Source organism: Mesorhizobium sp. WSM4820 (genome assembly GCF_055811075.1).
Genome location: NZ_JBVVQN010000024.1, coordinates 1 through 55903, shown reverse-complemented (window position 1 = coordinate 55903; position 55903 = coordinate 1). Strand labels below are relative to the sequence as shown.

Annotated in this window: 51 protein-coding genes, 2 pseudogenes and 1 riboswitch (1 of these 54 cut by a window edge); of the genes and pseudogenes, 21 read left to right on the top strand and 32 right to left on the bottom strand. The window is 62.8% G+C overall.

The window, feature by feature from the left end; all coding sequences use genetic code 11:
- The 3 genes and pseudogenes from AC0L2R_RS29080 to AC0L2R_RS29070 all read left to right on the top strand — a co-directional run.
- Positions 1–404 (top strand): annotated as a pseudogene (locus AC0L2R_RS29080) (NRAMP family divalent metal transporter); its annotated part reaches 187 nt to the left of the window's first position; the annotation flags it as partial.
- A 565-nt stretch (positions 405–969) separates the two neighbouring features.
- Positions 970–1146 carry a hypothetical protein gene (locus tag AC0L2R_RS29075; protein WP_023799002.1) on the top strand — a complete coding sequence of 59 codons (177 nt, stop codon included), beginning with the start codon at positions 970–972 and terminating at the stop codon, positions 1144–1146.
- Positions 1147–2160: 1014 nt separating this feature from the next.
- On the top strand, positions 2161–2535 hold the full coding sequence (locus AC0L2R_RS29070) for a PRC-barrel domain-containing protein (RefSeq protein WP_023799003.1): 375 nt from the start codon (positions 2161–2163) through the stop codon (positions 2533–2535).
- A 273-nt stretch (positions 2536–2808) separates the two neighbouring features.
- Here the strand turns inward: AC0L2R_RS29070 and AC0L2R_RS29065 are convergent.
- A pseudogene (locus AC0L2R_RS29065) lies at positions 2809–3061 on the bottom strand (patatin-like phospholipase family protein); the annotation flags it as partial.
- Positions 3062–3075: 14 nt separating this feature from the next.
- Entirely contained in the window at positions 3076–3975 is a 900-nt protein-coding gene (locus AC0L2R_RS29060; RefSeq protein ID WP_473512971.1) for an HNH endonuclease, read from the bottom strand.
- Between the two features lie 198 nt (positions 3976–4173).
- Between AC0L2R_RS29060 and AC0L2R_RS29055 the strand changes: the two genes are divergently transcribed.
- Positions 4174–4584 carry a dihydrofolate reductase family protein gene (locus AC0L2R_RS29055; RefSeq protein WP_473512970.1) on the top strand — a complete coding sequence of 137 codons (411 nt, stop codon included), beginning with the start codon at positions 4174–4176 and terminating at the stop codon, positions 4582–4584.
- Positions 4585–5123: 539 nt separating this feature from the next.
- Here AC0L2R_RS29055 and AC0L2R_RS29050 read toward each other — a convergent pair.
- The gene (locus AC0L2R_RS29050) at positions 5124–6482 is read right to left on the bottom strand and encodes a phosphatase PAP2 family protein (RefSeq protein ID WP_473512968.1); all 1359 of its coding nucleotides are present in this window, start codon (positions 6480–6482) and stop codon (positions 5124–5126) included.
- 423 nt (positions 6483–6905) lie between these two features.
- Complete coding sequence (locus AC0L2R_RS29045) at positions 6906–7793, bottom strand: LysR family transcriptional regulator (RefSeq protein WP_473512966.1); 888 nt, start codon at positions 7791–7793, stop codon at positions 6906–6908.
- Positions 7794–7958: 165 nt separating this feature from the next.
- Here AC0L2R_RS29045 and AC0L2R_RS29040 point away from each other — a divergent pair, with 165 nt between their 5' ends.
- Both AC0L2R_RS29040 and AC0L2R_RS29035 read left to right on the top strand, forming a co-directional pair.
- Positions 7959–8855: an MBL fold metallo-hydrolase gene (locus AC0L2R_RS29040; protein WP_473512965.1), complete on the top strand. Its 897-nt coding sequence runs from the start codon at positions 7959–7961 to the stop codon at positions 8853–8855.
- A gap of 489 nt (positions 8856–9344) precedes the next feature.
- Positions 9345–10475, top strand: coding sequence for a CapA family protein (locus tag AC0L2R_RS29035; RefSeq protein ID WP_473512963.1), 1131 nt, complete (start codon positions 9345–9347; stop codon positions 10473–10475).
- A 154-nt stretch (positions 10476–10629) separates the two neighbouring features.
- Here the strand turns inward: AC0L2R_RS29035 and AC0L2R_RS29030 are convergent, their stop codons facing one another.
- The gene (locus tag AC0L2R_RS29030; RefSeq protein ID WP_473512961.1) at positions 10630–11034 is read right to left on the bottom strand and encodes a cytochrome c family protein; all 405 of its coding nucleotides are present in this window, start codon (positions 11032–11034) and stop codon (positions 10630–10632) included.
- Between the two features lie 117 nt (positions 11035–11151).
- The gene (locus tag AC0L2R_RS29025; protein ID WP_091590730.1) at positions 11152–11511 is read right to left on the bottom strand and encodes a hypothetical protein; all 360 of its coding nucleotides are present in this window, start codon (positions 11509–11511) and stop codon (positions 11152–11154) included.
- A gap of 357 nt (positions 11512–11868) precedes the next feature.
- On the opposite strand from AC0L2R_RS29025, the gene AC0L2R_RS29020 reads away from it, so the two are divergent.
- Positions 11869–13020 (top strand): helix-turn-helix transcriptional regulator, encoded by a 1152-nt coding sequence (locus AC0L2R_RS29020; RefSeq protein ID WP_473512959.1) that lies wholly within the window; start codon positions 11869–11871, stop codon positions 13018–13020.
- 169 nt (positions 13021–13189) lie between these two features.
- On the opposite strand, the gene AC0L2R_RS29015 is transcribed toward AC0L2R_RS29020, so the two are convergent.
- From AC0L2R_RS29015 to AC0L2R_RS28995, 5 genes are all read right to left on the bottom strand, one after another.
- Entirely contained in the window at positions 13190–14074 is an 885-nt protein-coding gene (locus AC0L2R_RS29015; protein ID WP_473512958.1) for a patatin-like phospholipase family protein, read from the bottom strand.
- 37 nt (positions 14075–14111) lie between these two features.
- Positions 14112–15362, bottom strand: coding sequence for a M16 family metallopeptidase (locus tag AC0L2R_RS29010; protein WP_473512955.1), 1251 nt, complete (start codon positions 15360–15362; stop codon positions 14112–14114).
- Between the two features lie 264 nt (positions 15363–15626).
- Positions 15627–16991: a M16 family metallopeptidase gene (locus AC0L2R_RS29005; protein WP_236371372.1), complete on the bottom strand. Its 1365-nt coding sequence runs from the start codon at positions 16989–16991 to the stop codon at positions 15627–15629.
- Between the two features lie 289 nt (positions 16992–17280).
- Positions 17281–17835 carry a 16S rRNA (guanine(966)-N(2))-methyltransferase RsmD gene (gene rsmD, locus AC0L2R_RS29000; protein WP_473512953.1) on the bottom strand — a complete coding sequence of 185 codons (555 nt, stop codon included), beginning with the start codon at positions 17833–17835 and terminating at the stop codon, positions 17281–17283.
- Positions 17816–19774, bottom strand: coding sequence for a pseudouridine synthase (locus AC0L2R_RS28995; protein WP_473512952.1), 1959 nt, complete (start codon positions 19772–19774; stop codon positions 17816–17818). Before AC0L2R_RS28995 ends, rsmD begins: the two co-directional genes overlap by 20 nt.
- A 176-nt stretch (positions 19775–19950) precedes the next feature.
- On the opposite strand from AC0L2R_RS28995, the gene AC0L2R_RS28990 reads away from it, so the two are divergent.
- On the top strand, positions 19951–20403 hold the full coding sequence (locus AC0L2R_RS28990) for a nucleoside deaminase (RefSeq protein ID WP_473512951.1): 453 nt from the start codon (positions 19951–19953) through the stop codon (positions 20401–20403).
- A gap of 28 nt (positions 20404–20431) precedes the next feature.
- Here the strand turns inward: AC0L2R_RS28990 and AC0L2R_RS28985 are convergent, their stop codons facing one another.
- Together AC0L2R_RS28985 and ileS are read right to left on the bottom strand one after the other, a co-directional pair.
- Positions 20432–21106, bottom strand: a complete 675-nt coding sequence (locus AC0L2R_RS28985; protein ID WP_473512949.1) for a hypothetical protein — start codon at positions 21104–21106, stop codon at positions 20432–20434.
- Positions 21107–21297: 191 nt separating this feature from the next.
- Complete coding sequence (gene ileS, locus AC0L2R_RS28980; RefSeq protein WP_473513027.1) at positions 21298–24282, bottom strand: isoleucine--tRNA ligase; 2985 nt, start codon at positions 24280–24282, stop codon at positions 21298–21300.
- A 54-nt stretch (positions 24283–24336) separates the two neighbouring features.
- Between ileS and AC0L2R_RS28975 the strand changes: the two genes are divergently transcribed.
- The 3 genes from AC0L2R_RS28975 to AC0L2R_RS28965 are packed head-to-tail and all read left to right on the top strand — an operon-like array spanning position 24337 to position 25407.
- Positions 24337–24585: a hypothetical protein gene (locus tag AC0L2R_RS28975; RefSeq protein WP_473512947.1), complete on the top strand. Its 249-nt coding sequence runs from the start codon at positions 24337–24339 to the stop codon at positions 24583–24585.
- 3 nt (positions 24586–24588) lie between these two features.
- Positions 24589–24969 (top strand): type II RES/Xre toxin-antitoxin system antitoxin, encoded by a 381-nt coding sequence (parS, locus tag AC0L2R_RS28970; protein ID WP_473495025.1) that lies wholly within the window; start codon positions 24589–24591, stop codon positions 24967–24969.
- Positions 24970–24972: 3 nt separating this feature from the next.
- Positions 24973–25407, top strand: coding sequence for an RES family NAD+ phosphorylase (locus tag AC0L2R_RS28965; RefSeq protein WP_473512945.1), 435 nt, complete (start codon positions 24973–24975; stop codon positions 25405–25407).
- A gap of 2 nt (positions 25408–25409) precedes the next feature.
- Here AC0L2R_RS28965 and AC0L2R_RS28960 read toward each other — a convergent pair whose 3' ends face one another.
- Both AC0L2R_RS28960 and AC0L2R_RS28955 read right to left on the bottom strand, forming a co-directional pair.
- Entirely contained in the window at positions 25410–26222 is an 813-nt protein-coding gene (locus tag AC0L2R_RS28960) for a MipA/OmpV family protein (protein ID WP_473512944.1), read from the bottom strand.
- 209 nt (positions 26223–26431) lie between these two features.
- Positions 26432–27337: an alpha/beta hydrolase gene (locus AC0L2R_RS28955; protein ID WP_473512942.1), complete on the bottom strand. Its 906-nt coding sequence runs from the start codon at positions 27335–27337 to the stop codon at positions 26432–26434.
- A gap of 329 nt (positions 27338–27666) precedes the next feature.
- On the opposite strand from AC0L2R_RS28955, the gene AC0L2R_RS28950 reads away from it, so the two are divergent.
- Positions 27667–28221, top strand: a complete 555-nt coding sequence (locus tag AC0L2R_RS28950) for an HdeD family acid-resistance protein (RefSeq protein WP_473512940.1) — start codon at positions 27667–27669, stop codon at positions 28219–28221.
- A 166-nt stretch (positions 28222–28387) separates the two neighbouring features.
- On the opposite strand, the gene AC0L2R_RS28945 is transcribed toward AC0L2R_RS28950, so the two are convergent.
- Both AC0L2R_RS28945 and AC0L2R_RS28940 read right to left on the bottom strand, forming a co-directional pair.
- Positions 28388–29371, bottom strand: coding sequence for a bifunctional riboflavin kinase/FAD synthetase (locus tag AC0L2R_RS28945; RefSeq protein ID WP_473512939.1), 984 nt, complete (start codon positions 29369–29371; stop codon positions 28388–28390).
- Positions 29372–29414: 43 nt separating this feature from the next.
- Positions 29415–30275 carry a TIGR01459 family HAD-type hydrolase gene (locus AC0L2R_RS28940; RefSeq protein WP_473512937.1) on the bottom strand — a complete coding sequence of 287 codons (861 nt, stop codon included), beginning with the start codon at positions 30273–30275 and terminating at the stop codon, positions 29415–29417.
- 372 nt (positions 30276–30647) lie between these two features.
- Here AC0L2R_RS28940 and AC0L2R_RS28935 point away from each other — a divergent pair, with 372 nt between their 5' ends.
- Positions 30648–32609, top strand: coding sequence for a TadE/TadG family type IV pilus assembly protein (locus AC0L2R_RS28935; protein ID WP_473512936.1), 1962 nt, complete (start codon positions 30648–30650; stop codon positions 32607–32609).
- A gap of 323 nt (positions 32610–32932) precedes the next feature.
- Here AC0L2R_RS28935 and AC0L2R_RS28930 read toward each other — a convergent pair whose 3' ends face one another.
- Both AC0L2R_RS28930 and AC0L2R_RS28925 read right to left on the bottom strand, forming a co-directional pair.
- Complete coding sequence (locus tag AC0L2R_RS28930; RefSeq protein ID WP_236371396.1) at positions 32933–33760, bottom strand: DUF2189 domain-containing protein; 828 nt, start codon at positions 33758–33760, stop codon at positions 32933–32935.
- A gap of 274 nt (positions 33761–34034) precedes the next feature.
- Entirely contained in the window at positions 34035–34739 is a 705-nt protein-coding gene (locus tag AC0L2R_RS28925) for a glutathione S-transferase family protein (RefSeq protein ID WP_473512935.1), read from the bottom strand.
- A 107-nt stretch (positions 34740–34846) separates the two neighbouring features.
- Between AC0L2R_RS28925 and AC0L2R_RS28920 the strand changes: the two genes are divergently transcribed.
- From AC0L2R_RS28920 to AC0L2R_RS28905, 4 genes are all read left to right on the top strand, one after another.
- Entirely contained in the window at positions 34847–35206 is a 360-nt protein-coding gene (locus AC0L2R_RS28920) for a winged helix-turn-helix transcriptional regulator (protein WP_473512934.1), read from the top strand.
- A 231-nt stretch (positions 35207–35437) separates the two neighbouring features.
- On the top strand, positions 35438–36559 hold the full coding sequence (locus tag AC0L2R_RS28915; RefSeq protein WP_473512933.1) for a PspA/IM30 family protein: 1122 nt from the start codon (positions 35438–35440) through the stop codon (positions 36557–36559).
- Positions 36560–36564: 5 nt separating this feature from the next.
- Entirely contained in the window at positions 36565–37185 is a 621-nt protein-coding gene (locus AC0L2R_RS28910) for an OB-fold-containig protein (RefSeq protein ID WP_473512931.1), read from the top strand.
- 58 nt (positions 37186–37243) lie between these two features.
- On the top strand, positions 37244–38944 hold the full coding sequence (locus AC0L2R_RS28905) for a flotillin family protein (RefSeq protein WP_473512930.1): 1701 nt from the start codon (positions 37244–37246) through the stop codon (positions 38942–38944).
- A 176-nt stretch (positions 38945–39120) separates the two neighbouring features.
- On the opposite strand, the gene AC0L2R_RS28900 is transcribed toward AC0L2R_RS28905, so the two are convergent.
- Positions 39121–40215 (bottom strand): alkene reductase, encoded by a 1095-nt coding sequence (locus AC0L2R_RS28900; protein WP_473512929.1) that lies wholly within the window; start codon positions 40213–40215, stop codon positions 39121–39123.
- 58 nt (positions 40216–40273) lie between these two features.
- Positions 40274–41062 (bottom strand): SDR family NAD(P)-dependent oxidoreductase, encoded by a 789-nt coding sequence (locus AC0L2R_RS28895; protein ID WP_473512928.1) that lies wholly within the window; start codon positions 41060–41062, stop codon positions 40274–40276.
- A gap of 110 nt (positions 41063–41172) precedes the next feature.
- Between AC0L2R_RS28895 and AC0L2R_RS28890 the strand changes: the two genes are divergently transcribed.
- Positions 41173–41736 carry a TetR/AcrR family transcriptional regulator gene (locus AC0L2R_RS28890; protein ID WP_473512926.1) on the top strand — a complete coding sequence of 188 codons (564 nt, stop codon included), beginning with the start codon at positions 41173–41175 and terminating at the stop codon, positions 41734–41736.
- A gap of 61 nt (positions 41737–41797) precedes the next feature.
- Here the strand turns inward: AC0L2R_RS28890 and fixJ are convergent, their stop codons facing one another.
- The 5 genes from fixJ to AC0L2R_RS28865 form a co-directional block, all read right to left on the bottom strand.
- On the bottom strand, positions 41798–42415 hold the full coding sequence (fixJ, locus tag AC0L2R_RS28885) for a response regulator FixJ (RefSeq protein ID WP_473512925.1): 618 nt from the start codon (positions 42413–42415) through the stop codon (positions 41798–41800).
- Positions 42405–43964, bottom strand: a complete 1560-nt coding sequence (locus AC0L2R_RS28880) for a PAS domain-containing sensor histidine kinase (protein WP_473512924.1) — start codon at positions 43962–43964, stop codon at positions 42405–42407. Before AC0L2R_RS28880 ends, fixJ begins: the two co-directional genes overlap by 11 nt.
- Positions 43965–44188: 224 nt before the next feature.
- A complete protein-coding gene (locus tag AC0L2R_RS28875) occupies positions 44189–44653 on the bottom strand; it encodes a group III truncated hemoglobin (RefSeq protein WP_473512923.1) in 465 nt (154 codons plus the stop codon).
- Positions 44654–44706: 53 nt separating this feature from the next.
- Positions 44707–44871, bottom strand: coding sequence for a hypothetical protein (locus AC0L2R_RS28870; protein WP_473512922.1), 165 nt, complete (start codon positions 44869–44871; stop codon positions 44707–44709).
- Positions 44872–44922: 51 nt separating this feature from the next.
- Complete coding sequence (locus AC0L2R_RS28865; RefSeq protein ID WP_473512921.1) at positions 44923–46122, bottom strand: hypothetical protein; 1200 nt, start codon at positions 46120–46122, stop codon at positions 44923–44925.
- Between the two features lie 279 nt (positions 46123–46401).
- On the opposite strand from AC0L2R_RS28865, the gene AC0L2R_RS28860 reads away from it, so the two are divergent.
- The gene (locus AC0L2R_RS28860) at positions 46402–46887 is read left to right on the top strand and encodes a CAP domain-containing protein (protein WP_473513026.1); all 486 of its coding nucleotides are present in this window, start codon (positions 46402–46404) and stop codon (positions 46885–46887) included.
- 69 nt (positions 46888–46956) lie between these two features.
- Here AC0L2R_RS28860 and AC0L2R_RS28855 read toward each other — a convergent pair whose 3' ends face one another.
- The 5 genes from AC0L2R_RS28855 to AC0L2R_RS28835 all read right to left on the bottom strand — a co-directional run bounded on the left by AC0L2R_RS28855 (position 46957) and on the right by AC0L2R_RS28835 (position 52906).
- Complete coding sequence (locus AC0L2R_RS28855) at positions 46957–47676, bottom strand: putative bifunctional diguanylate cyclase/phosphodiesterase (protein ID WP_473513024.1); 720 nt, start codon at positions 47674–47676, stop codon at positions 46957–46959.
- A complete protein-coding gene (locus AC0L2R_RS28850; RefSeq protein WP_473512920.1) occupies positions 47616–49643 on the bottom strand; it encodes a diguanylate cyclase domain-containing protein in 2028 nt (675 codons plus the stop codon). The genes AC0L2R_RS28855 and AC0L2R_RS28850 overlap by 61 nt, the downstream gene beginning before the upstream one ends.
- 460 nt (positions 49644–50103) lie before the next feature.
- Positions 50104–51120, bottom strand: a complete 1017-nt coding sequence (locus tag AC0L2R_RS28845) for a FecCD family ABC transporter permease (protein ID WP_473512919.1) — start codon at positions 51118–51120, stop codon at positions 50104–50106.
- Between the two features lie 29 nt (positions 51121–51149).
- A complete protein-coding gene (locus AC0L2R_RS28840; protein WP_473512918.1) occupies positions 51150–52097 on the bottom strand; it encodes an ABC transporter substrate-binding protein in 948 nt (315 codons plus the stop codon).
- Positions 52094–52906: an ABC transporter ATP-binding protein gene (locus AC0L2R_RS28835; protein ID WP_473512917.1), complete on the bottom strand. Its 813-nt coding sequence runs from the start codon at positions 52904–52906 to the stop codon at positions 52094–52096. Before AC0L2R_RS28835 ends, AC0L2R_RS28840 begins: the two co-directional genes overlap by 4 nt.
- 87 nt (positions 52907–52993) lie before the next feature.
- Positions 52994–53194: riboswitch (cobalamin riboswitch) on the bottom strand.
- A gap of 265 nt (positions 53195–53459) precedes the next feature.
- Here AC0L2R_RS28835 and AC0L2R_RS28830 point away from each other — a divergent pair.
- Positions 53460–54293: an AraC family transcriptional regulator gene (locus tag AC0L2R_RS28830; protein ID WP_473513022.1), complete on the top strand. Its 834-nt coding sequence runs from the start codon at positions 53460–53462 to the stop codon at positions 54291–54293.
- A gap of 173 nt (positions 54294–54466) precedes the next feature.
- Here AC0L2R_RS28830 and AC0L2R_RS28825 read toward each other — a convergent pair whose 3' ends face one another.
- Positions 54467–55402, bottom strand: a complete 936-nt coding sequence (locus tag AC0L2R_RS28825; RefSeq protein ID WP_473512916.1) for a bifunctional helix-turn-helix transcriptional regulator/GNAT family N-acetyltransferase — start codon at positions 55400–55402, stop codon at positions 54467–54469.
- 250 nt (positions 55403–55652) lie between these two features.
- Between AC0L2R_RS28825 and AC0L2R_RS28820 the strand changes: the two genes are divergently transcribed.
- Positions 55653–55903: co-chaperone GroES (locus AC0L2R_RS28820; RefSeq protein ID WP_473512915.1), on the top strand; the 251-nt coding region annotated here is incomplete at its 3' end.

Genomic DNA, 55903 nt, shown 5'->3' with positions numbered 1-55903 from the left:
CTTCGACGCTCTTCGCCCTGGGCATCGTCGGCACGGGCCTCCTTGCAGTGCCTGTTCTGGCCGGCTCGGCAGCTTACGCGATCGGCGAAGCGCTACGCTGGCCCACCGGGCTGACGCGAAAGTCCATGAAAGCAAAAGCCTTTAACGGAACAATCACGCTCGCGACCGTGATCGGGGCGGTGCTCAACTTCACGCCGATAAATCCGATAAAGGCGCTTGTCTGGACGGCGGTGATCAACGGCATCGTCGCCGTTCCGGTCATGGGGATCATGATGTATTTCGCCACACGCCGGGATGTGCTCGGGCAGTTCGTCGTCACCGGGGTGCTCAAATGGCTTGGATGGCTGACCACCGTCGTGATGGCCGTGGCTGTTGTAACGATGGGGGTGGCCGCCTTCGCCTGACGTGCCGGCGTAGGAGGGGCCCGATTCCCTGGCAAATCAATTCGGTCAATCTTCGCGGCCTGCCTGCATGTCCTTCACAGTATTTGGCGATCGGGCGAGCCGTTTCGTTGGTCAGCGTTAGCCATTCCGGCATGATGCCCGATCCTACCGCTCGACTACGCCGTCAGGCGTGAGGGATGCCTGCGGGGCAAAGATGCAGCCGATTGCGCAGCGAGCCGATGGGAAGGCGTCTGATCGCTGAGCCGGCTGTAGAGTTCAAATGCCGATTACGCGGGTCGATACCACGCTGCGGAAACCGGGTTGGACATCACCGCGTCCATCTTGCCCACCTGGACCGGGGCCTGAGCTTGGCGGCATGGCGGAGTTGCTCCCAATTGATCGCATCTTCGACTATCCGGCCATCTTGGCATTCCGTCGAACGCGTTCATCGACGCACCCATTTTCCTTCGTTCACGCGTGAGATGCGCGATCGATTTCATTTCGGAGCCGGCCATGCTTATTTTCCTTGGCTGCTGGAACTTTCAGTGAGAGCGCATGTTGGTTTCCCAGCTATGGGAGAGAAACCATGAACAAGGATGAAGTGAAGCGCTCTGCGAAAAGCGGCGAAGTTAAGGCAAAGCCTGGCAAACCGGCTGGTGACAAGAAAATGAGTGCCGGCGGAACTGCCGGCAAGCTTGACGAAAGCACCAAGAAGGGCCTTGGGAAGACCGAGGACAAGATCAAGGATCGTCTCAAGGGTTGATCAGACGTCAGGGCCGCAACCGTATCGCGGCCCTGCTGCCTAGACCCTTACATTCGGATCGTTGACGGTCACCGACCGCAGCACCTACACAGCCTGTTCTCACCCGCATCAGTGACTTCAGGCTTGTCGGTCATTTGCACTTGCTAAAGTTCACGGAACTCGCGACCTTGTTCGGCGGCGATGCCGGTTTCCCGCACCAAGCCTTGGATATGCATTAAGGTCGGACTTAGAGCGCTAAACAACTCTGCCGGTTGGGACGTCAACGGCCGATTCTGCACAACCGATCTGTCTGAAACTGCCGTTTAGAACTTCACCTGGCGGCATCGATTTCGCGACCTCTTCCGGTCGCGACGCGCAACTCTACCAACCTCCGGCGACAGTGAAAATCGCTTCCTGTGCGGCTACTGAAGAGGCGATTCTTGAAAACGGAACATCCCTACATTGTCGCAGTTTACATTAGTGTAAGATAAACAAGAGAACCGGGGCCATGGGCCGAACCCTGCTGGTTTTCTCGGCGTTAATGCTCTCCTTCGCTCAGGCGGGGGCGCAGGAATGGCAGGAGTTCGGCATCGAAAGGTTTGGGTTTGTTTTCGACGTGCCGCCCGAGTTCGAACTGTTGCATCGTTCAAAGGACGGCGATGGCGCGGCCTTCCAATCCCCGACGGAGCCCTCCTCGCCGTCTGGGGCACCGACGTCGCCGAAAGCGACTTCCTGCCTCAGGTCAAGAAACAGATCAGTCAGGACGAAAAAGAAGGCTGGAAATTCATCTATCGCGGCTGACGCGTGAATGGGCAAGTTACTCGGGGATCAAAGACGACCAGATCCGATATGTCAGAGGCATAACGGTTGCGGCGATCGCGCCGCCATGTTCCTGATGGACTACAGCATGGAGCAAAAAGTTGCCTACGATCGCTCGCTCAAGCCAGAAGATTGCTGACGGCTGGTCCGCACAATCCTTGGAACTTCGAGGGGACGGACCCGTTTTTGCTCCATACCGACGGGAAGGAGCAAATCATGACAAACCAGGACCCCGACATTCGTGAGACCCACGACCTTATCGCCAGCGACATGGTCGTCGGCACCAACGTCTATGACATCCAGGGAAATCACATCGGGCAGGTCGAAAGGCTGATCCTCGAGAAGAGGGGCGGCAGGGTATCCTATGCCGTTCTCAGCTTTGGTGGTTTTCTTGGAATTGGCGACGACTACTATCCGCTGCCGTGGCAGAAGCTCGACTATGACGAGAGCCTTGCAGGATTCCGCATTGACATCACGAAGGAGCAAGTTGAAGGCGCTCCGCGCTATGCTCGCGACCAGGATTTCGACTGGAATGCCGAGAGTGGCCGCCGCGTTTACGACTACTACGGCGTCCGACCGTATTGGGTGTAGCGAAGCCTCTATTGCGCGTTCGTGCCGGCAAGGCGAGTTGGACCGGCGGGCCTTTCGCAGAGACCAAGGAGCATCTGGGTGGCTTCCTGCTCATCGAGCGAAGAACCTGCGGAGGCGATGGAGATCGCGGAGCGGGACTCGCTCGCTCGAATGGGGGCCCGCTTCCGTGACGCCAATAGGCGGCCGGAATGGCCGATTCGGGTCATGCGCGCTGGTTGGGCCCGAATGTCCGGTTTCTGAAAGTAAAATCGGTCCCGGAAGGTCCGGTCAGGGTCAAAAGCGACAGTTCCAACTCTCCCCTTCGCGAGGCGCACCCCTGCACCGACCACCTTCCCGCTTTAGCTCGTCCATAATGTCAGCCGTTTCGGCCAGCAAGGCATCGATCTTCATGAAATGGAGCAAGCGGTATTTCGACACCGCCGGGCGGATCAAGATGATCGAGCTGACACTGCCTCACCTTGTTGGCAATGATCGACCGCATCATCAGTTGCGCGGCGCCGAACATCGGGTCGACTGAGGTCGGGTGTCCGGCGACGCGCCTCACTGCTTGAAGCAGTGGTCGCGGTGCCATTGCAGGAAATGAGCATGCGGGCGTTCAAACTGTCGGCGAGGCGGAAGCGCGCGACGGGCCTTGTTTATGAATGCCTGCACGCTGTCGAGGTCGTTGACCTGTCGCGAGATCAGAATTTCCAAGTCATCGGATAGGCTGATCAATCCGCGATCGAACATCCAATGTGCTGTACCAGACAGTGCGATCCCATTGTTGATGACATCCGGGCCGTTCGCTTCGACCGGTCGAATATGGGCGGCGGAAACTTCGGCCCGGCCGCCGCCATTGATCAACTTCAGTCCCGTGATCGCGCACCGCTCATCATAGGCGCGCAAGACGATGCGACGAAAAATGCGATCCCGCACAATTCGCGATCCGATGTAGCTTACGCGATCACGGCTCTGCTCGAATTCGAATGGCGCCTGCTCATCCTGAAAGCCAGCAGATGTACCGGTCTCATCAACGCGCGGTAGCAACAACTCATTCGTCTCCAGGCCCAAATCGATAATGCGGTTGAAGTCGCTTGGCCCAATCGGCCGAACGGCCGATTGGGCGCGACCGGAAATCCGCTCTTGGTCGTTGAGCAAGCCTCGTTCAACGAGACCGTCAGTTCCGTTGAACGGGACAGGATTGACGAAATCGAGATAGGTTCCGGGCTCAATCAGAGCGAGATACATATCAGGCGTCACAGGATCGGGAATTACCTGTTGGACTTTGGCTACCGCGTAATAGCCACGGGTATCTGTTACCTTGCTAGGCTCGTAATAAATGATCCAGTCACCGACGCATGCTTCGACACGGCGTAGATACGGGCGAGGAAACTGGTATTGCTCTGCGGGGCGGTCGTTGTAGATCGAATCTGGGCGGTGAATGAAGACCCCGAATCCCATGAGCTTCCTGCAATGCGTTCTTTGGGGAATAACACCAATCCGATCTTGGGAACTTAGTCCAGGTCGGAGAAGCTTTTCCCCATGGTATCGGTCCTTTGGAGGCGGATAGGGAAAGCCCCTAACAAGCGACCGCGCTATTTTCACGGAACGTGTCGCAAAGGGCCACCGCCATCCGTCCTCTGACAAAAGGAGAGCGCCATGAGAAAACTCATCGTCACCGAATTCATCAGCGTCGATGGCATCGCCGAGGTCGAGAAGCTGCCCAGCGTGACTTGGAGCGATGAAATGCAAAAGTTCAAGGAGGATGAGCTTGCCGACAGCGGCGCCATGCTTTTGGGGCGCACGACCTATGAGATTTTTGCCGGCTCATGGCCCAAGGAAACCGGAGATTTCGCCGACCGGTTCAACGCGCTGCCGAAGTATGTCGCGTCGACGAGCTTGAAGGCGCTCGACTGGAAACCGGCCGAGTTGCTGAAGGGCGCGTTGCCGGAAGCGGTCAGGCAACTGAAGCAAGGCAGCGGCGGCAACATCTATGTGCATGGCAGCCTCAGCGTCGCGCAGGAATTGCTGCGCCATAACCTGGTCGACCGCGTCAGGTTGCTCAGTTGATTTCGGCCACGCCATTCAGCAATGGCGTGGTGGCGCTTGAATATGCGCCTGTAGTTGCGAAGTCGTGATGAGCGAGCGCCGATGACGGGCAATCTCCCCCCTCATAGGTCCCTCATGGGGGAGTGCCCGGCAGGGCAGAGGGGGCGCGAAAGAACGCCGGCCTTCGTTTCAACCTGTGATGGGCTGGGAACTTGCGCGGTTACGCTATGCAATCGACTGATAGGTTGGCGGGACCGCGCCCCCCTCTGGCCTGCCGGCCATCTCCCCCACAAGGGGGGAGATCGGCAGCTTCAGCCTCGGCGCCCCTGCCCCCTGTCTCCTCCTTCTGCTCAGGACTTTCGGTGTGTTCGCGAGCCGCTCTCAGCCACATGCGGCTACATCATGAGCACGGGCACGACGCAGCGGCTCGCGCTCACAATGTTTATGTCTCATTCACCGAGGTCTCGATGCTAGCGATCTCGTCGATGTCAAGGACTTGCTCGGCCAACTGCCATGGGTCGCAAATGGTCGAGATGGCATCAAAAGAAGGCCTCCTTCCGCTAGTCCGCCCCGTCGGTTTTTGCCCGCTCGATAAATTTCCCCGCGACCGCTTTACCGAGCGCGGCGCCGGCCCGGTTGTCCATTTCATAGTGGATGCCTGCCCAGACGCGGGAATCACCCGCCTCTTTGCCAGCCGCGCGGATGAACTCCGCATGGCCGGGAAACAGGTACGCCAGGACCTCGCATCGGGCAGTCGAGAGCGCGGAGTGGTTCGACGGATAACTGGGATGGGCCGGCACCGCGAACAGGGGAGTGATGCTCGCGTCAAGCATGTTGGGCCGCAGGTACCAATAGGCGTACTTCCCGTCATTGCTTGCAATGAAGGCGTCGTAATGGACCGTTGCGAGCATCGCGTAAGCCCGCGCGGCACGCGGCGGGTTCGTATCCGTCTTGTCCTCGAACATCCACTTGCTGGCATAATCATACCAATCGGTGAACAGGCCGGATGGGCTTTGCCAGTAGAACGCTTTGTAGCTGCTAGGGAATTTTCGCTCAAACTGTCGGACTGCGTCCATCTCGGCCTTTACGGCCGCGGACTGGCAGTCGGGCGGCGCCGGCGGCCTGAATTCATCGGATGCCGCCAGCAGGATCGGCTTCCAGTTTGGCATGTTTACATTGGCGGGTTTGTTCCCGACCCACATGCACGGCCCGGTCGGAACAGTGCCGGTCCACGCCGCATCGGAGCCATCGGCCTTTGCCCGCGCAATCACCTGCTCTGCGACCCTGCGCCCCAACTCCAGGCCGGCTGAAGAATCGCTTGGGAACTGGACACCGGCAAGGACACGCGACTGTGCCGCTTCTTCGGCCATTGTCTTGAACGCCGATGTCTCTTCGGGAAAGAAATAAGAAAGAACGGTCGCGGCAGCTCCGGCGGCTGCGGCATGCTCGGATGGATAGGAGGGACTCCGCGGCGGCGGCAGCGCAGTCGCCAGTGTCGCATCCGCCTCGCTCGGGCGCGGCCGATTGTAGAAGTACTTCGCGTCCCAGGCAGCAATAGTGGCGTCATACATCGCCATCGTCAAATAGGAGTAGACTCGGTGCGCATTTGGAATCTGCTGGTTTTCGAGGAGGCGATTGTTGACCAGATCGATCCATCGATATCCAGGCGAGCCGGCGTCCCAGAAGGTGATTTTGTCGGCGGCAGCCGTATCCTTTTGCGCCAAGAGATCCCGCATCAGTGCCAATTCGGCTGCTGCGGCGGAGGCGTCAGGCGGCGGCGGGACTCGGAAGTCCTCGCCAGACGTGATTACCCATGTCTTCCACGTTCCAGCCTCTGGTTCTATCAACTCCGATTGGGCGAAAGCGCAGTTCCCTGAAAAAAGGATTACCGCGCAGGCCTTGCCGAAACCGCTGAGCATGCGATCCTCCATAGGTGCCCCCGCCCAAAGACGGAAGTTTTTCCGTTTTCAAACCTTTATTTTAGTGAAGGCTAATTATACTCCCAGACGCTGCCGGGTAAAAGGGATAAAGTTAGAGCCCGGCAGTGTCGATCTCAGTCGACCTGTCGCCCGGCGCCAATTCCAACCGGCAGGAGAAGCGCGAAGCAGTGGTGGGCGGTCGGTGCTTGTTGCCCGAGATGGTCATCTCCTCCAACAAGAGGGGAGATCGGCAGTTCGGGCCTTGGCGGTCATCTTGCAACGCTGGTGATTGGCGAAGGCGCCGATGACGGCCAATCTCCCCCCTTGAGGGGGAGATCGGCAGCTTCGGCCTCGGCGCTCCAAGCTCGCCCGTTTCGGTCATCAGCGTGCCTCGCCCCGACCTTACAGCGCCCGCTCCCCGCTTCACCCCATCCGCTGCTCAGCAGCAATCAGCATCTCGACAAACCTCGTCACCTTGGGCGGACGAAACCGTGCGGCGGGGTAGACTGTGTAGATGCCTCCGGAGGGCAGCTGCCACTCGGGCAGGACCTGGACGAGCCGGCCCGTGGCCAACTCATCCCGCACCAAAAAGTCCGGCAGCACCGACAGGCCGGCACCGGCGCGGACGGCCGCCAGCACTGCCGGCGTCGCGTCGATGGCGATCGTTGCCTGCATGCGCACAGCCTCATGCTCATCGTCGCCGCGCGAAAATTGCCATAGCAGCGGTTCGCGCAGCGCCATGTTGGCGACGAAGGGCAGCCCGGCCAGGCCTTGCGGGTCGCCGACCCTGAAGCGCCAGGCGCACTCGGCGCCGCACACCATGAATTGCCCAAATGTGCCGATCCGCCGTGCCTGCAGGCTGGAATCGGCCAGCCAGCCGACGCGGATCGCCACGTCCATCCCACCGGACGCCAGGTCGATGGTCTCGTCGCCCAGCGTCAGCTCCACCCGGCAGGCGGGGTAGCGCGCGCTGAAGGCGGCGACCACCGGCACCACCGCCGAGGTGCCGTAATCGTTGGACGCGGCGATGCGCAGCGTGCCGGTCGGCTCGGCGGCGGCCTGCGCGAGCTCGTCGAAGGCATCCTCGGCCTGCTGCAGAACCTGCAGGCAGCGGGCATGGAATGTCCGGCCGGCCTCGGTCGGATGGACGCGCCGCGTCGTGCGGATCAGCAGCGTCGTTCCGACATCACGCTCCAGCCGCGCCACCTGCTGGCTGACGACCGCCTTGGTTATGCCCAGCCGCTCGGCGGCCCGCGTGAACGAGCCGGCATCGACCACCGCAGCGAAATAGGCCAGCCGGTTCAGGTTCATGCGCGGCTCATGGCTAATGCGACCTCATTGTCAGGCAATGGCATACATTACGTCTATTTTGTTGGCCTTCAATACGCATTCCGCCTCTGGCATCTTCCCGGCATCGAGGCTGCGCCGGAAGATGCGCCCGCCCGAATTCCGCATTCTCAAGCCCAGGAGAGATCCATGTTCACACGGAGAGCCATCATGAAAACCACCCTCGCCGCCGGCGCCGCCGCCGTCTTCGCTCCCGCCGGGCTTGGCCGTGCAGCCGCAGGGCTTTCCTGGAAACATTTTCCGGCTGGCGAACACGGCTTCTTTCGCGCCCCGGTGCTGATCACCGGCGCCTCCGAGGCGCTGCTGATCGACGGCGGTTTCACCTATTCCGACGGCCGCGCCGTGGCCGAGGCGATCAAGGCGACCGGCAAGACGCTTACCACCATCTACGTCAGCCAGTCCGACCCGGACTATTATTTCGGCCTCAAGCCGATCAAGCAGGTTTTTCCGCAGGCACGGGTGATCGCCGCTGCCGAGACGGTGGCCGCCATCAATGGCAGCGTCGACAAGAAAATCGCCGTTTGGGGGCCGCAGCTCAAGGAGAATGGCCCGCAGGCGCTCGCCGATGTCGTCATCCCCGAAGTCTTCGACGGCAAGACGCTCACCGTCGATGGCGAGACCATCGAGATCGTCGATGCCGAAGGCCTTGCCAACCGGCGCTATCTCTCGGTGCCGTCGCTGAATGCGGTGTTCGGCGGGGTGATGATTTTTTCGGGCGTGCATGTCTGGACCGCCGACACGTCGGGCAAGGAACATCGCGCCGCCTGGCTCGCCAATCTCGATAAGATTGTTGCCAGCAAACTTGAAATCGTCGTACCCGGCCACATGACGCCGGGCGCCGCCACCGACATTTCGGGCGTCGAGCACACCAAAACCTATCTCATCGCCTTCGAGGAAGAACTGGCCAAGGCCAAGGACGCGGCCGCGCTCAAGACCGCCATGGAAGCCCGCTTCCCCGGCCTCGGCATGGGCGTGGCGCTCGACATCGGCTCCAAGGTCGCCACCGGCGAGATGAAGTGGGGCTGACAGCGCCAAGCTGGAATGAAGCCACGCTCCAATAGGGATTCTTGCGAAGATGGACCCCCACCCTAACCCTCCCCACAAGGGGGAGGGAACGCTGCCGCGCGCCCTCACTTTGCCTTTGGAAAGACAGGCAATTTGTCGAGGTCAGCGCCAGCAGAAGTCTCCCTCCCCCTTGTGGGGAGGGTTAGGGGTGGGGGTACATCGTAGAGCGAAAGCCTCGGCTATACTGGGAGAAGTGCCCGGCAGGGCGATGAGGGGCAGCGCAAACCTGGGGTGATTGCCGTTCGCGGTCGCTCAGCCCCCTCACCAACATTCTGAATCCGCCCCCAGGTGCTCTTGGTTCCCCGGATGCCGGAGCGATGCGCCTCGAACTGCACGATCTGGCTGTGGTCGACGAACAGGTTGATCTCGCGGCGCACGATGCGATCCGCGCAAATTGGCTGGGAACCCCTTGGGGTCACCGGGTGTTGGCACGCAGGAGATTCGAGAGCGATGCCGCAGATCGCCAACAATGCCGCCGTCCGAAGCAGCGCAAAGCTGTTCCTGTGTGGCGACGTGATGCTCGGGCGCGGCATCGACCAGGTCCTCGCCAGTCCCGGCGATCCGCACCTTGGCGAGCGCTATGTCAAATCGGCGACTACCTATGTCGAGCTTGCCGAACGCGTCAACGGCCCGATCCCGAGAAAGGTCGACGAGGCGTATGTCTGGGGCGATGCGCTGAGCGAATTGGATCGTGAAGCGCCCGACGCGCGGATCATCAATCTCGAGACCAGCATCACCACCAGCCTGTCCCTGGCGCCCAAGGGGATCAATTACAAGATGAACCCGGCAAACATCGGCTGCCTGGCGGCGGCACGGATAGACTGCTGCGTGCTCGCCAACAACCATGTGCTCGACTGGGATGAGCCTGGCCTCGTCGAGACCCTCGATACGCTGCGACTTGCCGGCCTCTCCTATGCCGGGGCCGGGCTTGACGCGGACGAGGCGGCGGCGCCTGCCGTCATTGAACCGGCCGGCGGGGGCCGCGTGCTGGTCTTCGGCTTTGCGCTCGAGACCAGCGGCGTTCCAGCTTCATGGGCAGCCGGAGCTTACAAGCCAGGCGTCAATTTGCTGGCGGATCTCTCGGCCCGGTCGCTCGAGCAGATCGCCCGATCCGTGCAAGCCATAAAACAGCCTGGCGACCTCGCGGTGGCCTCGATCCACTGGGGCGGCAACTGGGGCTACCAGGTCCCGGCTGAACAACGCGCGCTTGCCCATGCTCTCATCGATGTCGCAGGTTTCGATGTCGTGCATGGGCACTCCTCCCATCATCCCAAGCCGATCGAAATCCATCACGGCCGGCTGATCCTCTACGGATGCGGCGACTTCCTCACCGACTATGAGGGAATCACCGGCAACGAAACGTTTCGTGGTGAGCTTGCGCTGATGTACCTGCCGCGGCTCGCCGAACCGGGCGGTACGCTTGTTTCGCTCGACCTGGTGCCGTTCCAGCTCGCCAGGTTCCGGCTAAACCGCGCCCTACGCGAAGATGCCGCCTGGCTCGCGGCCATGCTTGAGCGCGAGTGCTCACCTTTCGGCACGCATGTGGCGCTCGGCGACGACCGTCTCGCCGTCCTTTGGTGAAGCGCCTGCGGTCGGCAGGCAATGGCACTAAAGCGCGTCGCGTTCGACCGGCTCAAGCGACGCGCTTTAGGTTGTTGTTTTATGCATGTCGTTATCGCAAAACCGCTGCACACCCTCGGATCAGGCCCGAGGGCATGCTTTTGCGCGACATGCATTAATTTTCAAGCCTCTCGGGCCGACCCCGGCCAAGCGCACCATCGGCGCGGGCCTGCAAATAGGCGTAGATGTCGTCGATGTAGGGAGCGACGTTGGGATCGTCGGCGAAGCCCTTCATCACCGAAGTGCCGCTGCGCACGCCGTCGCGAACATTGCGCCGAAAGACCTCGATGCCGGGCAGCCGGTCGACAAGCGCCGAGGCGAAGGTCGAGCCCATGCCGTCGGGGCCATGGCAGTGATTGCAGCTGCCATGGTAGCGACGAAAACCGTTATAGGTTCGCGCATCGACCTTGTTGCCGACAGCCTCGTAGAACTTGCCAGGGGCCAGCTCAGCCTGCGAAGACGCGGCGAAGCCGGCGGCAACGGTAAAGACAACAACAGCCAGGACGAACCATGGAGACATCGTCTGTCGCCCATGTTGCAGGCTCATCCAGCGCCGCCGCAACGCGCATGCCCCCGGATCACTCGATGTTGGACCACTCGATGTTGGATCACTGATGTTGGATCACTCAACCCTGGATCAGTCGACGGCGAGCTTCGGGGTAGAAACCACGATCCCGTCTATCGGATGCGGGCTTACGACAAGCTTGCCGCCGACACGCGATATGTCGATGATTTGGTCCGACTCGCCCAGTTTGCCCGGCACTGAGACCGCGACCATCTGGTTCTCGGTCAGTGTCGCCACGAAACGCACCGGCAAGCCAGCCTCGCCCTGCGCGATTGTGGTGACCACCCGATAGCCGTCCTCCTGCGGCGTGTAATAGACGACACCAAGGAAGCCGGCGAGATCGATGCTTTCAGCCTTCATGGCTCCAAGCTCGTCGGCATGCGCGGGCATCGCCGCCATGCAAAGTGCTGCAAAAGCAATGTATCTGTACATAATGCTGCTCCATCCCGAATTGTCCGGGACGAACCCGGCTCAAGTTTTCAACAATAGACGGTCGCGCGCCGTGTTAGTCGGCGCACGCAGGCAGAAATTCTGGATTAGTCCCCCCGGCTGCACCACAGTGGCGAAGGCCCGCGAGCCAGGAACGCGCTGAACCCCACTGGTTGTCACAGTTAAGTGTGACCTTATCTTCTGGGCGAGAGTATTTCACCGCCCGGGTGCTTGCGCATCCCCTGTTTGGGGGAGATAATCGGAATTTAAGCGATCGCTAAAATTTGGAGAGGCGAGAGCACTTGTGGGAGCGCGCTACTTTCCGCGTCGGACGCGCTGTCGACATGCGGGGGGCCGTCGATGGCCAAGGCATTGTCGCATCATGATCTGTCGAAGCTGATCGGCTCAATCTATGATTGCGCACTCGACCCGGGGCGATGGGAGCAGGCGCTGGCTGGGATCAGGGATGCGCTCGATGCCCAGACTGCGGTTCTGCAGCTTGACGACCTCGCCAATGATCAGCTGCTGATCTACAGGACCGTGGGAATAGAGCCATACTGGCTGGAGCAACAGGCGAAATATATCCCCGAGATCCACGCCCGGCTGCTCGAGGATCTCTCGACATGGCCTTCGCTCGATATGCCGCATGTGGTCTCACGCCATGTCCCTCAAACCTACCTGGAGACCTCCCGATATTTTCAGGAGTTCCTGAAGCCGCAAGGCCTGGTCGACGTCATGTCGTTCTTCCTGATCCACACCCCTACCCGCCTTGCCGGCTTCGCCGTTGCTCGGCATAAGCGGCAAGGCATTATCACCGAGCGCGAAATCAAGCTTGGCAGACTGTTGCAGCCGCATGTGCGCCGTTCGGTGATAATCAGCAACATGCTGGACATCGGCACTGTCGAGCGCGCAGGAATGGCCGAGGCACTCGATGCGCTCACATGCGCCGTGGTCCTCACCAATGAACGTGGCGCCGTCCTGCACGCCAACCGCTCGGCCAAGCACATGCTGCGGAGCGGCGGCCCGATCCAGGATGTCCGGGGCATTCTGCAAGCGAAGATCCCGTCGGCTTCCAGGGAACTTCACAGCGCCATCATGCTTGCGGCTCAGGATGAGGTCAGCATCGGTAAGACAGGGCTTGCCGTCCTCCTCAGCGAATCCGGCCTGCCGCCCGTCTTCGCCCGCGTGCTGCCGATGGCCGGCGGCGACCTGCGCGCCGGCATGGAACCCGCGGCGGTAGCCGCGGTGTTCATCGGCAATGCACCGGACGAGCATGACGCCGCCGGAATGCTGGCGAGAGCCTTCGGGCTTACGCTCGCCGAAACCCGCGTGCTCGCCAGCCTTGTCGCCGGGCACACCTTGGCCGAGACCGCCGCCAGCCTTCACATTGCCAACGCGACCGCCAAGACGCATCTCGACAATATCTTCCAGAAGACCGGCGCCTCCCGCCAGGCCGATCTGATGCGCCTCGTCATGCAGATCGTTCCGCCCGCCGGGCAGCCTGGTCCCTGAACCACACTCGTTCACCGCTTTGGATACAGGTATCCAACGCCGCGGATGGTCTTGATCAGTTCCGGCTTGGCCGGGTCCAGTGCCGGACCGGGAAGCGATCAGCCAAACGGTTCCGGTCCGGCGGAAAATGTTCGGCGCTTGCGCTTGTTTCGATTGAAGCCGCCAGGCGTCAGACTTTCCGCGCCACGCCCCCAACCTGCTTGGGGCGCTTGCTCGTGTCGGCCTTGGCCCGCGCCTCCACCGCCTTCTCGATCTCCCGCTTCAGCTCGTCCTTGATATCAGCCGTTTCGGCCATCAAGGCGTCGATCTTCATGAAATCGAGCACGCGGTATTTCGACACCGCCGGCCTAACCAATATGTCCGGCTGGCATTGCCTCAGCTTGGCGGCGATGATCGACTGCATCATCAATTGCGTGGCGCCGAACATCAGGTCGACGGAGGTCGGGTATTTGCGCCCGCCTTTGGCCGGCGCGCCGACGACGTCGACGGCGATGATGATGTCGGCGTCGTCCTCGATCAGGTCGAACGGCACCGGATTGTAGATGCCGCCGTCGATCAGCAGCCTGCCGTCGCGCATCACCGGTCGGAATACCGCGGGAATAGCCGCCGAAGCGGCAAGCGCTGAATGCAGGTCGCCGTCGCGCAGCACGGCGAGCTTATGGCCGAAGAAATCCGTTGCCGTCACCTTCAACGGTATTTTCAGCTCGGCGAAGCTTTCGGGTATGGCGTCGGGCATGAATGCCTTGAGGATGCGCTCGACATTGAACTGGGTGACACCCAGCCCGCCCTGCAGCGCCTCGGCAAAGGTGCCTGGCCGCGCCCGCCACATGCGCGCCGCCACTTCGGCGCGGCGGCCGAGGATCGAGCGCATGTAGTGGTGAATGCCGCTGCCGGCCATGCCCGAAGCCATGCCGGCGCCCATGATGGCGCCGATTGATGAGCCTGATATGGCGACCGGCCTTATACCCAGCTCGTCCAGCACCTCGATGACATGGATATGCGCCAGCCCGCGCGCGCCGCCGCCGCCGAAGGCGATGCCGAAGCTCGGGCTCATCCCCTGCCCCTCATTTGGCCCTGCCCCCCATTTGGGCTCATTCCTCCTTGGCCTCGCCGTGCTTCGGCCCGACGACCATGACGGCCGGCTCGGCGGAAAGCAGCTTTTTCGCCGCCGCCTTGACCTGATCCAGCGTCACCGCGTTGATGAGGGCGGCGCGGCGCTGCATATAGTCGCTGCCGAGCTTGTCGAGCTGCAGCTCGAGCAGCGTCGCGGCGATGGCGGCGGAGGAGTTCAGGTTGTTGATGGCGTAGGCGCCAATCAAGTATTTCTTGGTCGCCGCCAGTTCTGCTTCGGTCGGCCCTTCCTGGGCCATGCGCTTCACCACCTCGCGCACGACAGCCAAAGTCTCGGCCGCCCGGTCCGCGCGGGTCGCCGTGGTGATGGCCAGGGCGTTGGCGTGCCGGTGGTCGACCAGGTCGGAACTGACGCTGTAGGCCAGACCGCGTTTTTCACGCACCTCTTCGAACAGCCGCGAGGTGAAGGCGCTGCCGCCGAGGATCTCGTTCATCAGAACCGCGGCGAAGAAATCCGGCGCACTCCGCTCGACGCCGGGATAGGCGAGTTGCAGCGACGTCTGGGGCTGGTCGTAATTGACCTCGATCTGCTGGTTGAGTTTCGGATCGACATCGGCGACCGCGCTAAGCGCCTGATGTTGCGGCAGGCCGCCGAAGACCATATCGAGCTTTTTCTTCAACGTCTCGGCATCGATGGCACCGACCACCGCCACATGCAGGCCATCACGAGCAAAATTCGCCTTGTGAAAGGCGATGAGATCGTCCGGCGTGATGGTGGCGATGCTTTGCCTGGTGCCCTCTTCGGGCCACGCATAGGGATGGGCGCCGTATAGTGCCTCCAGCCATTTGCGCTGGGCGAGCGTGTCCGGGTCAAGCTCGTTGGCGATGATGCCGGACAGCACTTGCGCGCGAATTCGGTCGATTGGCGCCTGGTCGAAACGCGGCTCGGTGACCGCCAGCCGCAACAGGTCGAACGCCGCGTCGCGCTGCTCGGCAAGCATGCGCATCGAGCCATAGGTGCCGTCGCGCGCCGCTTCGAAGCTCATCTCGGCGCCGACGTCGTCGAGCTTGATCTGGAAGGACTCGCTGTCGAGATTGCCGGCGCCCTCGTCGAACAGGCCGCTCATCAGATTGGCAAGGCCCACCTTTCCAGCGGGATCCTGCGTCGTGCCGCCGTCGAAGGCGAAGCGGATGGCGACGAGCGGCACGGAATAGTCCTCCACCAGCCAGGCGGTGATGCCCTTTGACGACGTCACCTCCTGGATGCTCATGGCCGCACGAGCGGAAAGCGCCGGCAGGACGAGGAAGACGAGGGAGAGGAGCAGGGTAACTAAAGGGGTGGCAACGCGCGCGGCTCTCCCTTCTCCCCTTGTGGGAGAAGGTGGATTGGCGCGCAGCGCCAAGACGGTTGAGGGGTGTTGGCCGGAACGATGTCGGTGCCAAGCTGGAACACCCCTCATCCGACCTCGCTTCGCGAGGCCACCTTCTCCCACAAGGGGAGAAGGGAAGTCGCGGCTATGCTGGTCCCTCATCGATCAATTCCCTGCCTGTGTCTGCGGCAAGAGATAGCCTGATGTCGAATGGTTGAGATTGAGATAGCGCGCCGCAACCTGCCTGACTTCGTCGGCGGTGACCTTGCGGATGCGGCCCGGCCATTCCTCGACATCCCGGACGTTGCCGCCGGTGGCGAGCGTCGCGCCGTAGATGTTGGCCATCGAATCCTGCTTGTCGCGGGCAAAGATCATCGAGCGGACGAAACGATCCTTGGCCTTCTCCAACTCGCCCGATGTGACGCCCTCGCTGGCGATGCGGGCGACCTCGGCCTCGACCGCCGCCTGGACATCGGCCAGCTTGGCGTCGCCGCGCGGCGCGCCATAGACGGTGAAGTTGGTGGCATCGAGCATGGTGCCCTGGAAAAAGGCGCCGGCCTCGGCGGCAATGCCTTGCTTGACGACAAGCTGCTGGTACAGCCGGCTGCGGCTGCCGCCGCCGAGGATCTCCGCCAGCAGGTCCAGCGCTTCCGCTTCGCCCGGCTTCGCGGTGTGATAGGAGGGAACCACCCATTGCGTCGAAAAATTCGGCACGCTGACACGCGCGTCAGCGAGCGTCACCGTGCGCCTGGTGTTCTGTTCGGGTTCGACCGGACGGATGCGCGGCGGCAGGTCTGGACCACGCGCGACCTTGCCATAGGTCTTTTCGGCCAGCGCCTTGACCGCCTGCGGCTCGACGTCGCCGGCCACCACCAGCACGGCGTTGTTGGGCGTATAATATTTGTCGTAGAAAGCCTTGGCGTCGGCGCGGTTCAGCTTCTCCATCTCCTGCATCCAGCCGATCACCGGAATGCGATAGGGCTGGTTCTGCCAGAGCGTGGCGTCGACCTCCTCGCCGAGCACTGCCTGCGGATTGCTGTCGATGCGCGAGCGGCGTTCCTCGAGGATGACGTCGCGCTCGGTGGCGATGACGTCGTCGTTGAGGATGAGGTTGCGCATGCGATCGGCCTCGAAATCCATCATCTGCTCGAGCGCCTGCGGCACCACCGTCTCGTAAAAGGCGGTGTAGTCATAGGAGGTGAAAGCGTTGTTCGAACCGCCGATGGCGGAGACGGCGCGGTCGAACGCGCCGGCCGCATGGTTGGTCGTCGCCTTGAACATCAGATGCTCGAAGAAATGGGCGATGCCGGACTTGCCCGGCGGCTCATCGGCGCTGCCGATCTTGTACCACACCATATGAGTGACGATCGGTGCGCGGCGATCGGGGATGACAACAACCTCCATGCCGTTGTCGAGCAGGAAATTCGTCACCTTGCCGTCGTCCGGCTTGTTGTCGGCCAGAACCGGGCCGGTCATCACGACAGCCAGCGCAAAAAGCGTTCCGCGCAGCCAGTCAGCCTGAGATGTCATTAACGACTCCGGTTGTCATGGGGTGGGACGATAGGCGGGGGTATCGCCACAGGCAAATTGATTTGTTCGTCATTTTGAAGGCGCTGCGCCAACCTTCTCCCCTTGTGGGAGAAGGTGGATCGGCGCGCAGCGCCGAGACGGATGAGGGGTGCTGGACGGAGTGCGGCATAAAAATATCTAGCGATTTTAAGCACTTGCCTCTTCAAGGTAGAGAGCCTTCCAACACCCCTCATCCGACCGAGCTTCGCTCGGCCACCTTCTCCCACAAGGGGAGAAGGGAAGACGCTACTCATTCAACCTCGATAAAGCGGATGACGGTCTCGCCATAGCTTCGCTCGTCGACAACCGAAAAGCCCGGCCCTGCCTCGAACGGCGCCGCAGCCGCCTCCTCGACGACGCAGAGCGCGCCGGGGACGAGCCAGCCGCCGGCCTTGGCCGAGCGCAAGGCACGCTCGCCCAGGCGCTTGCCATAGGGCGGGTCGGCGAACACCAGGCCGAACGCGGCCATCGTGCCCGCCTCGCCCAGAGCCGTAGCGTCGCGACGGAATATCTTGGTACGCCCAGTGAGGCCGAAGCCCTCGACATTGGTGCGGATCAGGCCGCGCCCTTCCGCCGATTCTTCGATGAAGACGCCATAAGATGCGCCGCGCGACAGCGCCTCGAGGCCAAACGCGCCGGTGCCGGCGAACAGGTCGAGCACCCGCGCGCCGACCAGCCTATCGGGGAAACGATGCGCCAGCACGTTGAAGACAGCCTCGCGGGTGCGGTCGGTGGTCGGGCGGATGGCGCTTGAGCGGGGCGTCGCCAGCGGACGCCCGCGAAACTCACCGCCGACGATCCGCATTGCCTCCCCTGGATCCCTTGGGGCCGCTGCGCGGTCGGTCGCCGCCTTTGCCGCCATCATTTGGGCGTTCGCCACGCGGCTTGCCGAACGGCTTTGCGCCTCCGGGTTTTCCCCCTCCATGGGCGGGCTTGCCATAAGACGGCTTGAACGAGGCCTTGCGTTCCTTGGCTTCGGCCGCCCTGGCGGCATCGGCGTCCGCCCTGCCCTTGCCGATCGGCCGCGCGCCGGGCGCCATCCAGACATTGGCCTTGCGCTGGCCCGGCGGCTCGATCGGGCGCTGCTCGCGTTCGGACTTTTTCCCACCGCCCGGTTTGCCGCCGAAGCCGCCCGGCCCGCTACGTTCAGATTTGGGGCCGCGATCGGCAAAGCTCTTTTCCGTCCCGAAGCTTCTGCCGGGACTTGTCGACAGCTTGCCCAGCGCCTCGTCGCGGCTGCCTTCGCGGCGCTTGCGGTTCTTGATCAATCCGCCTTCGCCGATCGGACGGCGTTCGCCATCGCGGGTGAATTTCGGCCGCTCAGGTTCCTCTTCGCGCACCGCTTCGCGCCGCACCGGCCTGTTGGAAAACGGCTTGGTGATGTCAGCGTCGAAATTGGCGCCGGACTCCTCGACCAGGCGTTCGCCGAGCTGGTCGCGCAGCACCCGGCCCTTGATCTCCAGCACATGGCCCTCGGGCAGGTCGTCGAGCTGGAACGGTCCGTAGGAAATGCGGATCAGTCGCGTCACGTCGAGACCAAGCGAGCCCAGTATGTTCCTGACCTCGCGGTTCTTGCCTTCGCGCAGGCCAAGCGTCAGCCAGGCGTTGGTGCCTTGCTCGCGGTCGAGCGTCGCCTCGATGGCGCCATAGAAGACGCCGTCGACGGCGATGCCTTCGCGCAAGCCGGCGAGCGCACTTTCCTCGACCTTGCCGTGGACGCGCACGCGGTAGCGCCTGAGCCAGCCGGTCGCCGGCAGTTCGAGCACGCGCGCCAGCCCGCCGTCATTGGTGAGCAGCAGCAGGCCTTCGGTGTTGATGTCTAGCCGGCCGATGGTCATCAGCCGCGGCAGGTCGGCCGGCAGCACGTCGAAGACGGTCTTGCGGCCCTCGGGATCACGATTGGTGGTGACGACGCCGGCCGGCTTGTGGAACAGGAACAGCCGGGTGCGCTCGATCGGCGGGATCTCCATGCCGTCGAGATGGATGATGTCGCCAGGCATCACATTGAAGGCCGGCGAGGACAGCACCCTTCCATTAACCTTGACGCGGCCGGCCGCGATCAGCTCCTCGGCATCGCGACGCGAGGCAAGACCGGCGCGGGCCAGCCGCTTGGCAATGCGCTCACCAGCCTCTTCCGTCGCTTCGGCGGGACGCGGGCGCGGTTTGAAGCCGCCCGATGCCCCTTGGGGCCGATCACCAGCAAAATCGCGCTTGGGCCGATCGCCGAAGTCGCGTTTTGGGCGATCGCTGAAGTCTCCCTTGGGACGGTCGAAGCGCCTTTCGCTGCGCTCGCCTTCGGCAGCCGCCGGCCGGTCGCCGCGCGGCGCGTATGGCTTGCGCGGCCCCTCGCGCTTTTCATAAGGCTTGCCTTCCGGACGCGGCCCCTTGCTGAACGGCCGGTCGCCGCTTTTGAAGTCGCGCTTCGGCCGCTCGCCGTCAGCCGCCATTGGCCGGTCGCCGCGCGGCGCGTACGGTTTTCGCGGCCCTTCGCGCTTCTCGTAAGGCTTGCCTTCCGGACGCGGCCCCTTGCTGAACGGCCGGTCGCCAGCCTTGAAGTCGCGCTTCGGCCGCTCGCCGTCAGCCGCCAGCGGCCGGTCGCCGCGCGGCGCGTACGGTTTTTTCGCGCCGAAGGACGGCTTGCCGCCCTTGCCGGCAGCGACATCGCGACCACGCGGGCCCGATGGTTTCGAGCCGTTCTTGCCCGGACCCCTTTGGCGCGGGAATTTCTTGTTTTTGTCGTCCATGTAGCTTTGCTCGTTTGCACTACAGCGCCGCGCGTCCGTACGGACGCGCAAAGGACGCTGTAGGACTTTGATTTGGTGCATGATCCCTTCCGAAAACCGATTCCGGTTTTCGGGATCATGCGCTAGATAACAGGATCACGCCGGAGTAGCGAGGAGATAATCGGAATGGAAACCGCTTGAAGCGGCCGGATTTCATGGCGCTGGCACTGAAGGAGGCCGAAGCCGCCGCCCTGCGCGGCGAAGTGCCGGTCGGCGCGGTCATCGCCAGCGGCGATACGGTCGTTGCCAGTGCCGGCAACCGCACCCGCGAGCTTGCCGACCCCACCGCCCATGCCGAGATGCTGGCGATCCGCGAAGCCTGCCGCAAGCTGTCGAGCGAGCGGCTCACCGGCCACGATCTCTATGTGACGCTGGAGCCCTGCGCCATGTGCGCCGGCGCCATTTCCTTCGCCAGGCTGCGCCGGCTTTATTTCGGCGCCGCCGACGAGAAGGGCGGCGCTGTGGTCAACGGCGTGCGCTTCTTCGCCTCACCGACCTGCCACCATGCACCGGACATCTATCCAGGCATGGCCGAGCGCGACGCAGCCCTGCTGCTGAAGGATTTTTTCAGGGAGCGACGCGAACCCTAACGTCGCAGGATTTCTTAGCGCCGGCAGCTTACCACGGCAGCCAGTCGAACATGCCGCCGCTCTTGTTCTTGGCGGCCGCTTCCCGCTTGAGGCGGCGTGCTTTCTTGTACTCGTCCTCGCCGAGGTCATCGACCGGCGCGGTGGCGGAAGCGGCGCGATACTGCACCGGCGGCTCGCTCAGATATCGGCGGGTGTTCGGGTCGCCCTGCTTTTGTTCGGCAAGGCGGCGCTTGACTTCGGCGGCGCGGCCCTTGTCCGAATCCGCCGGCTTCCAGGCCGGCGGATGACTGGAACCCGAGTCCTTCATCGCAGCCTTGATCGCGGTTGGATCCGTCTGGACGTCATCGACGATCTGCGCCTGGTAGGACGGATCGTCCTGGTTGAGCGTGGCCTCGGCGCGCAGGCGAGCGCGGCGCTGCTCGGGCGATTCCGGCCAATCGGCGCTTGCCGTGGCGCTGTCCTGCGGCGGCGGCAGTTGCTTCTGTCCCGGCGCCGGCTTCACCAGTTCGGGGCGCGGCTTGTAGTCGATCCGTTGCTTGTTCTTCGGCATGACTGAAAAAGCGCTGGTGAGATCGCCGGCAAGCTGGGCGGAGGCGGTCTTGTCGGTCCCGTAGGTCGGCGAGCCCATGCAGCCGGACAGGGCCAGGCCGGATACGACAAGCGGCGCCAGCAGCGCAACGCGCGCGCAAGTTCTTTCGGTCATGCCAAAAAGTCCCACTCTAGACAGCCTCTCGATCGCCGCCGGCCAAAGGTCCGGTCCCCATCGCCTATGCTCTTCCGACGGAAATCCGGCGACAATTTGTCGTCCGGAGTTTCGCGTGTTTATCTCAACCACTCGTTAAGGGCAACGAGCCGAGGCCGATCAGCCGCCCGCCGTGGCATTTGTGCACCGCCTTATATACGACCAAGCGCCTTCAATTCATGCAGCACCGCCGCGTCCCGCGCCGAAACATCGGGGAATTGCTTGTCCTGCCCGACATCGGCCGTGTAGCGCCATGAGCGCGCGCATTTGAGCAGGCCGCGGTCCTCGGCCTTCTCGACCACCACAGCGACGCCCTTGACGTCGTCCAGCGTGAAGGCGCCGGAAGGCGCGTTGCCATGCGCAATGACCAGATCGCTGGTGATCGCCATTTCGGCCATGTCGACATCCGATATCGCCGCTTCGAGCGCCGCATCATCGAGCGTGACGACCGGCACCGCTTCCAGAGACGAGCCGATGACCTTCTGGGCGCGCGCGATTTCCAGCGCGCCGGTGACGACACGGCGGACCTGCCGCACCTTGCGCCATTTTTCCGCCAGCGCCTCGTTCTTCCAGCCGACCGGGATTGGCGGAAACTGGTCGAGATGCACCGAGACGGCGTCCGGATGACGGTCGAGCCAGGCCTCCTCCATGGTGAAGGGCAGCATCGGCGCCAGCCATTTCACCAGGCAGTCGAACAGATGGCGCACCACCTGCACGGACGCCTTGCGCTTCACGCTGGACGGCGCCTCGCAGTAGAGCGCGTCCTTGCGGATGTCGAAATAGAAGGCCGACAGCTCGACCACCATGAAGTCGAGCAGCGTGCGGGTGATGCGCTTGAACTCGAAGGCGTCGTAGCCCGCCCGCACGACTTCATCGAGTTCGGCGAGCCGGTGCAGCATCAGCCGCTCCAGCTCCGGCATCTTGTCCAGCGGCACGTCCTCGCCATCGTCATGGGCAAGCGTGCCCAGCATCCAGCGGATGGTGTTGCGCAGCTTGCGGTAGGCGTCGATGTTGGTCTGCAGCACGTTCTTGCCGAGCCGCTGGTCTTCCCAGTAGTCGGTGGTCACCACCCATAGCCGCAGGATATCGGCGCCCGACTGTTTGATGACGTCTTGCGGCACGACGGTATTGCCGAGCGACTTCGACATTTTCCGCCCCTCCTCGTCCATGGTGAAACCATGGGTGACGACGGTGTCGTAAGGCGCCCTGCCCCTGGTGCCGCAGCTTTCGAGCAGCGAGGAGTGGAACCAGCCGCGATGCTGGTCGGAACCTTCGAGATAGACGTCGGCCGGCCATTTCAGATCCGGACGATCCTCCAGGGTGAAGACATGGGTCGAGCCGGAATCGAACCAGACGTCGAGGATGTCCATAACCTGCTGCCATTTCGAGGCATCGTGATTGCCGAGGAAACGCTCCTTGGCGCCGGCCGCAAACCAGGCGTCCGCGCCTTCCTTCTCGAAGGCGTCGATGATGCGCTGGTTGACCGCCTCGTCGCGCAGGACGTTGCCGTCGGCATCGGCGAAGACGGCGATCGGCACGCCCCAGGCGCGCTGGCGTGACAGCACCCAATCGGGGCGCTCCTCGATCATGGCGCGGATGCGGTTCTGGCCGGCGGCCGGCACGAAGCGGGTGTCGTCGATCGCCTTCAGGGCACGGCTGCGCAGTGTCGTGCCGTCGCCGAGCTCCTTGTCCATAAAGACGAACCATTGCGGCGTGTTGCGGAAGATGATCGGCTTCTTCGACCGCCACGAATGCGGATAGGAATGCTTCAGCCGCCCGCGCGCGAACAGCGCATTGCGCTTGATCAGCTCGTCGATGACCGCCTGGTTGGCATTGCCCTTCTTGCCGTTGTCGTCGATGACGCGCGCCGCACCGCCCTCGCGGTCCGCGCCAAAGCCTGGCGCATCCTTGGTGAAGAAGCCGGCATCGTCGACGGTGAACGGGATCGCTGTGTCGATGCCGCGCTGGCGAAGATCCGAAGCTGCATCCATCCAGGCGTCAAAATCCTCGCGGCCATGGCCCGGCGCCGTGTGGACGAAACCGGTACCGGCTTCGTCGGTGACATGCTCGCCGGCGAGCATTGGGACGTCGAATTCATAGCCGCCATTCAAACCTTTGAAGGGATGAGAAAGCGTAAGGCTTCCAAGCTCTTCGGCCGAAATGCTACGGAGGCGGTCCATCGTCACCTTGGCTTTGGTCGCAGCCTCTTCCGCCAGCGCTTCGGCAAAGATCAGCCTTTCGCCAGGCTGCGGGCCGAAAGCATTCTCGGCCGCAGTGACCTCGTAGAGGCCATAATTGATGCGTGGCGAATAGTTGACGGCACGGTTGCCGGGGATGGTCCATGGCGTGGTCGTCCAGATAACGACATCGGCCTCCAGCAAGTCCAGTGACGTCTGCGTCAGCCTCGGATCCAAGGCTGGCTGCCCATCTTCGACGTTGGTGACCTGACGAGCGAGGCTGACGACCGGAAACTTCGCCCAGATCGTATCGCTCTCGTAGTCCTGGTACTCGACCTCGGCCTCGGCCAGCGCGGTGCGCTCGACAACGCTCCACATCACCGGCTTGGAGCCGCGATACAGTTGGCCCGACATGGCGAATTTCAACAGCTCGCCGGCGATGCGCGCCTCGGCATGGAACGCCATCGTCGTATAGGGATTGTCGAAGTCGCCGACGACGCCGAGCCTCTGGAACTCGCCGCCCTGCACCTTGATCCAGTGTGCGGCGAACTCGCGGCATTCCTTGCGGAACTCGTTGACCGGCACCTCGTCCTTGTTCTTGCCCTTGGCGCGGTATTGCTCCTCGATCTTCCATTCGATCGGCAGGCCGTGGCAATCCCAGCCGGGCACGTAGTTCGAGTCGTAGCCGCGCATCTGGAACGAGCGGGTGATGACGTCCTTGAGGATCTTGTTCAGCGCATGTCCGATATGGATGCTGCCGTTGGCGTAGGGCGGGCCGTCATGCAGCACGTATTTTTCGCGGCCGGCGGCGTTTTCGCGCAGCTTGCGGTAAAGCTCCATGTCCTGCCAGCGCTTGACCAGCAGCGGCTCCTTCTCGGGCAAGCCGGCGCGCATCGGAAAATCCGTCTGCGGCAGATAAAGCGTCTTGGAATAGTCGATCGTTTCAACAGTGTCGGTCATCGGCGTATCGGTCATTGGTCTGCCATATGCATTGCCCGGCAAAGAGCCCGGGCGTTGAACTATCATGGTCTGGAAAAAGCGCGAGAGGCCGCGCGCAAAATTCCCGGCGGCTCCGGCGGCGCTCAGGCCGCCCGGAACACCGGGCTTGTAATTCGTATCGCAATCGCGAGCGCGCGAGGAAACTGCGTCATGACCGGGCTTTTAGACGAGGCCGGCCCCATTGAAAAGCCCGAACTCGCGAACGCCTCCTTGCTTCATGTGCCAGTTGCGCCTATGTCTTTGGGCAAATGGCAGCGGAGTTAAAATATGTCCAGCTTGCACATCAAAGGTATCCAGGACACGGCAACGGAACGGTTTCTCGTTCATGTCACCAGGGTCGAAGGACTTCGCCAACGCGGCTTCAGCAATGACGAAATCTACAAGATCGTCGGCCCGCGACGGACATTAGCGCGTCGCAAGGAGCGAAACGAGACACTGACGATCGCCGAGTCCGACCGCGTCATGCGGCTTGAACGGATTTCGGCGATAGCGGATCGGGTTTTCGGCAATCACGAAAAGGCGCAGCGTTGGCTGCGCAAGCACAGCAGGGTGCTTGACGAGACACCTATCAACCTCTTGCAGTCAGAAACGGGTGCAGCGCTGGTGGAAGAAGAGCTCCATCGCATCGACCATGGCATCTTTGCCTGACATATGCGGATCTGGCGCATTTCCGGCTACGCCGACCTGCTGGGTGTCGGCGGTTTGGTCAGCGGCGGCCGTTGGCATGTCATGGGGACACCAATTGTCTACTGCGCCGATCACCCGGCCACGGCACTTCTCGAGATACTTGTGCATGTCGAGGCGGAAGACATGCCCCAGACCTATCAGCTTCTAGAGATCGAAATGCCAGACGACATTGCCATCATGTCTCCCGGTTTGCCCGATGACTGGAAGGACGATCTGTCCATGACACAACGGCTCGGGACGAACTTTGTCGCTGCTGCCACCCAGGCGGTCATGGAAGTCCCTTGTGCAATTGTCCCGTTCACAAGGAACTATCTTCTTAATCCGGATTTGCTGGCCCGCGACGGCATCCGTATCGTTAGCGCCACGACGCATCCGGTCGATACGCGACTACTGGGATAGGCTCACATCGAGAAATCGAAGCGATAGGTCGTCGACACGCCGATCGTGAATTGATCCCTTGAGCCGCGCTCCTCGACCAGGCTGGAATCGGCCGCCGGGCCCATCAGCCGCGAATATTCGGCGAACAGGCTGGCCGTCATCGGCTCCGTCACTTTCCAGGTCACCGCGCCGCCGAGGCCCGCCGACTTCACGCCACCGTCCGGTCGGTACCGGCTGAGGCCCGACGCCACGGCTTCCCCAGCGTCGACGCCGTAATAGGCGTCGAAATAATCCGACGAGGCGAACGAAACGCGCGGCCCGCCCGAAATCCTGACCTCCGGCGTCACATCGTGGAATGCGTCGGCGGCGATGTCGGCGACGAAGCCGTTATGGGCGCGAATGCCGTGCCGCAATTCGGCGCGGGCGCGCAACCAGTCCAAAGGATAGAATTCGAAGAAGCCGCCGGCCTCGCCGCCCCAGCGCACCGGGTCGAGGCCTCTCAGTTCGTCGGCGTCGTCGCCATCGCGCGAAAACAGGATTTTTCCGGCCAGGCCGGCGCGGAAGCCGCCTTCGTCGATCAGCCCCAGCGAGATGTTGTCGTTGCGCGAGGTGAAGCGGGCCGCAGGACCGGCCTTGCCGAGCGAGATGATCGGCTGGGCGCTGAGTATATAGTTCTTGCTGCCTTCGAAATCGGGGGCGACCAGGCCGGTGGCGCCGACTGTCAGATACCAGTCGCCGGACAGCCAGCCCAAGGCGCCATCGGCGGCTTCGGCGGCACCGGTGGCCCCAAGTATGAAGGCGGCCAGAACCACCGGATTCGCTCGGACAAAACGCATCATTACTCCATAAGTCGAACAGGTTGGCGATACAACCAGCCTTCGCAAGCCATGGCGCCAGTTCAGTAAAATTTGGCTTAATGTCCGAAACATCGGCGGCGTTTCTGAAAATGCGCTAGCAGCTGCCAACTGGCTTCCCACTCTGGAATGTCTCGGCTGCTTTTTGGATTTTGGCAATAGCCGTGTGACCCTGGCTGCTCACCCAAGAGTTACAAAAATCCGCGGACAAAGCTTCCCGCGCTGTGAAGAGTGCGGCGACCGGCACTCAATCCTGCATTCCAAACCGGCCAGGCGTGAATCATATGCGGCCAAATTTCGAGACGTACTTTGACGTCAGCCGCGCCAGCGGCTTGCGCGAGCCGAGTTGCGTCCGACAACAGCGTCTCGGCCGAACCGACCTGTATCAGCATTGGGGGAAATCCGCTCAGATCGGCGAACAACGGCGAGATCAGGGGATCGCGCCGACCAACGCCATGGGGAACATAGGCGGTGGCCAGTTCCTCCAAATACGCCCGGTGGATGATAGGGTCGATTGCGTCCTTAGTTGATAGTGTCGCGCCGGCCATCGAAAGGTCCGTCCAGGGCGAGACCAGCCAAAGACATCGCGGCAACCGCTCCCCTGCCGCGCACAATATATTGACCAAGCACAGGGTGAGGTTGCCGCCCGCACTGTCTCCGCCAACCACGATGCGGTCCGGCGCGATCCCTTGCCGGCTCAGAAAGCGCCATGCGGTGAGTGCGTCTTCATGTTGCGCAGGGAAAGGATGTTCCGGTGCGCGTCGATAGTCGATCGCGAGGGTGCGCATTCCCATTGCTCGACCTGCCTCGGTCACCATTCGACGATGGCTTTTGAGAGAGCCGGAGCAGTAGCCACCACCATGGAAAAAGAGCAGAACCTTATCCCTGTCACTCTCAGGCGCTAGCGACCACTCTCCCTCGAGGCCGTCGAAAACCGCATTCTCACATCTGACGTCGTCCGCAATCGGCCAGACCGAACCAACCTCGTCGAGCCGTGCCCGGCGTTCGTCCCAGCCCACCGGTCGTGGCTTTGACGTCAGCAAACTGCGGACGGCGTTGATCTCCGTCAGATCGAGGCTTTCGTCCACGTCGCTCATCTGCTTCCCTAGCCTCATCAAGCATAAAAACGGGCGACAGCAGCAGCCTCACGTCATCCAATAAAGCGTCACAGCCAGCGCTGGGCCACCGCTTTCGTTTGCGCCATGGCGAAGACAAGTGGACGACAGTCGTCCAGAACCCGCTCGTCATGCTTTAGCACTGCCGCCGCACATGGTCGAATATTACGTCTGATATTTGGCCGCTTCGGGTCTAGCCACGTCTGGCAAGCGATCGCTCGGGGTGTGGCGCTCGCATCCTGCTCGCTTTACCGGCAAGCCTGTCAGCGTTACCTTCCAAGCCGGCAAAGGTAACCTGAGGGAGAAGGGCGATGACACTGCACGGCGATGCCTTGAAAGATGCAATCGGTCAGACGCGGGCGAAATGGGGATGGTTCGTCGGGCTCGGCGTTCTGCTGCTGATCCTCGGCGGCGTCGCCTTCGGCAATCTGTTCATCGCCACCGTCGCCTCGATCTACGTCGTCGGCTGGCTGATGCTGATGGCCGGAATCATCGAGATCATGCATGCCTTCGGTGTGAAGACATGGACCCGGTTCTTCTATTGGCTGCTCAGCGGTCTTCTCTATGCCATCGCCGGGTTCTTTGCCTTCTACAATCCGCTGCTGGCCTCGGCGGTGCTGACCTTCCTGCTGGCGGTCGCCCTTCTCGCTTCAGGCGTGCTCAGGGCTTGGGTCGGGTACAAGCACAGACCGGAAAAAGGCTGGGGCTGGCTGGTTGCGGCCGGCATCATCAGCGCACTGGCAGGCCTGATCATCGCCATGGGCTGGCCAGTCAACAGCGTATGGGTGCTGGGGCTGTTTCTCGCCGTCGACCTGATCTTCCAGGGCTGGGCCTTCATTGCGGTCGGCCTGGCGCTGAAAAAATAAGTCCTTGGTTTGGCATGATCTGTTCCGAAAACCGGTTCCCACTTTTCGGGATCATGCTTTGTCTTAGCATGATCTTGTTCGAAAACCGGTTCCCACTTTTCGGGATCATGCTTTGTCTTAGCATGATCTTGTCCGAAAACCGGTTCCCACTTTTCGGGACCATGCTTTAGAAAGCAACGGCCGCGTCGAGCTCGGACAGCGGGCTGACGCCGGCAAGCAGCGCCCTCGCCTCGGCCTCGTCGCGTTTCATCTGCGCGACCAGCGCGTCGAGCCCGTCGAACTTCACCTCGGCGCGCAGGAAACCGAAGAAGGACACCGCGCATATCTCGCCGTAGAGATCGCCGGAGAAGTCGAAGACGAACGTTTCGAGAAGCGGCGTGCCGTTGTCATCGACGGTCGGGCGGCGGCCGAAGCTGGCAACACCATCATGAAGCGTGCCGTCGGCGCGGCGGAAGCGGACGGCGTAAATCCCTTCCTTCAGAGTGGCTTCCGGCGAAAGCCTCATATTGGCGGTTGGAAAGCCGAGCGTCCGGCCAAGCCGCTGGCCGCCGATCACCTCGCTCTCGACCGTGAAGCGGTAGCCGAGCAGGCCCGCGGCCTCGACCACCGCGCCTTCGCACAGCAGCGCGCGGATTCGGCTCGAAGACACCACCTCGGCGCCTTCGTCGCGAAAGGCGTCAACCAGGGTGACGCCGAAGCCGTGGCGTTCGCCGGCCGCCATCAGATAGGCCGGTCCGCCTTGCCTGTCCTTGCCGAAGTGGAAGTCGAAGCCGGTCACGGCGTGGATGATGCCGAGATTGCTGTCGAGCACATCGGTCACGAAGGCTTCCGCTGACAGTGCGGCGAAGGCGCGCGTGAACGGCTGCTCGACGAGTGCGGCAAAGCCCAGATGCGACAGCAGCCGTGCCTTCATCGGCGGCGGTGTCAGCACGAACAGCGGTATCTCGGGGCGGAACACCTTTCTCGGATGCGGCTCGAAGGTCAGCACCAGCGCCGGCGCGCCGCGCCGGCGGGCCTCGGCCAGCGCGCGTTCGAGCACGGCCTGGTGGCCGCGGTGCACACCGTCGAAATTGCCGATCGCTACCACGCCACCCCGCAAATGGGCCGGCAGCGGCGAGATTGCAGAAACGCGTTCGAAGGCTTCAGTCATTTCGGGGCTTGCGTCATTTCGAGGCTTCCGTCATCGAGCGAGCCTACTGCAGTCTCGGAATGACCGCGACCGGCCGGTAGCCGTGCCTTTCCAGAAAGGCGATCAGCCTGGCCGGATCCGGTCGTAGCGGATCGCCGTAGTCGCGGGCATGGATGCCGCCCGACACGTAGAGCACGTCGAAGCCATTGTCGGCAGCACCCTTGATGTCGGTCATCATGCCGTCGCCGATGGCCAGCACGTCCGAGCGCTCGACCGGGCGGCCGAGCAGGTCGGCGATCTCCTTCATCGCCACGTCATAGACCGGGGCATAAGGTTTTCCAGCAATCAGCGTGCGCCCGCCGAGCTGGGCATAGTCGCGGGCCAGCGCCCCGGCGCACCAGATCATCCGCTCGCCACGCTCGACCACGATATCGGGATTGGCGCAGATGAAGGGCAGGTTCCTGGCGCGCAGCCGCCGCAGAATATCGGCGTAGTCCTCCGGCTTCTCGACCTCGTCGTCGAACAGCCCGGTGCAGACCACGCCGGACGCCTCGAACTCCTCGACCAACTCGACATCAAGCCCGTCATAGAGCGTGAAATCGCGATCGGCGCCAATGTGGAAGATTTTTCGCGGGCCTTCCATGATCAGGTCGCGGGTCACGTCGCCGGAGGTGACGACGCGGTCATAGGCCGCAGAGGGAACGCCGATCGCATTCATCTGCGCCACCACATCGGCGCTGCGCCGCGGCGAATTGGTGATCAGCACGACAGGTATCTTCGCCTCGCGCGCCGTGGCCAGCGCCAGAGCCGCGGCCGGAAAATGCCGTTCGCCATTGTGGACCACACCCCAGACGTCACACAGGATGGCACAATAGGCTCCCGACAAATCCGCGAGCGAGCCGATGATATCGGGCGAGTCCGCCATATCGTTTCCCAAATCATGATGGTTGCGAGCGTCGCCGCCGACGTCCGCCGCGGCAGGTTCGCATTAACCGAAGCACTTGACCCTGTCACCAGCTTTCACATTTTTCTGGATTGCCCTGGTTTCAGGATTGCCCAGGGTTCAGGATCGCCTTGGCACTGACGAAGGCAAGCGCGCAAGCCGCTCTTGCCGAGGCTTACCCCATTCTGAAGGCTTCGGCGGCCGGTCCAGCCACGCGCAGCAATGCCGGCATCGGCCGCGTGGTTAACGAGTCTTGAAAAAGCAAGCCGATCTTGGATGTTTTTCAGCAATCTGAAATTTAAGGATTGATGGCATCTTTCGCCGACTAGGGGTTTTGGCGAGGGGCTGAAGACAATGATCCGAAAATTCGGTAGGGACCGGCGTGGCAACTATACGCTGATGACGGTCATCACGATGGTGCCGCTGATGGGCGGAGTGGCGCTCAGCGTCGATTACTCGGAACTGCTGCGCCAGAAGCACGCCACGTTGAACGCTTTGGACGCCGCCGGTCTCGCCACCGCTCAGCAGGTCGTCTCCGGCGCAACCGACGACGCCGCAAGGGCCTACGCCAAGACTTTCTTCGAAACCAATCTCGGCCCCGTCGATCCGGCCAACACGTCGCTTACCGTCACCCTGCCCAACAGCAGTGCGGGTGGCGGCACGTTGAAGCTCTGCAGCGCCCTGACCTATCACCCCTATTTTCTGCCGGCCGCCGCCATGCTGGGCGGCGGGACCACCAGCGGCGCTACAACTTTCACGGAGTGCTCGGAAATCCGCCTCAAGAACACGCTGGAAGTCGCTCTTGTGCTCGACAATTCCGGCTCTATGAACGAACTCGGTTCCGGCACCGGCGCGAGGCGAATAGACCTGCTGAAAACTGCCGCCAAGCAGCTTGTCGATACGCTGGCGCTGCAGGCACAGCAGATGAAGCAGGTCAGCAAACCGGTGCAGTTCTCCCTCGTGCCGTTCGCTGCTTCGGTCAATGTCGGTCCCACTCATGACCTGGACAGCTGGATGGACCAGGATGGCATCTCCCCGATCCAGCATGAGGATTTCGACTGGACGAAGTTGACCGCCGCCGACGATCCGAACAAATACGCCGAAAAGCTGAACGGCGTCTGGTACAAACGCGGCACCGGCTGGGGCGATACCGAGGATCAGCCACTGACCCGCTTCAGCCTCTTCGCCGACATGACGGTCGAATCCGGTCGCGAAGAAGTGCCCAACAGCAGGCAGTACATCTGCGATCAATACAGGAGAAACGGCACTTGCCGGACCGGCCACTGGACCACCCCGGAATACATCTACACCACCAGCCGCTATGCGAGCTGGCAGGGTTGCGTGGAGGCGAGGCCGTACCCCTATAACAACGACGACACGACGCCGAGCACCGCCGCGCCTGCCACGCTGTTCGTGCCGATGTTTGCGCCCGACGAGGCCGGCACCCTCTGGCTCGATTTCAACCGCGACGGCGCTAACGACGTGACCTCTCTGTCCTACGGTTACGGCAACAACTGGTGGGCCGACTGGCCCTATTACACCGACAACCCAACCGCTTCGCAGCGGCAGTCGGACATGCGCAAATATTTCCTGGTCAAGCCGTACGGCTCGAAGTCGGCTGCCTCGGGCGACGGCCCGAATTCGTCCTGCACGACCAACCCGATCACACCGCTCAAAGACGTGACCCAGCTTGCCCAGAAAGAGGAGATCGACAACGCCATCGACGCCATGGCGCCGAACGGCAACACCAACGTGCCGGAAGGCCTTGCCTGGGGCTGGCGGACGGTGTCGAGCAACGAACCTTTCACCGAGGGCCGGCCGAACACTGAAAGAGGCAACGACAAGGTGGTCATCGTGCTGACCGACGGCGCCAATACCTACAGCGCCGTCAGCGACAGCGACTATGCCAATAACAGGTCGACCTACGCCGCTTACGGTTACACCGGCCTGACATATCCGGGGTCTGGAAGCGTGACGCGCCTGTTCATGAACACAAGCACCGACATCGGCAAGACGACCTACACCGGCGCCAACTACACCGCCGCGCTGGACGAGCAGATGCAGACCCTTTGCGGCAACGCGAAGAATTCGAACGTTCTCGTCATGACCGTTGCGCTCGACCTGTCGACCACCGATGCCGGCGACAAGAAAGCACTCGACGCGCTGAAGGCCTGCTCCTCGGACTCGCGCTTCCGCAAGGATCCCACCGATCCGACCAAGCCGGCCAAGCTGTTCTGGAACGCGACCGGGGCGACGCTGTCGGACAATTTTAGGGAAATCGCCAACGAATTGTCAAACCTGCGCATCGTCGGCTGAAGGGGGTGGGGTCGGCTGAAGGCGATGGGACTGGTGACTTAAGGGACCCTCTTTCACGCGCAGCACAACCACATAGGGATTCTTGCGAAGGTGGACCCCCACCCTAACCCTCCCCACAAGGGGAAGGGAACGCTGCCGCGCACCTTTGACTTCGCCTTTGGCGCCGAAAGGCAGGCAATCTGCCGAGGTCGGCGCCAACGGAAGTCTCCCCCTTGTGGGGAGGGGTTAGGGGTGGGGATACATCGTAGAGCGAAAACGATCTCCCCCCGCGTGAGGAGATGTCCGGATGGCGACCGACACGCAGCGCCAAACGCCGCTTCCGCCTACATCGGCCGCCGGTCCGGCTGCGCCCGCTCCGGTTCGACCAGCCTGCGATAGAGATGCCACGTCGCATGGCCAAGCACGGGCATGACGACGGCGAGCCCGGCAAACAGCGGAATCGAGCCGATGACCAGCAGCACGGCGACCATCAGGCCCCACAGCGCCATCTGCAGCGGGTTTGTCATCACTGCCCGTGCCGAGGTCTCGATCGCCGAGACCACGCCGACATCGCGGTCGAGCAGCAGCGGGAAAGCGACGACCGTCGTCGCCAGCACGATCGCGGCGAAGACGAAGCCGGCCGCATTGCCGAGCAGGATCAGCGTCCAGCCCTTGGGCGTTGCCAGCACCTCGCGGACAAAGCCACCGATCGAGGCCGGCGGCTGAGCGCCGAACAGGCTGGTGTAGATCGATTGCGCGGTGAACAGCCAGAGCAGGAACAGTGCCACCAGCATGATGCCGATGACCGCGATCGCCGGCAGCGCCGGCGAGTGGCGCACCTCGAGTGCGTGCCACCAGGACGTGTCCATGCCGAGCTCTCGGCGGCGGCTGATCTCGTAGAGGCCGATCGCGGCGAACGGTCCAAGCAGGGCGAAGCCGGACATCAGCGGGTAAAGCAGCTGGATGGCGTAGGCGCCGGATGTCGTCCACTGCGCCAGGATCAATCCGACCACCGGATAGATCAGGCACAGGAAGACGTAGTGCGATGGCTTTGCCCAAAAATCCTCGACGCCGAGCCGCAGCACATCGATCAGGTCCGCCGTGGTGATGCGGCGCACCCTGGGCTGCACGTGCATCCCACGCGCGTCCGACATGACATGAAAGCTGGCCATACCCATTCTCCCGTATTCAGGGGGCGGCCACCGCCAGGATGGCCGCCCGTAGCTGCCACTTCAAGAGCGATGGCATGATAGCCGAATTCGATGTGCTTGTCGCGAATCGGGTGGGATTGAGCATGCGCGGCGCGGCACAGGCCGTGTTCGTGCCGCGCCGCTAGCTTGTGCTAAAGCGCGTCGCGGCTGAATGGATTCATTGCGACGCGCTTTAGGTTGTTTGTTTATGCATGTCGTTATCGCAAAACCGCCGCACACTTTTGCGCGACATGCATTAGGCACCAAAGCGTTCAATCACCTCGGCCAGCGGAACGTGGCCAAGGCAGGCACCCGAACCCGCCGGCGTTTCGCCGTCCTCGATGGCCTGCGCGTATCGCACGTCCGGATCGCTTTCGATCCGGTGGCGCAGCGCCGCCAGCCTGGGATAGGCGGCGCCGTCGACCGCCTGGTGGAACTCCGCCCAACGGGCCACGCCGATCAGCGTGGTATCGGCCAACGTCAGGCGGTCGCCGACCAGAAAGTCGGTGTCGCCGATCATCGCCTCAAGCCGGTCGTGGCGTTCGGCAACGGCCTGGCGGCCAAAGTCACGCAAGGTCGCCAGCAGGGCCGGTTCGGCCGATTCCATTTCATAGGCAGCCCAGAGCGGGGTGAAAGCGGCGGTGAAACCGGTGTTCACGAAAGCCATCAGCAGATGCATCCGGTCGGCTTCCGGCGAGCGCGGGTCGAAGCTGATGCGACGTTGCGTGTCGCGGGCTTCGAGCCAAGCGGCAATCGCCATGGTCTCGGTGAGCACTCTGCCGTCGTCGGTGATCATCACCGGCGTTTCCTGACGGCCGTTGATGCGGGCATAGGCGTCGTTCTTCATTTCAGTGAGCATGTCGACGCGGCACAGGCGGTAGGGCTGTCCGAAGCGTTCAAAAGCAGCGACGAGCCCCATCGAACTTCCTGCCGGGACACCGTAAAGGAGGATAGGTTCCATTTCTTTGTCCTCTTCCATGTTCAGGGATCACGCTGCGCAGCGAAGCTTGACCCTAAACGCTGGTCGTCCCATGTAAATTACGCACTATTTTGTAACCAGGATCCGCCATGAAAGATGTCGTCTCAAGCTGCCCGATCGAAGAGGCCATGCGTGTGCTCAGCGGTCGCTGGCCGACCTTGCTGCTCTACTATCTGAAGGACGGGACCAAGCGCTTCAGCGACTTGAGGCGTGACAACCCGACCGTGTCGCACCGCATTCTGGCGCTGGAACTGCGCAAGCTGGAGGAAGCCGGGATCGTGCGTCGAACGCCGCATGCCGGCTATCCGCTACGCGTCGACTATGATCTCACCGCAGCGGGTCTCAAGCTTGTGCCGCTCATCGACGCCTTGGGCGACTGGTGGGAAGCTACCGAGGACGATCGAGCCGGCCGGGTCTCATCGACGCCAAGGCTGGTGGCGGCGGAGTAAGCAGTGGGGAAAATCTGACGATTGCAACTATACGTTGTGCAACTGCTTGGGTGGAATCAGCCGACCGGGCCGAATACCTCAGGGAGCGCTCAGCGCCAGACGTTGTCTACTGGCCAACACCTGCGATTACCAAACAACGCACACGTGTATTAACCCCCCTATCACGTTTTTGGTGATTGTCACTTGAAATCCCCTCAATCACTTGTTAGGTGATTGAGAGGGAGAACTCATATGAAGACGGCGCACTACAAGTTGATCCTGAGCCGCGCTGGCGAACGCGCCATCGACATGACTTTCGCGGCTTATGCCGTCATGCACGACATCCTGGATCGCACTGCCTCTACCCAGCGCACCAACACGTATGAACTCCAGAAGCTCGCCTATGAAGCGATCCGCGCCGAGACGGGCCTGCCGGCGCGACTGGTGACCAATGGCATTCGCGAATACGCCTCCGGCGCCTGGTCGCCCGACCGGCTGCCGCTTGACGACAAGCTCATGTCCTTCAAGGGCGTCGACAAGGTTTCGATTTCTACCGTCGAGGGGCGTGTGATCGCGGGATTCCTGGCCACCGGCTACTCCGATAGCCAGGAGAAAGCGCAACTTTCCCATCTCGTACGGGATAACGGGGCCTATCTGCTCACCGTTCCGCTGTCGGCGGACATGCAACACAGGGAGATCGAAGCCATGCAGACCGAATCCATTTCCGGGCGCGTTTCGCGCCTCGCCGCCGGCCTGGTCGCAACCGTGATCGACGGCCTTGAGAAGAAGGCTCCCGAGGCGGTGGCCGAACAAGCGATCCGCGAGATCGACAAGGCCGCCGACGAGTTGAAATCCAACCTCGCAGCGCTTATCGCCGAGCGCAAGCGCTACACCCTGCAGAAGGACGACCTGACCGAGGAACGCGAGGGGCTGGACCAGAATATCCGTGTCGCCCTGCAAGAGGGCCGCGAAGACCTCGCACGGGCCGGTATTGGCCGTCAGGATGACATTGACGCGCAGGCCGCCTCTATCGACAAGCTGATCCAGGATGTTGATGTGCGCATTGACGAAGCGCGAGGCGCGCTGAGCGCCGCAAGTGCGGCCCGCCGCGATTCCGAGGAGCGGGTGAAGATAGCGCGTCGCGCCCGCGAGGCGCAGAACCCGGGCACGGCAGGCAACGCTGGCGGCGGGTTCCGCAAACCCGCACCAGAGGATCGCATTGCGGCCGCGCTTTCCAGCGTGGCGCGGCTGACCGACCTGCCCGCTGGCAAGCCGCGCGACAACGATCTTGTCGAACTCGAAGAATTTGGGCGCCAGCGCCGCATTGACGACCGGCTGGCGGCTCTGCGCAGCGAACTCAAGGGTAAGAAGTAGCGCCGATGGCAGAAATTCTCCACGCGCCGGCGCTCTATCTCTATCCGTTGCTGGCAGGGATGTTGCTGGGTGTCCTGCAGATCGTCCTGTTCTTTGTTGGAGCCGGGCATTTTGACCATGGTGGCGGCGAAGACGGCGCGGTCGACCATCTCCTCGACGCCACACATCTGGACGACGTATTCGATTGGTTGAATTTCGGTCGGGTACCCTTCGCCATCCTGATTCTGCTTCTGCTGGTCACGTTCGGCATGGTCGGCATCATGCTGTGGCAGATCTTCCCGGCCTTGCCGGCGTGGAGCTACGCTTTTGGCGCGACGCCGGCGGCGGTGATGGTCACGAAGATCACCGGCGGCTGGATCGCTCTTCTCCTGCCGCAGGACGAGAGCTACGCCGTCAACCACGATCGTCTGGTCGGGCGTCGCGGCACGGTCACGCTCGGGCCGCTGGACGACGGTCGGCCCGGCTCGATCCGGGTGCGCGATGAGCATGGCGAATTGCATACGCTGCGGGCGCGGCCCGCAGACGCGGGAATGAAAATCGAGAAAGGCGCCTTGGTCGTGGTGGTGAAAGCCGCCGAGGGACCCGGTCGTGTCTGGCTCGTAATGCCGTTCGAGGAACATATCTAGCCAGAGCGCGCTCTTGGCAAAGCCGAACATCAAACACTTTAAAATCTGGGGGCAAGCTATGGACAATATAGTTCAATTTCTGATCTGGGCCGGCATCGTTCTCTTCGTGATCGCGGTGATCGGCTTTGTGCTCGGGCGGCTCTACCAGCGCGCCGAGCGTGACGAGGCCTTTGTGCGTACCGGCGTCGGCGGCCGCAGAGTGGTCAAAGACGGTGGCGCGCTGATCCTGCCCATCTTGCATGCGCTGGCGAAGGTCAAGCTCAACACGGTCAAGCTGGTGGTCGACCGCCGCCGCGAGGACGCCTTCATCACCTCTGACCGCATGCGCGTCGACATCCGTGCCGAGTTCTACGTACGCGTCGACGGCACGGATGACGGCATCGGCCTCGCTGCGCAGACGCTGGGCGACCGTGTCAACGACCCGAAGGCGATCCAGGATCTGGTGGAAGCCAAGCTGGTCGACGCGCTGCGCTCTGTGGCCGCGCGCAACACGCTCGATCAACTGCATGAGAATCGCTCAGACTTCGTGAAGGCGGTGCAGGATGCAGTCGAGACCGATCTGCGCTCGAACGGGCTGGAACTGGAATCGGTGTCGTTGACGGGCCTCGACCAGACGCCGCGTGAGTTCTTCAACGAAACCAACGCCTTCGACGCCGTCGGTTTGGCCAAGCTGACAACCATCACCGAACAGCGCCGCAAGGAGCGCAACGAGGTGACGCGGAAGACCGAAGTGGCGATTGCCGAGCAGGACCTGAACGCCTCGCGCGAAAAGTACGCGTTGAAGCGGCAAGAGGAAGAGGCGCGGCTGGAGCAGGAGCGCGACGTCGTCTCCAAGCAGGCCTCCACCCGCTCCGAGATGGCCAAGGCCGAGGAAGCGGCGAAGCTCGCCGAACAGGCCGCCCAGATCGCGCGCGAGCGCGAGATCGCCGAGCATGCGGCGGAAGCGCAGCGCGCCAAGGAAGAGGCGCGCATCAACTCTGAGCGCGAGGTTGAATTGTCGCGCCAGAATATGGCGGTGGCCATCGCCAAGAAGAGCCAGGAAACCAGCCAGGCTGAAGCCAAGGCCCGCGAGGCCGAGGCGCTGACGGTTGCGGCTGAAGAAAAGGTGCAGACGGCGCGCGAACGCGAAATTGCCGACCGCGCCCGGCAGATCGCCGTTCTGCAAGCGCAGGAAGCGGCGGAATCTGAGGCTGTGTCGGTGACAGTTGGCGCGAGCGCCGAAAAAGCAGCGGCGGAAGACCGCGCCGAGGCAGCGCTGGTGGAAGCCCGCGCGGCGGCGGAAGCAATGAAGGTCCGCGCCGAAGGCGTGATCGCGGAAGGCGAGGCCGAGGCCGCGACCATCCGCGCGACGAACGAAGCGCGCAACCTGCTCTCCGATCGGCTGATCCAGCTTGAACTGACGCAGGCGCGGATCACCATGCTGCCGGAAGCATTAAAGGCGCTGATGGAGCCGGCGAGCCGTATCGATAGCATCCGCGTGTTCGACACGGCGGGATTTTCGGGCGGTCGCTCGGGCGGCGAAGGCGGGCGTTCGGGTCCGGGCGATCTGGCCGATCAGCTGCTGAAGTTCACCGGCAACAAGTCTCTGATCGACGCGCTCCTGAAGGAAGCCGGCATCGCCGGCGCCGGTGGCTCTCTAAAGGATCTGGTCTCGACGCGGCCGCGGGAAACGGATGCTGACGGGGCCGATCTGTTCGAGGAGGCAGACGGGGAGGACGACGCGCTGGTCGTCCCCCTGGCTGGGATACCGAAGGCCTGAACTGCCCAAAACGCTGATTTGATCGGGCGTGGAAACAATCCACGCCCGGTTTATTTGGCCGCCAGGATTGCGCTTATGTCAGGCAGGCGGCCTTGCCGCCACCGTGCTGCCCACAGGCGAAGGCGGCGGCGCTGGTGTCGACGTGGGATGGCCGCGCGGCGCGGCGCTCCATTGGCTCATGGCCGGCCTGAAGCGGCGAGCGCGGGATAGTCGGTATAGCCGGCGGAGCCGCCGCCATAGAGCGTCGCCTGATCGAACGTGGCCAGCGGCGCGCGCGTCTGCAGCCGTTCCACAAGGTCGGGATTGGCGATGAACGAGCGCCCGAAGGCGAACAGATCCGCCTTGCCCTCGGCGAGCCGCGACGCGGCGAGTTCGAGGTCATAGCCGTTATTGGCGATATAGGTGTTGTTGAAGCGCCGACGGAGCGATCCGAAGTCGAACGGCGCGACATCGCGCGATCCGCCCGTGGCGCCCTCGACGACATGGATGTAGACGATGCCCAAAGCGTCGAGTTGTTCGACGATATAGTCGAACTGTGCCTGGGGGGCGCTGCTCGAGACGCCGTTGGCGGGCGAGACGGGCGAAATCCGGATGGCGGTGCGCTCGGCGCCGATCTCCTCGACCACCGCAGTCGCAACCTCCAGCATCAGCCGGGCGCGGTTCTCGACCGATCCGCCATAAGCATCCGTGCGCAGGTTCGCGCCGTCCTTGGCGAACTGGTCCAGCAGATAGCCGTTGGCGCCGTGAATCTCGACGCCATCGAAGCCGGCCTCGATGGCGTTCGCAGCTGCTTTGCGGAAATCCTCCACGATGCCCGGCAATTCATCCAGTTCGAGTGCGCGGGGCTCCGAAACGTCGACAAAGCCGTTGCCGACGAAGGTCTTGGTCGCGGCCCGGATCGCCGAGGGCGCGACAGGCGCGGCGCCGTTCTCCTGCAGGTCGACGTGCGAGACGCGACCGACATGCCAGAGCTGCAGAAAAATCCGCCCGCCCTTGGCGTGCACGGCGTCGGTGACCTTGCGCCAGCCGCCGATCTGAGCCTGGGAGTAGATGCCGGGGGTGTCCTGGTAACCCTGTCCCTGCTGCGAGATCTGCGTGGCCTCGGAAATCAGCAGGCCGGCCGACGCGCGCTGGCCGTAATACTGTGCGGCGAGATCGCCTGGAACGAACCCCGGGCCGGCGCGATTGCGCGTCAGCGGCGCCATGACGATACGATTGGAGAGGGTCAGCGAGCCGAGAGTATAGGGTTCAAACAGCGTTGTGCTTGTCATAGGTCACCTTGTTGTCCCCGCCGCGGCGGGTCGTTTAGCGAAATGGCTTCGTTGGTGCTCAGGCGACCGTGCGATACCGCTCGGCGGGATGTTCGTTCCGATAGTTCGGAAGCATGGCCTGGCGTGCGGCCTGAAGCGCATCCCACTGCCCGGCATCGGGTAGCGGCGGGATGGTCACCAACTCGCGGCGGTCGAAGCCGACCAGCGCCGCATTCACCAGATCGTCGACCTCCATCACGTTGGAAAGCGTGTTGACGTCGGCCCCAACATGTCCCCAGATCTCCGTTCGCGTCGTGGCGGGAAGCACGGCCTGGACGTAGACACCCTTCGGCGCGAGCTCGAGGCTGAGTCCCTGCGACAGAAACAGCACGAAGGCTTTGGTTGCGCCGTAGACCGTCATGCCGAACTCCGGCGCCAGGCCGACCACGGAGCCGATGTTGACGATCGCCCCTTCGCCGGCCGCCGCAAGACGCGGGGCGATGGCGCTGGCTAGCCGCAGAAGCGCGGTCGTGTTGAGCGCAACCAGCCGCGCGACGTCATCGGTGCTCTGCTCGATAAAGCTTCCGCCGATGGCCGTTCCGGCATTGTTGACGAGGATCCCGATGCGGGCGTCGTCGCGCAGCCTCGTCTCTACCGTTGCAAGCTCGGCAGCCTGCGTAAGATCAGCCTGGATGATGTCGATCGCCACGCCATTTTCCTGACTTAGACGGGCCGCCAGAGCCTCCATTCGTGCCATGTCACGAGCAACCAGCACGAGGTCGTGCCCGCGGCGCGCGAAGCGCTCGGCATAGGCGGCTCCGATGCCGGTGGAGGCGCCGGTTATGAGGACTGACGGAACGGTGGTCATGGCGTTGCTCTTTTCTCTGATGGACACTATATTCATGACGATCATCATGATTGCCGCTAAATATGATGACCATCATGTAAATGTCAACGGCGCCGGCGGAGAATTTTGAAATGAAAGTCAGTCGGGAACAGATGGCGGAGAACCGCCGCCGAATTCTAGATGTTGCCAGCCGGCTGTTTCGCGACAAGGGGTTCGACGCGGTCAGCGTGGCGGAGGTGATGAAAGCCGCTGGGCTCACCCATGGCGGCTTCTATGGCCATTTCAGCTCGAAGGACGACCTGATCGCCCAAACCCTTGCCCATGTCCTCGCCGCGGACTCAAGCGGAGGGGGCGACCTTCGCGCCTATGTGGATGCCTATCTTTCGCCCCGGCATCGCGACAATGCCGCCGGTGGTTGCCCGACAGCGGGCCTTGTTGCCGACATCCGCCATCAGACCCCGGCTGCCCGCTCGGCCATGACCGAAGGCCTTCGCTCGCAGATCGACCATATCGGCAAGGCGCTGCCGGAGTTGGATCCGGCAGACGGACGCCGCGCAGCGATCGGATGCTGGGCAGCGATGGTGGGGGCAGTGATCCTCGCCCGGGCCGTCGACGATCCGGCGCTTTCGGACGAGATCCTGGAACAGACGCGTGCCTGGATCGATACCGGGATCAGCCAAGTGTCTGTCAGATAGCCGTCAGGGGTGCTCTTGCCGAGAGCAAGTGCGGCTATCGGCGGTAGGCCCTACAGTGTGGCTACTGAGCGGAGCGGTCGGCCAACAACGCCAGCCGGACGAGCTCGGACAGGCTCTTCGCCTGCATCTTCGACATGACGTTGGCCCTGTAGATTTCGACCGTTCGCGGGCTGATGCCAAGCTCGTGCGCGATCATCTTGTTCGCCTTGCCGTTGACGAGCAGGTCCAGGACCTGGCGTTCGCGTGCTGTGAGCGATCCTACCCGGCTCGCCGCCTCCCTGACGTGCGCGCCGTCCTGGACGGTCTTCGTCCGGCGGCCCAGCGCGGCGCGGATCGTCGCGACGAGCAGCTCGTCATCGAACGGCTTCTCGATGAAATCGATCGCGCCCTCCTTCATTGCCTCGACTGCCATGGGCACGTCGGCGTGGCCCGTCATCACGATCACGGGGAGAAGCGAGCCACGAGCCTTCAGCCGACGCAGGAATTCGATGCCATCGATCCCCGGCATCCGCACGTCGGTAACGATGCAGCCGGAAGCCGAACTCTCCACGTTTTCCAGGAAGGCCGAGGCGGATTCGTGCAGCCTGACCGCAAGGCCGTCCGAGGCGAGCAGGAATGCCAGCGACTGGCGGACAGCCAGATCGTCATCGACCACATGCACCACGGCTTCAGCCTGCATCGGAAAGCTCCTCTCGTTCCACGGACCGGAGCGTGAAGCGGAACGTGGTTCCCTGCCCTGGGGCGGACTCGGCCCAGATCTTGCCGCCGTGGGATTCGACAATCGTCCTGCAGATCGACAGGCCCACTCCCATGCCGTGCTTCTTGGTCGTCATGAAGGGCTGGAAAAGGCGGTTTTGCACCTCCGGATCGATGCCGGTGCCGCTGTCCTGAACGCTCACCTCAACCAAACCGTTTGCGACCGCTTTCGTTGCGATGACCAGCTCGCTGCGGCCACTCTCGCCCATTGCCTCCATCGCGTTTCGAACCAGGTTGAGGAGAACCTGCTGTATCTGGATGCGGTCGGCCAGGACCAGCGGAGCCTGCGGGTCCAGCCGGAAGCTGACGCGGATGCCCTGTTCCTTGGCGCCGACCAGCGCCAGCGCGCTGGCTTCCTCCACCAGCTTGGGCAGGCTCTCGACGTGGCGCTCGCTTTCGCCTCGGGCGACGAAGTCGCGCAGGTGCCGGATGACCTGGCCTGCCCGCAGCGCCTGGTCCGCCGCCTGGTCGACCGCGTCCCGCAGCATCGGCACTTCACCGCCGTCCATCCGGCCGAGTATCCTGCGGCAGCCCTTCAGGTAGTTCGCGATCGCGGTTAGCGGCTGGTTGATCTCGTGGGCGAGAGTGGACGCCATCTCGCCCAGCGCCGTGAAACGGGACATGTGGACGAGTTCCGACTGGAGTTCCTGCAGGCGGGTTTCGGTCTGCTGGCGTTCGGTCAAGTCGCGGATGAACCCGGTGAAGTAGCGGACGCCGCCGGACCGCATTTCACCCACCGCAAGCTCCATCGGAAAGGTCGACCCGTCTTTACGCTGACCGACGACCACGCGTCCGATGCCAATGATCCTGCGTTCGCCAGTCCTGAGATAGCGGTGCACATAGCTGTCGTGCTCCTCGCGATATGGCGAGGGCATCAGCACCTTGACGTTCTCGCCGACGACCTCTTCGGCGCTGTAGCCGAACAGCCGCTCGGCCGTGGCGCTGAATGACTGCATCCGGGCTTCTTCGTCGATAACGATCATCGCGTCCGGCACCGTCTCCAGGATCGAACGGAGATGCGCCTCGCGCGCATTGTGCGCCGCCTCCGCCGCGATCCGATCGGTGATGTCGCGGATGACCAGCGCGAAGCCGCCTGCCCGGCTCTCCGCCGCAGGCATGTGCGCGATCTGGAAATCGGCGGTGAACGAAGATCCGTCCTTTCGCATGCAGACCCGCTCCACGGCCTGCCGCCGGCTTTCACGCGCCCGATCGAGATCGGCGGCGGGCTTGCCGGAGGCGATATCGTCCTTCGGGTACAAAAACGAGTGACCCAGCTGCAGGACTTCGATCCGCGCCCAGCCCGTGATCCGCTCCGCCCCGACGTTCCAGCTCTTGATCCGCCCCACCTCGTCGAGAACGGCCATCGCGGTGTCGGCGACGAAATCGACCAGGCGCTCCGCGTCGCTGGTTTGGGCAGCTTGGGGAATGGCTTCGTCCGGCATACCGGAATCCGTCTGCTCGCGTTTCTGCATTGGGGCATGGCTCCTTCGAGCAACCAGGGTACGGCCGGGACAGCAGGATCGCCAGTCCTGTAGCTCCCTTCAAGGTCGGCAGCACTGAAGCGCGTCGCGTTCGACCGACCTCACGCGACGCGCTTCAGGTTATTGCTTTATGCATGTCGTAATCGCAAAACCGCTGCACACTTTTGCGCGACATGCATCTAGGTGCACATTGGCAGCCGCGAACGGGTCTCGCCTCAGGCCGTCTTCGGGCGATCCATCTCAGGCCTGTAGAACAGACCGATCTGGAAGCTCTGGGCGATGCGCTCCGCCTTGGCACGGAATGTGGCGCCGACGCGCTCCTCGAAGATTTCGTCGACAGTCTCGCCGAACAGTTCCAGCCATCGCTCGAAAAGCTCGGGCGTGATTCCTTTCACCCGCATATGAACGGCCAGCGGATTGCTCTTGTAGCGCCCCGTCGCCAGCATGAGGGAGGACCAGAAGTCGCACATCGTTGCCAGGTGTGCGCTCCATTGCTCCGGCGCGATGGCCGCCTCGAATACCGGGCCGAGTTCCCCGTCACCGCGTATTTTGGCGTAAAAACAGTGGACGAGGCGCTCGACCGCCTCTTCGGAAACTGCCGCCAGACGGCCGGCGCGGGCCATCGCCAGTGCCTTCACCGGATGTTCGCGGCTTGCGATCGAATTCGTGCGGTCGTCCATGTTTTTATCCAAAACATCTGAAGGCCTGAGCCTGGCTGGTCATAACTGGCTGGTCATAAAATGAGAAGCGCGACACCGAGCGTGACCGTGCCCCAGACCAGCATGTTGATGAAAGACCGGAACAGCCCGCCATCATCTTCGATGCTGATCTCGCACTTCTGCAGTACGAGGGTTCCGGGGTAGAGGAAAAGCTGCAGGAGCAATCTGAGAAAGCTCATCGTCGTTCCTTTCGGGAGAGGGAGGACGACCCAATGGCCGTCCTCCGCGTCTCAATGGCTGTGGGTTGCTGGCTGCACCGCCTTCGCAGTGCCGGGACCGTGCGGATGCTCGGCGCTGTAGGAGTGGGTGGAGGTGTTCCTTGCGGTCGCGTTCGCCTCGATGCCGTAGAATGCGGAGTGGAGACCCCAGTAGCCGGAGGCGACCGCCACGAGCGCCACGGACAGGGCTGCGGGCACGGCGACCATGCGCCGCGTGCGAAGCGGAGCGGTGGTGGCCTGGGCGGCATCCTTGCGGACGGGATCGACGGCGATCAGGACCAGGGCAGCCATGATCATGGCGTGGCCGATGAGGTCGATGCGCCCGAAAGGGTATACCGCAGTCGTGAAGATGACGAGCAGCGAGATCGCCGAGAGGCGCCGCACCAGCGGGCTCCATATCAGCCCGAAGCCGAGCGTGAACTCGGCCACGCCGGCCATCGGGATGAACACGTCGCGCGGCATGCCGAAGGTCAGGAACGGCTTCTCTACGACCAGCGGGTAGAACCACTCCGGATAGGCGAATTTCTCGAGGCTCGACCACATCAAAGCAATGGCCACCCCCCAGAAGAGCACCGCGAACCGCTTTTCGCGCCAGCGCCGGTCGTCCAGGGATGCGAGCAGGAGATAGCCGGCCACGCCGACGCCGAGGGCGAGATAGTCGAGCAGGTGGAAAAAGTCATAATCGCGCAGCGCGATCAACCATAGCGCGATGATGCCGGCGGCCGAAAACGGCATGGTCCGGCGCGAGAAGATGCCCGCGGCGACCGCCAGCTGCGCCCAGGACACCAGTTCGGACGGCGTCTGCAGATCCGGGGTGAGATAGACCCCGCCGACCGCGAAGATGGCGACGAAGAACGCCGCGGTCGCGGCGCGCATGAAATCGTCGGCCCGGAACGCGACAGGGGCGGTCACACGGTCCATTGCAGCAAGGACGTTCTGGCCGAGCGAGCGGCGCTCGATCGCGATTGCGGACAGAAAGAATGCCAAAACCAACGCGATCCCCGTCCAGAACCATGTGTTGGTCAGCGTCGCAGCGATCGGCTGAGGCGAAGCATCGACGATATAGGGCGCGAACCATTTGACGTGCGCCGCCGCCGGGCTGGACGCCGCGACCAGCGCGGCGGCTGCAAGCAGCAGGAGCGGCCATTGAAGGACAGTGCGTTTGAACGGAACGCTTGTCGGTTGGTTCGCTGCGCGGACTTCGGGAGGCATGTCGGATCTCCGGGATGTTGATCGGCGCCCGCTACCGTGGAGGCGGGCATAGTCGGCACAGGTCGGAAGCCAATTGCTATGCGTCCTTGCCTGTCCCGATATTTACGGCCTCAGTCTGCTTCCGGAAATTCAGGTGCTTCGCCTAAGTAATCCTACGTAGGAAGCGAGCGGGATTTCTGAACGCCTGCCCGGCAAAAGCCACTATTGCCGCTATGTCAGGCAGGCATGACGCTCACCGACACCGCCAATCAACCATCCCTAGAACCCCGCCCTGACGAAATGCGCCCGACGCCAAACAGGCGAATGCTGCTTAGAGCTGCCGGCGTTGCCGCACTGGCCGGGCTTGCCGCTTGCGCCACTGTGCTGCCCACCGGCGAAGGCGCCGGGGTCTCCGCCTCCGCCGTCGACACGCTGGCGGGCATCCGCGCCTCAGCCGGCCTCGAACCGCTTGTTCCCGACCGTCAGCTCGAACAGGCAGCCCTGCAGCAGTCCGGCTATATGGCGCGCGGCGGCCGCATGACCCACTCGACCGGCTGGGGCAAGGGATTTGCTTTGCGCGTCAAGGGCAACGGCATTGCCGGTGCTGCCGCCGAAAACATCGCCGAGGGCCGTTTCGATCAGCAGAAACTGTTCGACATCTGGATGCATTCGGCCGGCCACCGCCGCAACATGCTCGACCCGCGCTTCACCCGCTTCGGCCTGGCCTATGTGCGGGACGGCCGCGACAGCTCGCGGCGTTACTGGAGCCTTGTCCTGGGCAAATAGCAACGCGAGCACAGGCCAATCCGCGCTGGCGGCAATGCCGCCTTGGCTGAGGAGATCGTGGTCGACCCGTCAATCCATGGGTTCGCCACTGAGCATTTTCTCGATGTCGGGGGCCGAAACCGGTTCGCTGAAATGATAGCCCTGCATTTCATCGCAGTTGTTCTTGCGCAGGAAGGCCACCTGATCGTCCGTCTCGACGCCCTCGGCAATGACCCTCAGATTCAGATTTTGACCCAATGATATTACGGCGCTGGCGACAGCCTGGTCGTTTTCGTCAGCAGCGATATCGTTGATGAACGACTTGTCGATTTTCAGCCGCGCCACTGGAAAGGTCTTGAGCGCACTGAGGCTGGAGTAGCCTGTTCCGAAATCGTCGATCGAGATCTGAACGCCCAGGTTTTGCAGATGATTCATCGTTGCGACCGCCAGGTCGATATCCTGCATGATCAGGCTTTCGGTCACCTCCAGCTCGAGATATCTGGCCTCCAGACCGCTGACTTTCAGGGCATCGGCGACGCGGCCGATCAGGTTCTTTTCCCTGAATTGCCGCGTCGACACATTCACGCAGACGGTCATCGGCGGCAGGCCGGCATCCTGCCATGCCTTGTTCTGCCGACAGGCCTCGTGCAGGACCCAATCGCCGATCGGCACGATCAGACTTGTCTCCTCGGCCGTCGGAATGAAGGCGGTCGGTGCCAACATGCCCCGCGTCGGATGATTCCAGCGTATTAATGCTTCGACGGCAAAGACGTGGCCCGACCGAAGATCGACTTGCGGCTGGTAGAACAGCGTGAATTCCGAACGGGCCAGGCGTTACGCAAGTCCTCCTGAAGCACGAATTTCTCATGCGCTCTGGTGTTGAATTCGGGAGCGTAGAACTGGAAATTGTCGCGGCCGAATTCCTTGGCGCGATACATGGCCGCATCGGCATTGGCCAGCAGCGTGTCGGGGTTGGTCCCATCCTTGGGGTAGCTGGCGATGCCGATACTGGCCGTCGCCCTCAGCCGATGTGCTCCGAGCTGAACCGGCTCTGCAATCGCCGCCCGAATTGCTTGCAGGGTCTCGGAGATGAGATCGACATTCGTCGGTTGATCGAACAGAACGACGACGAATTCGTCGCCACCAAGCCGCACGACCGTATCGGTCGCCCTGACGCGCTCGACGATACGGCCGGCTACGGTCTTCAACAGCTCGTCCCCGGCATTGTGGCCAAGCGTGTCGTTGACGAGTTTGAAATTGTCCAGATCGATGAACACCACCGTCACCCAGCGATCGTATCGCTGCGCGTAGAGGATCGCCTGCGAAAGCCGGTCCTCGAGCAGAGCGCGATTGGGCAGTCCGGTCAGCACATCATGGTTGGCCATGAAGTGGATCCGATCTTCGGCCAGCTTGCGCTCGATGGCGATCCCGGCAATACGCGTCGTGAAATCGATGAGCCGGGTCTCGGCTGCGGTCGGCTCGCGCACGGTCGTCGAATACATGGCAAAGGCGCCCAGCACAGCGCCCTGGTGCGACAGGATCGGGGTCGACCAGCACGAACGGTAGCCATAGGCCGCCGCCAGGTCGCAGTGATCGTGCCAAAGCGGGTCGTGCATGATATCCGCGACAATGACCGGCTCGCGCCGGTAGGCGGCGGTTCCGCAGGATCCCATTTTGGGGCCGACGGCGATCCCGTCGATGGCGCTCGTATAGGCCTTTGCCAAGCTCGGCGCGGCGCCGTGCCGCAAGTGGCTGCCATCCTTGTCGAGCAACAGGACGGAACCGAATATCCCCGTCAACTGAGACTCGGCGAGGCGCATGAGGCAGTCGAGCACATCTTCGAGCGGGGCGCTCGTCGCGATCATTTCCAGTATCTTCGCCTGCCCATCTCGAAGGGTGTCCGCCTGCTTGCGGGCGGTGATGTCGTGGGCGATGCCGACCAGACCGAAGATATCGTTTTGAACATTGCGCAACGGCACCTTCGTCGACGAAAACCATTTGCCGGCGCCTGACGCATCGACAACGAACTCTTCCTCATCGATCATCGGCTGTCCGCTGCGCAGCACGCCTTGCTCGATGGCGCGAAACTTTTGCGCAAGGTCGGGGGCATGAAGATCGGAATCGGTCAAACCGATCATGTCACTGGTTTTGGCCTTGCCGCTGTCGGAAGCAATGGCCCTGTTGGCGACGACGAAGCGGCTTTCGGTGTCCTTCACCCACAGGTAGTCGGGCACCCAGTCGATCAGCGTTTGCAGCGAGATGCGCTCGTCGACGATCAGGCGATTGGCGGTGAGCTCCGTTATGTCCTCATGCGTGGCCACCCATCCGCCGTCAGGCATCGGCTGATGGCAGATCTGAATTGTCCGGCCGTCGGTGAGATTGGCGGTCCAGTTTCTCAAGGTCGTGCCCGAATTGACCGCCCGGGCGAATGCGAGATAAGCGTCGCTGGCCATCGCGGATGTCCCGGCAGCGATGCGGCGTTCGACGATTTCGCCCAGCGTCCGGCCGGGGCGCAAGTGTTCGGGCGCGATGCGGTAAATTTCCGCATAGCGGCGGTTGCACAGGATCAGCCGTTCAGCGGCGTCGAAAAAGCAGATGCCTTGCGAGATGTTGTCGATCGCCGTCTCGAATCGCAGCGCCTGCTGCTCGAGTGTTGCGATCGTAGCCCTGAGTTCGCGCTCGAGCGTCTCGTACGAGGAGCCCGCCAGTTTCGCCAGCGTGGCATGCTCGGTCGGTTCGGGCGCCTGGGCGGCTTGCCTCGATGGTTTCGTGACCAACCACAGTTCCTCCGGTTCGGCGCCTGGCGCAAAGCAAGGAAAGCTCGCTGCAAGCTAAGCGACCGCATAGTGGTCCAGATATACTAATGGCGTGTGAACCGGGTCGATGCCGACCGGGGCATGGCGCAGTTCTTGCCTTCTCCCCTTGTTGTGGGAGAAGGTGGATCGGCGCGCAGCGCCGAGACGGTTGAGGGGTGCTGTGCTGTCGGTTCCAAGCTGGAGCACCCCTCATCCGGCCGCGGCGCCTGTCCTCGGGCTTGCCGGAGGCAAGACCCGTGGGCGGCCACCTTCTCCCACAAGGGGAGAAGGGGGAGCCAATCTCGTGCAGGCCCATCGCACATGATGGCCGATCCTGCCGGTGAAAATCTTGACAGGCGGTTCGGCGCGCTGCGCCGGTCCAAGAGGTCAGTCCAAAGACTCGGCATTGTGCCAGAAGCCGGCAAGTGTGCATGGCAGCCCATCATGAACGATTGCGAATGAGCATGGTGACCACGAAGAAAGCGCCGACCGAACTGGTGATGATGCCGATCGGCAGTTCCTGCGGCGGCAGCAGCGTGCGCGCCAGAAGGTCGCTTGCCAGCAGCAGCACCGCTCCGAAGAGGGCGCAGCTTGCAATCAGGCGCAGATGCAACGGGCCGGCCAGGGGCCGGGACAGATGCGGGATCATCAGCCCGACGAAACCGATGACACCTGCGACCGAGACCAGGATCGCCGTCGAGAAGGCAGCGACGAGAAACGCCGTCCTGCGCATCCGCACAACCGGCACCCCAAGACTTTCGGCAGCATTCTCGCCGGCCAGGAAGGCGTCGAGCTTGCGATGGTTCCACAGGCCATAAGCAAGAATGGTGCCCGCGCCAAGAGCAGCCAGCCCGACATTGTCCCATCGCGCCAGGCCGAGCCCGCCCATCGTCCAGAACAATACCGAGTTAGCGGCGCGCTGGTCTCCGGCGAAGACGAGATAGTTGGTCAGGGCGATGAACATGAACGAGACGGCAAGCCCGGCCAGTATCAGCCGTTCGGGGCCTTGCCCCCTCACCCGCGAAACCAGCAAAAGCACGATGCCGGCGGCCAATATGCCGCCGGTGAAGGCGGCAACCGGCAACGTCCAGATGCCGAACCGGTCGCCAAAAATGGTGATGACGGAAACAGCACCCGCCGCCGCACCGGAGGAAAGGCCGAACAGGAACGGATCGGCGAGGTCGTTTCGGGTTACCGTCTGCAGCAGCGCGCCGATGACGCCCAGCCCGGCGCCGACACAGATCGCCATGATGGTGCGCGGCAGCCTGAGATCGACGACAATCTTGGCAACTGGGATCTTGGCGACCGGGATATTGCCGACTGAGCCGGGCACGAGGTCTCCATCCAGCCCGGCCGCATGTCCGAGCGCAGCAACCACGTCGCTCAACGCTATGACTGTCGATCCATAGGCGATCGACAGCAGAGCAAGAGCGGCGATTGCTGCCACTCCTGCTGCCATGGCCAATTCGAACGCCCTGTGGCGCAAGCTCAGAAGGCTTCCGGGTGCATCGCGCTGGCGATCTTGCCGATCGCCTCGATGTTGGCGGGTCCGGGGGTCAATTCGGCATAGCGCAGCGCGACGAAGCGCTCGTTCCTGACCGCATCGGTCTCCTTCATTGCCGGATGGACTTTGAGGAAGTCGAGCAGTTTCCTGTAACCGCCGCCGTCCTGATAGTCGAGCAGGATCAGGAACTGCGGATTGCGGGAAGCGACCGTTTCCCAGTCCGTGTTGCCCCAGCTCGTCTGCATGTCGGCCATGATGTTGTCGCCGCCGGCAGCGGCGATCATGGCGCTGGGGATCGCGAACTTGCCTGATGTGAAGGGTTTGTCTTCGCCGGAGTCGTAGAGAAACACCCGCGTCCGCTCGCGGTCGCCGACCTTTGCCGTGATATCGGCGAGTTGCGCTTTCCAGCCTGAAACAAGTATTTCCGCCTTGGCTTCCTTGCCGAAAATCCTGCCCAGCTTTTCGATGTCGCCGTAGAGCAGGTCCATCGAGGCGGCGGGGCGGTTGTTGTCGAGATGGACGCAGCTTTCCGTCAGCACCAGCGTCTTGATGCCGTGCGGCGCCAGCGTATCTGGCGTTACCTCGCCGCCCGGCTTCATGCCGTAATACCAGCCGGCGAAGAAGAAATCGGGCTCGACCGCTACCAGGTTTTCGAGCGTCGGGTATTTCGGCGCGAGTTCCGGAATCGCGCCCTGCCCGGCCTTGAATTCCGGACCGACCTTGTACCATCCGGTGATGCCGGTCAGACCGACGATCGACGGTTGAAGCCCCAGCGCGAAGGCCATCTCGGCCATGTTCATATCCTGGATGACGGCGCGCTTCGGTGCGGCGTCGAACGTCAGCGGTGTGCCGCAGCTGTCGACTGTTACCGGGAAAGCGAAGGCGGCCTGGGCAAGCAGCAGAGAGGCAAAAGGCAATGCGAGGCGTTTCACGGGTGTTGCTCCTTGGTTAGATCAGAAGAGGCACGGTTCGGGACTTCGAACACCGTGAGTTCGCGGTCTTCGGTGGGATGGCGCAGCCGAAGCACCTCGACGCCGAAAATCTCGCGGATCAACTGCTTGGTCAGCGCCTCGCGCGGACCGGCGAGTGCCTGCAGGCGGGCCTCGTTCATCACCGCGACCCTGGTGGCAAATGGCGTGACCAGCGACAGATCATGCAGCACCGCCACGACGGTCATGCCAAGCTGCGATACAAGTTCGAGGAGTTCGCTGCGGGCGCGCGGATCGAGATGATTGGTCGGTTCATCGAGGAACAGGATTTTCGGCTCCTGGGCGATGGCGCGCGCCAGCTGGGCGCGTTGCCGCTCACCACCCGACAGCGAGCCGATCGTGCGGCCGAGCAGCGGCAGCAGGCCAGTTCTGCGAAGCGCTTCGACGACGATGTCGCGTTGCTCGCTCCTGCGTCGCCAGCCGGCATGCGGGACCCGCCCAAGTCCGACGTAGTCGATCACGGCAAGCCGCGGATCGGGCTGATCGGTCTGGCCGACGACCGCCATGTGCAGCGCCCGCTCGGCGGCCGGAAACGTCTCCAGCCGGCGTCCGGAAAATCTCACATCTCCCGCGCTCGGACGCAGCGTGCCGCATAGCATGCGCAGCAGCGTCGTCTTGCCGGCGCCGTTGGGACCGATGATGGCGAGGCGGTCTCCCGCCGCGACCGAAAGGCTGACCGCACTGACCAGGCGCTGGCCATTCGCCGTGGCGCTCAGTTCACGCGCTTCAAGAAGAGGCTGGCAGGCGTCCAACTTACCGTCACTTTCTCAATGGCGACGGAAGGAAGCTGGACCGGCCGACAAGACCGATGTCCACGTCTCCTCCCGGCACACCCCGTCCGGTCAACTCGTGCGATGGCAGGTCTCCTGGCTCGCGGGTCCTTGCGCCATCCTGCCTTCCCAGCCTTGGCCAGTGGCGTTTCGGATTTTGCTCGCCGCTTACAGTTGCGGGGGCAGCCACGGCCTCGATCCGAAGATCTCACCGTGTTCCCTTTTCACCCCTCGCCTTTCGGCTTGGGGACCATCAGTCAGCCACCCTAGTTTTCCGCCAATCCCAGCGCAATAAATTTCCGGGTTCCGGAGTGCCCCGCGAGCAATGGTCTTGTCAGAACGAGCATACCGAATCTCGTAATGTAATAACATTACTACTTAAAAGACAACGCCTGCTCCCGTCAAGCCCTTCGCCCAACGCCTTCGACTTGCCGACCAGCGTCGCATTGCGCGGTGCGCAATTTCGATCAAACTGCCTCCACCAAGAAGCGATACCATGACCTGGCCGATGCGCAGTCCCACAGCAAGGAGCCATATGAACCCGACCGAGAAAGCGCTGTGGTTCGTCGAAAGCCATCTGCCGGAGGCCCTCTCGCTCGACGATGTCGCCAACAGCAGCGGCGTGTCGCGCTTTCACGTGACGCGGGCTTTCGGTGCGGCGACCGGACGTTCGGTGATGGGCTACCTGCGTTCTCGCCGGCTGACCGAGGCGGCGCGCAGGCTCGCCGCCGGCGCACCGGACATCCTCTCGGTCGCGCTCGACGCCGGCTATGCCTCGCATGAGGCTTTCACCCGTGCCTTCCGCGACCAGTTCGGCACCACGCCGGAACTGGTGCGCGCGCAAGGCTCGCTCAAAAACCTCGATCTCGTGGAGCCGATCCTGATGGACCAATCCTTCCTCACCAATCTCGAGCCGCCGCGTTTCGAAACCAGCCGGCCGTTCCTCATCGCCGGTCTCGGCGAGCGCTACAGCTGCGAAACCAGCGCCGGCATTCCGATGCAGTGGCAAAGGTTCGGCCCCTATGTCGGCAACATTCCAGGCGAGGTCGGCGACATCGCCTATGGCGTCTGCGTCAACGGCGACGATGCAGGCAATTTCGACTATATCGCCGGCGTTGAGGTGTCCGATTTTTCGGACCTGCCGAAGGGGTTTTCGCGCGTACGCGTGCCGGCGCAGAAATACGCCGTGTTCGCCCATCGCGACCACATCTCGACCATCCGCCGCACGGTCAACACGATCTGGAACAAATGGCTGCCGGCCTCCGGGCACAAGATTGCCGACGCGCCCGAATTCGAGCGCTACGGCCCCGAATTCGATCCGCGCAGCGGCAATGGCGGGCTGGAAATCTGGATACCGGTCAAAGGGTGAGAATGGCCGCCTTGTCTTGCCTTCTCCCCTTGTGGGAGAAGGTGGCCTCGCGAAGCGAGGTCGGATGAGGGGTGCTCCAGCTTGGCACTAACAGCACTCCGGCCAACACCCCTCATCCGTCTCGGCGCTGCGCGCCGATCCACCTTCTCCCACAAGGGGAGAAGGGAAAAATGCTACAGCTCCAGGTTCCAGTTCTGGCCGACCAGATCCTTGCCGAAGGCGTGGTGGCGTTCCTGATTGGCCAGCTTGAACCCGGCCGCCTCGTAGATGCGGCGCGCTGAGGTGAGCACGTCGTTGGTCCACAGCGTCAATTTCTTGTAGCCCTTGGCACGGGCAAAGCCGATGCATTCCTCGACCAGCCGACTGCCGATGCCGAGACCGCGCGCCGAGGGCTCGACATAGAGCAGGCGCAGCTTCGCCACCGCGTCCGACTGGCGCACGAGAAAGACCGAGCCGACGACTTCCCCTTCCCGCTCGGCGATCCAGCTGCGTTCCCATTTCGGATCGTAGGATTTGACGAAAGCGCCGAGGATTTCGGCGACCAGCGCCTCATAAGTTTCGTCCCAGCCATATTCCTGCGCATAGAGCAGGCCTTGGCGATGGATGATCCAGCCGATGTCGCCGACCTGCAAAGACCGCAGCATGTAAGGGACCCTGGGCTCTGCACTCTCGCCCAGCAGGCGCTGCACCGTCTGCATCGCCTTGACCAGCCTGTCCTGTTCCGGTGCGGAAAGCCGGTCGAGCAGGGCCGCGACCTGATCGTGCGAACCCTGGTTCAGCGGCGCGAACGCCGCTCTTCCCGCCGGCGTCAGCGCAATCGACGAGCGCCGAGCATCGGCTTGCGTAGCGGCGCGCTCGACCAGGCCACGCTCCTCGAACTTTTTCAGCAACCGGCTGAGATAGCCGGGGTCGAGACCGAGATCGCGCGCAAGATCGGTGGCGGTCAGGCCATCGCGATGCGCCAGTTCATAGAGCACCCGGGCCTCGGTCAGCGAGAAGGCGCTTTTCAGCAGCCCTTCGTCGAGCAACCCGATCTGGCGGGTGTAGAAGCGGTTAAAGCCCCGCACTGCATCGATCCGCTCCCTGCCGGGTTGATGATGAATCGTCATGGCATCCTCCTGCCCGCACAAGATCAACCATTTAGTTGACTTAGTCAATTATCAGTTCGAAGCAGGCTGCGGCTGGCGATCAGCTCACTCAGCGCCTTGACTCTCGCCAGCCACCGGATTATCTCAACGCCACGTTAGCACTCGCCATTGGTGAGTGCTAAGCGTAGGTCCGGCGCCGCCGGGCTTATAGGTTTGTCCGGCGCCGCCGGACGGAGGAACTATTCTCACCATTCTCACCGAGGAATAAAAAATGGCAAAGTCGAAGTTCCGCCCGCTTCATGACCGCGTGGTCGTACGCCGGGTTGAATCCGAATCCAAGACTGCCGGCGGGATCATCATTCCCGACACGGCGAAGGAAAAGCCGCAGGAAGGCGAGATCATCGCCGTTGGTTCCGGCGCCCGCGACGAAGCCGGCAAGCTCGTCCCGCTGGACGTCAAGGCCGGCGATCGCATCCTGTTCGGCAAGTGGTCGGGCACCGAAGTCAAGCTCAATGGCGAAGA

What these genes read in the sequence shown, in the direction of transcription:
- AC0L2R_RS28895 (WP_473512928.1), bottom strand. Translation starts at nt 41,062, where the DNA reads ATGACCACCGTTCCGTCAGTCCTCATAACCGGCGCCTCCACCGGCATC.
- AC0L2R_RS29015 (WP_473512958.1), bottom strand. Translation starts at nt 14,074, where the DNA reads ATGAGCCCGAGCTTCGGCATCGCCTTCGGCGGCGGCGGCGCGCGCGGG.
- AC0L2R_RS28945 (WP_473512939.1), bottom strand. Translation starts at nt 29,371, where the DNA reads ATGACTGAAGCCTTCGAACGCGTTTCTGCAATCTCGCCGCTGCCGGCC.
- AC0L2R_RS29050 (WP_473512968.1), bottom strand. Translation starts at nt 6,482, where the DNA reads ATGCTCAGCGGTTTCGGCAAGGCCTGCGCGGTAATCCTTTTTTCAGGG.
- ileS (WP_473513027.1), bottom strand. Translation starts at nt 24,282, where the DNA reads ATGACCGACACTGTTGAAACGATCGACTATTCCAAGACGCTTTATCTG.
- AC0L2R_RS29030 (WP_473512961.1), bottom strand. Translation starts at nt 11,034, where the DNA reads ATGTCTCCATGGTTCGTCCTGGCTGTTGTTGTCTTTACCGTTGCCGCC.
- AC0L2R_RS28910 (WP_473512931.1), top strand. Translation starts at nt 36,565, where the DNA reads ATGGCAGAAATTCTCCACGCGCCGGCGCTCTATCTCTATCCGTTGCTG.
- rsmD (WP_473512953.1), bottom strand. Translation starts at nt 17,835, where the DNA reads ATGCGGATCGTCGGCGGTGAGTTTCGCGGGCGTCCGCTGGCGACGCCC.
- fixJ (WP_473512925.1), bottom strand. Translation starts at nt 42,415, where the DNA reads ATGCAGGCTGAAGCCGTGGTGCATGTGGTCGATGACGATCTGGCTGTC.
- AC0L2R_RS29020 (WP_473512959.1), top strand. Translation starts at nt 11,869, where the DNA reads ATGGCCAAGGCATTGTCGCATCATGATCTGTCGAAGCTGATCGGCTCA.
- AC0L2R_RS28925 (WP_473512935.1), bottom strand. Translation starts at nt 34,739, where the DNA reads ATGGAACCTATCCTCCTTTACGGTGTCCCGGCAGGAAGTTCGATGGGG.
- AC0L2R_RS28905 (WP_473512930.1), top strand. Translation starts at nt 37,244, where the DNA reads ATGGACAATATAGTTCAATTTCTGATCTGGGCCGGCATCGTTCTCTTC.
- AC0L2R_RS29045 (WP_473512966.1), bottom strand. Translation starts at nt 7,793, where the DNA reads ATGAACCTGAACCGGCTGGCCTATTTCGCTGCGGTGGTCGATGCCGGC.
- AC0L2R_RS29010 (WP_473512955.1), bottom strand. Translation starts at nt 15,362, where the DNA reads ATGAGCATCCAGGAGGTGACGTCGTCAAAGGGCATCACCGCCTGGCTG.
- AC0L2R_RS29055 (WP_473512970.1), top strand. Translation starts at nt 4,174, where the DNA reads ATGAGAAAACTCATCGTCACCGAATTCATCAGCGTCGATGGCATCGCC.
- AC0L2R_RS28940 (WP_473512937.1), bottom strand. Translation starts at nt 30,275, where the DNA reads ATGGCGGACTCGCCCGATATCATCGGCTCGCTCGCGGATTTGTCGGGA.
- AC0L2R_RS28875 (WP_473512923.1), bottom strand. Translation starts at nt 44,653, where the DNA reads ATGGACGACCGCACGAATTCGATCGCAAGCCGCGAACATCCGGTGAAG.
- AC0L2R_RS28860 (WP_473513026.1), top strand. Translation starts at nt 46,402, where the DNA reads ATGCGCCCGACGCCAAACAGGCGAATGCTGCTTAGAGCTGCCGGCGTT.
- AC0L2R_RS29060 (WP_473512971.1), bottom strand. Translation starts at nt 3,975, where the DNA reads ATGGGATTCGGGGTCTTCATTCACCGCCCAGATTCGATCTACAACGAC.
- AC0L2R_RS28880 (WP_473512924.1), bottom strand. Translation starts at nt 43,964, where the DNA reads ATGCAGAAACGCGAGCAGACGGATTCCGGTATGCCGGACGAAGCCATT.
- parS (WP_473495025.1), top strand. Translation starts at nt 24,589, where the DNA reads ATGTCCAGCTTGCACATCAAAGGTATCCAGGACACGGCAACGGAACGG.
- AC0L2R_RS28955 (WP_473512942.1), bottom strand. Translation starts at nt 27,337, where the DNA reads ATGAGCGACGTGGACGAAAGCCTCGATCTGACGGAGATCAACGCCGTC.
- AC0L2R_RS28920 (WP_473512934.1), top strand. Translation starts at nt 34,847, where the DNA reads ATGAAAGATGTCGTCTCAAGCTGCCCGATCGAAGAGGCCATGCGTGTG.
- AC0L2R_RS29035 (WP_473512963.1), top strand. Translation starts at nt 9,345, where the DNA reads ATGCCGCAGATCGCCAACAATGCCGCCGTCCGAAGCAGCGCAAAGCTG.
- AC0L2R_RS29075 (WP_023799002.1), top strand. Translation starts at nt 970, where the DNA reads ATGAACAAGGATGAAGTGAAGCGCTCTGCGAAAAGCGGCGAAGTTAAG.
- AC0L2R_RS28930 (WP_236371396.1), bottom strand. Translation starts at nt 33,760, where the DNA reads ATGGCCAGCTTTCATGTCATGTCGGACGCGCGTGGGATGCACGTGCAG.
- AC0L2R_RS28845 (WP_473512919.1), bottom strand. Translation starts at nt 51,120, where the DNA reads ATGGCAGCAGGAGTGGCAGCAATCGCCGCTCTTGCTCTGCTGTCGATC.
- AC0L2R_RS28965 (WP_473512945.1), top strand. Translation starts at nt 24,973, where the DNA reads ATGCGGATCTGGCGCATTTCCGGCTACGCCGACCTGCTGGGTGTCGGC.
- AC0L2R_RS28890 (WP_473512926.1), top strand. Translation starts at nt 41,173, where the DNA reads ATGAAAGTCAGTCGGGAACAGATGGCGGAGAACCGCCGCCGAATTCTA.
- AC0L2R_RS28865 (WP_473512921.1), bottom strand. Translation starts at nt 46,122, where the DNA reads ATGCCTCCCGAAGTCCGCGCAGCGAACCAACCGACAAGCGTTCCGTTC.
- AC0L2R_RS28915 (WP_473512933.1), top strand. Translation starts at nt 35,438, where the DNA reads ATGAAGACGGCGCACTACAAGTTGATCCTGAGCCGCGCTGGCGAACGC.
- AC0L2R_RS28900 (WP_473512929.1), bottom strand. Translation starts at nt 40,215, where the DNA reads ATGACAAGCACAACGCTGTTTGAACCCTATACTCTCGGCTCGCTGACC.
- AC0L2R_RS28935 (WP_473512936.1), top strand. Translation starts at nt 30,648, where the DNA reads ATGATCCGAAAATTCGGTAGGGACCGGCGTGGCAACTATACGCTGATG.
- AC0L2R_RS28825 (WP_473512916.1), bottom strand. Translation starts at nt 55,402, where the DNA reads ATGACGATTCATCATCAACCCGGCAGGGAGCGGATCGATGCAGTGCGG.
- AC0L2R_RS29005 (WP_236371372.1), bottom strand. Translation starts at nt 16,991, where the DNA reads ATGACATCTCAGGCTGACTGGCTGCGCGGAACGCTTTTTGCGCTGGCT.
- AC0L2R_RS29025 (WP_091590730.1), bottom strand. Translation starts at nt 11,511, where the DNA reads ATGTACAGATACATTGCTTTTGCAGCACTTTGCATGGCGGCGATGCCC.
- AC0L2R_RS28985 (WP_473512949.1), bottom strand. Translation starts at nt 21,106, where the DNA reads ATGACCGAAAGAACTTGCGCGCGCGTTGCGCTGCTGGCGCCGCTTGTC.
- AC0L2R_RS29070 (WP_023799003.1), top strand. Translation starts at nt 2,161, where the DNA reads ATGACAAACCAGGACCCCGACATTCGTGAGACCCACGACCTTATCGCC.
- AC0L2R_RS28830 (WP_473513022.1), top strand. Translation starts at nt 53,460, where the DNA reads ATGAACCCGACCGAGAAAGCGCTGTGGTTCGTCGAAAGCCATCTGCCG.
- AC0L2R_RS28960 (WP_473512944.1), bottom strand. Translation starts at nt 26,222, where the DNA reads ATGCGTTTTGTCCGAGCGAATCCGGTGGTTCTGGCCGCCTTCATACTT.
- AC0L2R_RS28995 (WP_473512952.1), bottom strand. Translation starts at nt 19,774, where the DNA reads ATGGACGACAAAAACAAGAAATTCCCGCGCCAAAGGGGTCCGGGCAAG.
- AC0L2R_RS28870 (WP_473512922.1), bottom strand. Translation starts at nt 44,871, where the DNA reads ATGAGCTTTCTCAGATTGCTCCTGCAGCTTTTCCTCTACCCCGGAACC.
- AC0L2R_RS28950 (WP_473512940.1), top strand. Translation starts at nt 27,667, where the DNA reads ATGACACTGCACGGCGATGCCTTGAAAGATGCAATCGGTCAGACGCGG.
- AC0L2R_RS29040 (WP_473512965.1), top strand. Translation starts at nt 7,959, where the DNA reads ATGTTCACACGGAGAGCCATCATGAAAACCACCCTCGCCGCCGGCGCC.